This is a genomic window from Acinetobacter sp. YH16051 (assembly GCF_013417135.1).
GTDB classification, from domain to species: domain Bacteria; phylum Pseudomonadota; class Gammaproteobacteria; order Pseudomonadales; family Moraxellaceae; genus Acinetobacter; species Acinetobacter towneri.
The window spans coordinates 1-57,671 of the sequence record NZ_VPEN01000007.1; the positions used below are offsets into that span (position 1 = coordinate 1).

The 57,671-nt window shown below is 41.4% G+C and carries 60 protein-coding genes (1 of these 60 running past the window's edge); 45 read left to right on the forward strand and 15 right to left on the reverse strand.

Going from position 1 to position 57,671, the window contains the following annotated elements; translation table 11 throughout:
- The coding region (locus tag FTV41_RS07500) for a radical SAM protein (RefSeq protein WP_179996357.1) at positions 1-496 on the reverse strand (496 nt) is incomplete at its 3' end.
- Positions 497-784: 288 nt separating this feature from the next.
- A complete protein-coding gene (gene queG, locus FTV41_RS07505) occupies positions 785-1,885 on the reverse strand; it encodes a tRNA epoxyqueuosine(34) reductase QueG (protein ID WP_218945164.1) in 1,101 nt (366 codons plus the stop codon).
- Between the two features lie 21 nt (positions 1,886-1,906).
- On the opposite strand from queG, the gene FTV41_RS07510 reads away from it, so the two are divergent.
- Positions 1,907-3,427 carry an NAD(P)H-hydrate dehydratase gene (locus tag FTV41_RS07510; protein WP_179996358.1) on the forward strand — a complete coding sequence of 507 codons (1,521 nt, stop codon included), beginning with the start codon at positions 1,907-1,909 and terminating at the stop codon, positions 3,425-3,427.
- Between the two features lie 24 nt (positions 3,428-3,451).
- On the opposite strand, the gene ruvC is transcribed toward FTV41_RS07510, so the two are convergent.
- A complete protein-coding gene (ruvC, locus tag FTV41_RS07515) occupies positions 3,452-3,997 on the reverse strand; it encodes a crossover junction endodeoxyribonuclease RuvC (protein WP_004976895.1) in 546 nt (181 codons plus the stop codon).
- 200 nt (positions 3,998-4,197) lie between these two features.
- Here ruvC and FTV41_RS07520 point away from each other — a divergent pair, with 200 nt between their 5' ends.
- The 3 genes from FTV41_RS07520 to FTV41_RS07530 all read left to right on the forward strand — a co-directional run bounded on the left by FTV41_RS07520 (position 4,198) and on the right by FTV41_RS07530 (position 6,131).
- Entirely contained in the window at positions 4,198-4,581 is a 384-nt protein-coding gene (locus tag FTV41_RS07520; protein WP_096901198.1) for a YkvA family protein, read from the forward strand.
- Positions 4,582-4,749: 168 nt separating this feature from the next.
- The gene (locus tag FTV41_RS07525; RefSeq protein WP_179996359.1) at positions 4,750-5,325 is read left to right on the forward strand and encodes an FxsA family protein; all 576 of its coding nucleotides are present in this window, start codon (positions 4,750-4,752) and stop codon (positions 5,323-5,325) included.
- 170 nt (positions 5,326-5,495) lie between these two features.
- Positions 5,496-6,131 carry a LysE family transporter gene (locus FTV41_RS07530; RefSeq protein WP_096901197.1) on the forward strand — a complete coding sequence of 212 codons (636 nt, stop codon included), beginning with the start codon at positions 5,496-5,498 and terminating at the stop codon, positions 6,129-6,131.
- 20 nt (positions 6,132-6,151) lie between these two features.
- Here FTV41_RS07530 and FTV41_RS07535 read toward each other — a convergent pair whose 3' ends face one another.
- On the reverse strand, positions 6,152-6,361 hold the full coding sequence (locus FTV41_RS07535; RefSeq protein ID WP_004976887.1) for a hypothetical protein: 210 nt from the start codon (positions 6,359-6,361) through the stop codon (positions 6,152-6,154).
- 314 nt (positions 6,362-6,675) lie between these two features.
- Here FTV41_RS07535 and FTV41_RS07540 point away from each other — a divergent pair, with 314 nt between their 5' ends.
- Positions 6,676-6,906, forward strand: a complete 231-nt coding sequence (locus tag FTV41_RS07540; RefSeq protein ID WP_372238839.1) for a hypothetical protein — start codon at positions 6,676-6,678, stop codon at positions 6,904-6,906.
- Between the two features lie 152 nt (positions 6,907-7,058).
- Here FTV41_RS07540 and FTV41_RS07545 read toward each other — a convergent pair whose 3' ends face one another.
- Together FTV41_RS07545 and metK are read right to left on the reverse strand one after the other, a co-directional pair.
- On the reverse strand, positions 7,059-7,370 hold the full coding sequence (locus tag FTV41_RS07545; protein WP_096901196.1) for a monooxygenase: 312 nt from the start codon (positions 7,368-7,370) through the stop codon (positions 7,059-7,061).
- Between the two features lie 158 nt (positions 7,371-7,528).
- The gene (metK, locus tag FTV41_RS07550; RefSeq protein ID WP_004976883.1) at positions 7,529-8,695 is read right to left on the reverse strand and encodes a methionine adenosyltransferase; all 1,167 of its coding nucleotides are present in this window, start codon (positions 8,693-8,695) and stop codon (positions 7,529-7,531) included.
- Between the two features lie 749 nt (positions 8,696-9,444).
- On the opposite strand from metK, the gene tkt reads away from it, so the two are divergent.
- The 4 genes from tkt to FTV41_RS07570 all read left to right on the forward strand — a co-directional run bounded on the left by tkt (position 9,445) and on the right by FTV41_RS07570 (position 13,187).
- Positions 9,445-11,433 carry a transketolase gene (gene tkt, locus FTV41_RS07555; protein WP_179996360.1) on the forward strand — a complete coding sequence of 663 codons (1,989 nt, stop codon included), beginning with the start codon at positions 9,445-9,447 and terminating at the stop codon, positions 11,431-11,433.
- Between the two features lie 152 nt (positions 11,434-11,585).
- Entirely contained in the window at positions 11,586-11,801 is a 216-nt protein-coding gene (locus tag FTV41_RS07560) for a hypothetical protein (RefSeq protein ID WP_004976879.1), read from the forward strand.
- A gap of 179 nt (positions 11,802-11,980) precedes the next feature.
- Positions 11,981-12,466: a GNAT family N-acetyltransferase gene (locus FTV41_RS07565; RefSeq protein WP_179996361.1), complete on the forward strand. Its 486-nt coding sequence runs from the start codon at positions 11,981-11,983 to the stop codon at positions 12,464-12,466.
- A 136-nt stretch (positions 12,467-12,602) separates the two neighbouring features.
- Positions 12,603-13,187 carry a YceI family protein gene (locus FTV41_RS07570; RefSeq protein ID WP_004976875.1) on the forward strand — a complete coding sequence of 195 codons (585 nt, stop codon included), beginning with the start codon at positions 12,603-12,605 and terminating at the stop codon, positions 13,185-13,187.
- 230 nt (positions 13,188-13,417) lie between these two features.
- On the opposite strand, the gene FTV41_RS07575 is transcribed toward FTV41_RS07570, so the two are convergent.
- Entirely contained in the window at positions 13,418-14,929 is a 1,512-nt protein-coding gene (locus FTV41_RS07575) for an aldehyde dehydrogenase family protein (protein WP_179996362.1), read from the reverse strand.
- Positions 14,930-15,174: 245 nt separating this feature from the next.
- Between FTV41_RS07575 and FTV41_RS07580 the strand changes: the two genes are divergently transcribed.
- Positions 15,175-16,356 (forward strand): transcriptional regulator, encoded by a 1,182-nt coding sequence (locus tag FTV41_RS07580; RefSeq protein WP_179996363.1) that lies wholly within the window; start codon positions 15,175-15,177, stop codon positions 16,354-16,356.
- A 64-nt stretch (positions 16,357-16,420) separates the two neighbouring features.
- Here the strand turns inward: FTV41_RS07580 and FTV41_RS07585 are convergent, their stop codons facing one another.
- On the reverse strand, positions 16,421-17,416 hold the full coding sequence (locus tag FTV41_RS07585; RefSeq protein ID WP_179996364.1) for an alpha/beta hydrolase: 996 nt from the start codon (positions 17,414-17,416) through the stop codon (positions 16,421-16,423).
- A 247-nt stretch (positions 17,417-17,663) separates the two neighbouring features.
- Positions 17,664-18,836 carry an iron-containing alcohol dehydrogenase gene (locus FTV41_RS07590; protein ID WP_004976867.1) on the reverse strand — a complete coding sequence of 391 codons (1,173 nt, stop codon included), beginning with the start codon at positions 18,834-18,836 and terminating at the stop codon, positions 17,664-17,666.
- A gap of 456 nt (positions 18,837-19,292) precedes the next feature.
- On the opposite strand from FTV41_RS07590, the gene FTV41_RS07595 reads away from it, so the two are divergent.
- From FTV41_RS07595 to FTV41_RS07615, 5 genes are all read left to right on the forward strand, one after another.
- A complete protein-coding gene (locus tag FTV41_RS07595; RefSeq protein WP_179996365.1) occupies positions 19,293-21,296 on the forward strand; it encodes a hypothetical protein in 2,004 nt (667 codons plus the stop codon).
- A gap of 89 nt (positions 21,297-21,385) precedes the next feature.
- Positions 21,386-23,098, forward strand: coding sequence for an AAA family ATPase (locus tag FTV41_RS07600; protein WP_179990130.1), 1,713 nt, complete (start codon positions 21,386-21,388; stop codon positions 23,096-23,098).
- A gap of 140 nt (positions 23,099-23,238) precedes the next feature.
- Positions 23,239-24,222: an ion transporter gene (locus FTV41_RS07605; protein ID WP_096901190.1), complete on the forward strand. Its 984-nt coding sequence runs from the start codon at positions 23,239-23,241 to the stop codon at positions 24,220-24,222.
- A 283-nt stretch (positions 24,223-24,505) separates the two neighbouring features.
- Complete coding sequence (locus FTV41_RS07610) at positions 24,506-25,426, forward strand: LysR family transcriptional regulator (protein WP_131261626.1); 921 nt, start codon at positions 24,506-24,508, stop codon at positions 25,424-25,426.
- A gap of 130 nt (positions 25,427-25,556) precedes the next feature.
- Positions 25,557-26,732: an MFS transporter gene (locus tag FTV41_RS07615; RefSeq protein WP_179996366.1), complete on the forward strand. Its 1,176-nt coding sequence runs from the start codon at positions 25,557-25,559 to the stop codon at positions 26,730-26,732.
- A gap of 85 nt (positions 26,733-26,817) precedes the next feature.
- On the opposite strand, the gene FTV41_RS07620 is transcribed toward FTV41_RS07615, so the two are convergent.
- On the reverse strand, positions 26,818-27,273 hold the full coding sequence (locus FTV41_RS07620; RefSeq protein WP_004976854.1) for a DUF441 domain-containing protein: 456 nt from the start codon (positions 27,271-27,273) through the stop codon (positions 26,818-26,820).
- Between the two features lie 159 nt (positions 27,274-27,432).
- On the opposite strand from FTV41_RS07620, the gene FTV41_RS07625 reads away from it, so the two are divergent.
- A complete protein-coding gene (locus FTV41_RS07625) occupies positions 27,433-28,155 on the forward strand; it encodes a pseudouridine synthase (RefSeq protein ID WP_167845958.1) in 723 nt (240 codons plus the stop codon).
- A 101-nt stretch (positions 28,156-28,256) separates the two neighbouring features.
- On the opposite strand, the gene FTV41_RS07630 is transcribed toward FTV41_RS07625, so the two are convergent.
- The 3 genes from FTV41_RS07630 to FTV41_RS07640 form a co-directional block, all read right to left on the reverse strand.
- On the reverse strand, positions 28,257-28,700 hold the full coding sequence (locus FTV41_RS07630; protein WP_004976850.1) for a GNAT family N-acetyltransferase: 444 nt from the start codon (positions 28,698-28,700) through the stop codon (positions 28,257-28,259).
- A gap of 93 nt (positions 28,701-28,793) precedes the next feature.
- Positions 28,794-29,150, reverse strand: coding sequence for a type II toxin-antitoxin system RelB/DinJ family antitoxin (locus FTV41_RS07635; protein WP_179996367.1), 357 nt, complete (start codon positions 29,148-29,150; stop codon positions 28,794-28,796).
- 110 nt (positions 29,151-29,260) lie between these two features.
- Positions 29,261-30,175, reverse strand: coding sequence for a pseudouridine synthase (locus FTV41_RS07640; RefSeq protein WP_154320807.1), 915 nt, complete (start codon positions 30,173-30,175; stop codon positions 29,261-29,263).
- A 216-nt stretch (positions 30,176-30,391) separates the two neighbouring features.
- On the opposite strand from FTV41_RS07640, the gene tsaE reads away from it, so the two are divergent.
- From tsaE to hfq, 4 genes are all read left to right on the forward strand, one after another.
- Positions 30,392-30,868 carry a tRNA (adenosine(37)-N6)-threonylcarbamoyltransferase complex ATPase subunit type 1 TsaE gene (tsaE, locus tag FTV41_RS07645; RefSeq protein WP_096901184.1) on the forward strand — a complete coding sequence of 159 codons (477 nt, stop codon included), beginning with the start codon at positions 30,392-30,394 and terminating at the stop codon, positions 30,866-30,868.
- Positions 30,861-32,843, forward strand: a complete 1,983-nt coding sequence (gene mutL, locus FTV41_RS07650) for a DNA mismatch repair endonuclease MutL (protein ID WP_154320806.1) — start codon at positions 30,861-30,863, stop codon at positions 32,841-32,843. The genes tsaE and mutL overlap by 8 nt, the downstream gene beginning before the upstream one ends.
- Before the next feature lie 6 nt (positions 32,844-32,849).
- Positions 32,850-33,794 carry a tRNA (adenosine(37)-N6)-dimethylallyltransferase MiaA gene (gene miaA, locus FTV41_RS07655; RefSeq protein ID WP_167845959.1) on the forward strand — a complete coding sequence of 315 codons (945 nt, stop codon included), beginning with the start codon at positions 32,850-32,852 and terminating at the stop codon, positions 33,792-33,794.
- A gap of 92 nt (positions 33,795-33,886) precedes the next feature.
- Positions 33,887-34,408, forward strand: a complete 522-nt coding sequence (gene hfq, locus FTV41_RS07660) for an RNA chaperone Hfq (protein WP_104851882.1) — start codon at positions 33,887-33,889, stop codon at positions 34,406-34,408.
- Between the two features lie 169 nt (positions 34,409-34,577).
- Here hfq and FTV41_RS07665 read toward each other — a convergent pair whose 3' ends face one another.
- Together FTV41_RS07665 and FTV41_RS07670 are read right to left on the reverse strand one after the other, a co-directional pair.
- Positions 34,578-35,876 (reverse strand): peptidylprolyl isomerase, encoded by a 1,299-nt coding sequence (locus FTV41_RS07665; protein WP_104851883.1) that lies wholly within the window; start codon positions 35,874-35,876, stop codon positions 34,578-34,580.
- On the reverse strand, positions 35,876-38,326 hold the full coding sequence (locus FTV41_RS07670; protein ID WP_179996368.1) for an LPS-assembly protein LptD: 2,451 nt from the start codon (positions 38,324-38,326) through the stop codon (positions 35,876-35,878). Before FTV41_RS07670 ends, FTV41_RS07665 begins: the two co-directional genes overlap by 1 nt.
- A gap of 120 nt (positions 38,327-38,446) precedes the next feature.
- Here FTV41_RS07670 and FTV41_RS07675 point away from each other — a divergent pair, with 120 nt between their 5' ends.
- The 25 genes from FTV41_RS07675 to rpsA all read left to right on the forward strand — a co-directional run.
- Positions 38,447-39,460, forward strand: coding sequence for an aminoglycoside phosphotransferase family protein (locus tag FTV41_RS07675; protein ID WP_179996369.1), 1,014 nt, complete (start codon positions 38,447-38,449; stop codon positions 39,458-39,460).
- Positions 39,461-40,150 (forward strand): N-acetylmuramate alpha-1-phosphate uridylyltransferase MurU, encoded by a 690-nt coding sequence (gene murU, locus FTV41_RS07680; RefSeq protein WP_179996370.1) that lies wholly within the window; start codon positions 39,461-39,463, stop codon positions 40,148-40,150.
- Between the two features lie 84 nt (positions 40,151-40,234).
- Positions 40,235-40,867, forward strand: coding sequence for a 16S rRNA (guanine(527)-N(7))-methyltransferase RsmG (gene rsmG / locus FTV41_RS07685; protein ID WP_179996371.1), 633 nt, complete (start codon positions 40,235-40,237; stop codon positions 40,865-40,867).
- 21 nt (positions 40,868-40,888) lie between these two features.
- A complete protein-coding gene (locus FTV41_RS07690; RefSeq protein ID WP_004976821.1) occupies positions 40,889-41,671 on the forward strand; it encodes a ParA family protein in 783 nt (260 codons plus the stop codon).
- Complete coding sequence (locus FTV41_RS07695) at positions 41,668-42,555, forward strand: ParB/RepB/Spo0J family partition protein (RefSeq protein ID WP_131261484.1); 888 nt, start codon at positions 41,668-41,670, stop codon at positions 42,553-42,555. Before FTV41_RS07690 ends, FTV41_RS07695 begins: the two co-directional genes overlap by 4 nt.
- A 31-nt stretch (positions 42,556-42,586) precedes the next feature.
- Complete coding sequence (locus tag FTV41_RS07700) at positions 42,587-43,234, forward strand: MotA/TolQ/ExbB proton channel family protein (RefSeq protein WP_179996372.1); 648 nt, start codon at positions 42,587-42,589, stop codon at positions 43,232-43,234.
- A 9-nt stretch (positions 43,235-43,243) separates the two neighbouring features.
- Entirely contained in the window at positions 43,244-43,666 is a 423-nt protein-coding gene (locus FTV41_RS07705) for a biopolymer transporter ExbD (protein WP_004976812.1), read from the forward strand.
- On the forward strand, positions 43,666-45,393 hold the full coding sequence (msbA, locus tag FTV41_RS07710) for a lipid A export permease/ATP-binding protein MsbA (protein ID WP_178318410.1): 1,728 nt from the start codon (positions 43,666-43,668) through the stop codon (positions 45,391-45,393). The genes FTV41_RS07705 and msbA overlap by 1 nt, the downstream gene beginning before the upstream one ends.
- Positions 45,394-45,396: 3 nt before the next feature.
- The gene (gene lpxK / locus FTV41_RS07715) at positions 45,397-46,410 is read left to right on the forward strand and encodes a tetraacyldisaccharide 4'-kinase (RefSeq protein ID WP_179996373.1); all 1,014 of its coding nucleotides are present in this window, start codon (positions 45,397-45,399) and stop codon (positions 46,408-46,410) included.
- 11 nt (positions 46,411-46,421) lie between these two features.
- Positions 46,422-47,183, forward strand: coding sequence for a 3-deoxy-manno-octulosonate cytidylyltransferase (kdsB, locus tag FTV41_RS07720; protein WP_004976805.1), 762 nt, complete (start codon positions 46,422-46,424; stop codon positions 47,181-47,183).
- A 14-nt stretch (positions 47,184-47,197) separates the two neighbouring features.
- Positions 47,198-48,187 carry a DNA polymerase III subunit delta' C-terminal domain-containing protein gene (locus FTV41_RS07725; protein WP_131261482.1) on the forward strand — a complete coding sequence of 330 codons (990 nt, stop codon included), beginning with the start codon at positions 47,198-47,200 and terminating at the stop codon, positions 48,185-48,187.
- 10 nt (positions 48,188-48,197) lie between these two features.
- Positions 48,198-48,539: a PilZ domain-containing protein gene (locus tag FTV41_RS07730; RefSeq protein ID WP_026438361.1), complete on the forward strand. Its 342-nt coding sequence runs from the start codon at positions 48,198-48,200 to the stop codon at positions 48,537-48,539.
- Between the two features lie 24 nt (positions 48,540-48,563).
- Positions 48,564-49,337, forward strand: a complete 774-nt coding sequence (locus tag FTV41_RS07735; RefSeq protein WP_004976800.1) for a TatD family hydrolase — start codon at positions 48,564-48,566, stop codon at positions 49,335-49,337.
- Positions 49,338-49,430: 93 nt separating this feature from the next.
- Complete coding sequence (locus FTV41_RS07740) at positions 49,431-50,045, forward strand: TetR/AcrR family transcriptional regulator (protein WP_096901168.1); 615 nt, start codon at positions 49,431-49,433, stop codon at positions 50,043-50,045.
- Between the two features lie 6 nt (positions 50,046-50,051).
- Positions 50,052-50,603: a prepilin-type N-terminal cleavage/methylation domain-containing protein gene (locus FTV41_RS07745; RefSeq protein WP_131261481.1), complete on the forward strand. Its 552-nt coding sequence runs from the start codon at positions 50,052-50,054 to the stop codon at positions 50,601-50,603.
- Positions 50,593-50,973 carry a type II secretion system minor pseudopilin GspI gene (gene gspI, locus FTV41_RS07750; protein ID WP_179996374.1) on the forward strand — a complete coding sequence of 127 codons (381 nt, stop codon included), beginning with the start codon at positions 50,593-50,595 and terminating at the stop codon, positions 50,971-50,973. Before FTV41_RS07745 ends, gspI begins: the two co-directional genes overlap by 11 nt.
- Positions 50,970-51,593 carry a type II secretion system minor pseudopilin GspJ gene (gene gspJ / locus FTV41_RS07755; RefSeq protein ID WP_004976791.1) on the forward strand — a complete coding sequence of 208 codons (624 nt, stop codon included), beginning with the start codon at positions 50,970-50,972 and terminating at the stop codon, positions 51,591-51,593. The genes gspI and gspJ overlap by 4 nt, the downstream gene beginning before the upstream one ends.
- A 13-nt stretch (positions 51,594-51,606) precedes the next feature.
- Complete coding sequence (gspK, locus tag FTV41_RS07760; RefSeq protein WP_179996375.1) at positions 51,607-52,590, forward strand: type II secretion system minor pseudopilin GspK; 984 nt, start codon at positions 51,607-51,609, stop codon at positions 52,588-52,590.
- Positions 52,591-52,765: 175 nt separating this feature from the next.
- A complete protein-coding gene (locus FTV41_RS07765) occupies positions 52,766-53,362 on the forward strand; it encodes a 6-carboxytetrahydropterin synthase (protein ID WP_104851897.1) in 597 nt (198 codons plus the stop codon).
- A 37-nt stretch (positions 53,363-53,399) separates the two neighbouring features.
- Positions 53,400-54,113 (forward strand): uracil-DNA glycosylase, encoded by a 714-nt coding sequence (gene ung, locus FTV41_RS07770; RefSeq protein WP_004976786.1) that lies wholly within the window; start codon positions 53,400-53,402, stop codon positions 54,111-54,113.
- Positions 54,110-55,231: an enoyl-CoA hydratase/isomerase family protein gene (locus FTV41_RS07775; RefSeq protein WP_004976784.1), complete on the forward strand. Its 1,122-nt coding sequence runs from the start codon at positions 54,110-54,112 to the stop codon at positions 55,229-55,231. The genes ung and FTV41_RS07775 overlap by 4 nt, the downstream gene beginning before the upstream one ends.
- Before the next feature lie 27 nt (positions 55,232-55,258).
- A complete protein-coding gene (tadA, locus tag FTV41_RS07780) occupies positions 55,259-55,750 on the forward strand; it encodes a tRNA adenosine(34) deaminase TadA (RefSeq protein ID WP_004976782.1) in 492 nt (163 codons plus the stop codon).
- A 101-nt stretch (positions 55,751-55,851) separates the two neighbouring features.
- Positions 55,852-56,283, forward strand: coding sequence for an SRPBCC family protein (locus FTV41_RS07785; RefSeq protein ID WP_179996376.1), 432 nt, complete (start codon positions 55,852-55,854; stop codon positions 56,281-56,283).
- 16 nt (positions 56,284-56,299) lie between these two features.
- Positions 56,300-56,992 (forward strand): (d)CMP kinase, encoded by a 693-nt coding sequence (gene cmk / locus FTV41_RS07790; protein WP_154320795.1) that lies wholly within the window; start codon positions 56,300-56,302, stop codon positions 56,990-56,992.
- 119 nt (positions 56,993-57,111) lie between these two features.
- Positions 57,112-57,671, forward strand: the start of a protein-coding gene (gene rpsA / locus FTV41_RS07795; protein WP_179996377.1) for a 30S ribosomal protein S1. Its footprint extends 1,117 nt past the window's final position; the window shows 560 of its 1,677 coding nt (coding positions 1-560); it begins with the start codon at positions 57,112-57,114; the stop codon falls past the right edge of the window.

Consider the following 57,671-nt stretch of genomic DNA (forward strand, 5'->3'; position numbering starts at 1 on the left):
TAATCACATTAGGATAATACTCACGCGATGTGTCTAGGTTATGGTTGTAATAATCTAAGCCTGCATCTTTTAAGCGTTCTGCCTGCGATTGGTTTAACATCCCTAAAGTCATGCAAGTTTCTAAGCCTAGAGCTTTGACTTCACGTACCATTTCTAGAACATAGGGCATATCGCGTTCATGCGGATTACGCCATGCAGCACCCATACAAAAGCGTGAAGAACCTGAGGCTAAGGCTTCTTTAGCTTCTTGAATGACTTTATCAACTGCAATACGTTTTTCAGCTTCAAGCTGTGAATCATAATGCGCAGACTGCGAGCAATATTTGCAATCTTCAGGGCATTTGCCTGTTTTAATAGACAATAAGGTACTGACTTGTACGGTATTGGCAGCAAAATGTTGGCGATGCACACGTTGTGCTTCAAAGACTAAATCCAGAAAAGGTTGTTCATATAACTGCTGAATTTCTTCCCGAGTCCAATCATTGCGTACTGACATAAGTAAAAGTCCATCATCCCTATTATTCATAGTCTGTATCATACACAAATAGTTTGAATCAGAAAGGCATAATCTCCCAATTTCATGGCTAATATTCGACAGTGTGGAAACAAAAATATGCAGTCGATTTAGTCGCAAACTTAAGCAATTTTACTGTTATTTAGCTGCAAAATTTATTTTTATGGATTTTTATTTTGCAATGAATTGGTCACTAAAATTCAGTTAACTGCATAAATTGGCAAGTAACCTGCAGTCAAAATATCGCACGGTTTTGGATATGATTTTTGTTTAAAATTTAGACTGTTTAAGGAGTTGTTCCTGAATCGCCCAATCCATATGGATTTGCACAATCTCATTATGCTGTGTTCGCGTTTGCTGCAAAATTTGTAAAATCTGTGCTGAAAATGGGGCATTTCCAAGCCCGATTGCAATATTACGCATAAAACTTTTATAGCCTGTACGACGTAATGGACTACCTTCGGTTTTGGCTAAAAATGTGCTTTCATCCCATTGCCATAAATCTAGCAAGCTGACCTGATCTAAGGCATGTCGGGGATGAAAATCCTCCACCGTGGTGACTTGAGCAAAGCTATTCCACGGGCAAATCAGTTGGCAATCATCACAACCAAACACCCGATTACCAATGCCACGACGTAATTCTTCAGGAATGATACCCTGATATTCAATGGTCAAATAAGCAATACATTTACGCGCATCTAACATATAAGGTTCAACAATGGCTTGCGTTGGGCAAATGTCGATGCAGGCTGTGCAAGAGCCGCAATGCGAGGTTGCAGGTGGATCAAAAGGCAAATCTAGTGAAGTAAACAGCTCACCCAATACAAAAAAAGACCCAGATTTTTTATGAATTAGTAATGTGTGTTTGCCTGTCCAACCCATGCCTGCACTTTCTGCAAGCGACTTTTCAAAAATTGGGGCTGAGTCGGCAAAGGGGCGTGATTCAAACTCGCCCACTTTTTCACGAATACGTGTCGCAAGGGTTTTTAGGCGTCCGCGCATGACTTTGTGATAATCGCGTCCACGTGCATAACGGGCTATAATTGCAGAGTTAGGTGCATCGGGAATATGTCGTGGACGTGGTGTTTCCACCAAATAATTCATGCGCACACAAATAATGCTTTTGGTATTCGGGACTAATAGTGTGGGATTGGCGCGCTTGTCTAAATTTTCTTCCAGAAACTTCATATCCCCATGATAGCCACGTTTTAAATATTCCTGAAAACGTGCTAATTCTGCTTGAGCATCTGGTTTGGCAATGACACAATCAGCAAAACCAAGCGCCAAAGCTTGAGCTTTAATCCACGCTTTCAAGGCGGCTGGATCGTCTTGATGCAGAGAAATATGTGCTGAAGTGGTGGATGTTGCCATAACAAAATAGAAGGGAAGAAAATGCCGCAGCAAGTGTACCATAGCCCTGTTTATCATAGTCAAAGTATTCAAGCGTGGGAGCAGCGCTGGTTTGCCCGTCAAAATAGTTCTTACGGTTTAATGCAGCAAGTGGCGTGGACACTGCATTTACAAATTCGCAAAATTTTTGCAAAACAGCCATCTACAATACAAAAAATTGCTGTGTGTTGTGGACAAGGCAATAACGCAGGCGATGGCTATTTAACTGCAAAATATTTAAAACAAGCAGGTTTTCAAGTCGATATTTATGCCGCAACACGCGGTTCATCGGCAGATTTACATCAGGCTTTTTTAGAAGCTCAGACAGAACAAGTCAATATAATTCAAGGTTTTGCATTTCAACAAAGTTATGACTGCTATATTGATGCATTATTTGGTATTGGTTTAGATCGTCCTTTAAATGATGAGTGGCAGTCGCTTATTCACGCAATGAATCAACAAGCGGGTTTAAAAATTGCGGTTGATATTCCAAGCGGTTTAAATGCCAACACGGGGCAGCCATTGCCATGTGCAATTAAAGCCGATTACACCTTTACAGCTTTGGGTTTGAAAGCAGGGTTATTTACAGGGCAGGCACAGGAATATACTGGACTGGTCGATGTGCTGGATTTGATTCCAGCCGATGCAGAACTCAAAGCGTTGGCCCAACTCACACCACATTTGATTCAATTACCCGCACGGCAGGCTTTTGGACACAAAGGCAGTTATGGGCATGTGTTGATTGTGGGCGGACATGCGCAAATGGGTGGTGCGGTGATGATGGCTGCAGAAGCCGCATCAAGCGCAGGTGCAGGGAAAGTGACTGTGGTCTGTCATGCCAAACATCATGTGGCGATATTAAGCCGTGCGCCGAATTTAATGTTGCGGGATATAGACGCACTGACAGGCGCAGAAATTCAGCACTTAATTTCACAGGTCGATGCCGTGAGTTTAGGGATGGGACTAGGACGAGATGCTTGGGCAGAACAGCATTATGCAGACTGGTTTGCCGCACTAAATCAGTCCGAGGTAGAAGTAGTTTACGATGCCGATGCCTTGTGGTTTTTGGCGAAACAAGCGCATTCATGGCATCATCCAGCCCAACTAAAACCGAACAGTTATGCCACACCACATTCAGGTGAGGCTGCGACCTTGCTCAATACTACGGTTGCAGCCATTGAAGCAGACCGTATTGCCGCGATTCAGCAATTGCAGCAACGCTATGCAGGCGATTGGGTGTTAAAAGGTTCAGGTAGTTTGACTTTGCAAGCTGCATCTACAGAACCGCAAGCAAGTTCATTGTGGATTTGTACCGCAGGCAATCCTGGTATGGGTACAGGCGGTATGGGCGATGTGTTGGCAGGCATGATTGCCAGTTTAAAAGCCCAGTTTCACCATCAAATTCAATTGCATGAAATTGTCATGTTACATGCCTTGGCGGGGGATGTATTGGCACAGCAGGGCATGCGCGGTTTACAGGCACAGCACATGAGCCAAGCGATTTATCAGGTTGTGAATCGGTAAAATATAAGCGATGGCGATGCTGATTTAGCGACGTCTGGAGCTTGAGCGACTGCGCCCGCGAGCCATACCGCCCAAGGCATTGAGCACAGCCAATTTGGTCATGCTGCCTGATGCATGAGCATGGCAAATTGCAGCAGCCAAAGCATCGGCAGCATCTTGTTGTGGTTTGATGGATAGATTTAATAATTTCATGACCATCATTTGTACTTGTTCTTTATCGGCAGCGCCATAACCCACGACAGATTGTTTAATTTGACGAGCGGTATATTCCGCCACTTGTAAATCTAAATTTACCAAAGCGGCAATCGCTGCCCCGCGAGCCTGTCCCAATTTTAAGGCAGAGTCTGGGTTTTGCGCCATAAACACTTGTTCAACTGCTGCTTCAGTCGGGCCGTGAAATTTCACAATCCGTTCAATCCCTGCAAAAATCCGTTTTAAGCGTTCGGGCATTTCACTGGTTTCGGTGCGAATGGTTCCTGCATCTACAAAACGTAATTTAGCGCCATCACGTTCAATAATGCCGTAGCCCGTTAGACGAGAACCAGGGTCGATTCCAATAATAAGTGACATGCCAAGCCTTAAAAAATTACATCAAGTTGAATTATAGGAGTTTAAATCTCTTTTGTGTGGAGTAATTTCAAAACATTCGGTCAGTAAGCTGCCGTTTAAACAATTAGCATGTATCCTTTGCCATATTTTCAATTTTGGACTTCATTTTATTTTAAGTTTTGAGGCGTATATTTTATATACGGTAGCAAATGAGAGCGGCAATGAAGTGGATTAATAGGCTAAAACAGTGGGCGAAGCAAATTAAACGAGATGTTTATGCGGTGTGGTTTGCAGCACGTGATCCTGAAACACCGTTTATGGCAAAGCTTTTGGCATTGTTGGTCGCTGCTTATGCTATTTCTCCCATTGATTTAATTCCAGACTTTATACCTGTTTTGGGTTATTTGGATGATTTGATTTTAGTGCCATTGGGCATCATGTTGGTATTGCGTTTAGTACCTGCAGAGGTAATGCAGCGCTGTCGTTTACAAGCCGATGCGATCAGTCAAAAACCGAGCAGTTATATTGCAGCATCAGTTTTTATTGCGTTGTGGTTATTATTGGCTTATGCCGCATATTTTTATCTTTATCGTTTAAATATATAGACGTATTAAGTCTGTTATTGGGTGATGATGAAAATATTAATGACAGACTTAACCTTTAAAAATACAATAATGCCCATATTGAAACAACAGCGAATCAAAAAAGCTTGATCCCGATGAAGCACTTGGTTACTGCATTTTATTTATTTTGTTGAGATTAGATTAATTTTCATGAAATTATTTCTTATTGTTCTAATTGGCTTAGTTCTTGAAGTCTTCGTCTGGATTGGTGTGGGCGACCTAGTGGGGAGCATGTGGTACGTGTTCTTTTGGTTTGTCGCTGCTTTCTTCATTGGTTTGAACCTGATTCGTAAATATTCTGCAGGCGTGATGCCACAAATGCAGCAAATGCAAATGGGGCAGATGAGTGCCGATCCTGCGCTGAGTAATAATTTACCTAAAATTTTTGCGGGTTTTTTATTGATGATTCCAGGATTAATTAGCGATATTTTGGCATTGCTGGTGATGATTCCTGCCGTACAAAATGCCTTTAAAGCGGCAATGATGAAAGCCATGATGAAACGTCAGCAAGCCATGATGGATCAAATGATGGGTGGCATGATGGGCGATATGAATGGCATGGGCGGAGCAGGTCAAAACCCGTTTGCAGATTTAATGCGCCAAATGCAAGACATGCAAAATCAGCAGGGTGGTGGTCGTGATTCCAGTATTATTGATGGTGAAGCACGTGAAATTACCCCCGATGCGAAAAAAATTGAAATGAAAGATGTCAATCCACCTAAATAATATAGGTGATGCTTGATATCAAACCGAATCGTGCTGATTCGGTTTTTTTTATGGGTATTTTTTGGTGAATATGCACGTGAGTGTTTAAACATTGAGGTGTGCATTTAAAGCCTTATTTATTCTCCTACCGCACAAGGTATAATCGGATTTTCAATTCTCCTGATGTATTTATGTCTTTGTTATTCACCATTTGTGCGCTGCATTTTGTGGCACAGCTTAGTCCAGGACCAGATGTTTTATTAATTGCCAAAAGTGCAGCCAGCAATACCCGCCGTAATACCTTGCAGATTATTGCGGGTATTTCATCAGGGATTGTGGTGTGGGTGGTGCTGACCTTATTAGGTTTTACGGTTTTGGTGCAGCAATTTCCTTGGATTCAGCAAGTCTTAATGCTGATTGGCGGTTTATTTCTTGCCAAAATGGGATGGGGCATGTTGTCGGGCGGTTGGCATAGTTGGCAGCAGCGCAAACAGTTTGATGATACTCAAGTGCAAATTCCAGCCGCAAAAAACTACTTTTTATTGGGGCTATTCACCAATTTATCTAATCCGAAAACCTTAATTTATTTTAGTAGTGTATTTGCTTTGGCGTTGAGTTCATCGGCAAGTGCATCTTTAAAAGCCCAATTGGCAGTGATTATTCCAATCCAAACTTTTGTGACATTTACATTATTTATGTTGCTACTTTCGACACCAAAAATGAAAAAGTTATATCAGCGTTCAGGCAGTTATATTGATATGGTCTCGGGCGGATTATTTTTATTATTTGCTGTGTGGTTGTGGTTAGATGCACTACGTATGTTTTAAAACATAAGTTTTAATGTCAATTAATCAGACGCTTTGATGTCGTCAAAAGCCAAGTTTGACGATTTTTTATTCGGAATTTCGGTTTTAGTCGTGTTTTCAGTTTTATCTAAATGATTGGGTTGATAAGTACGGTTTGATCGCAAAGTTGCTTCGGTATTTTCCGAACCTTGATATTTACGGCTACGGTTGGCACGTTCACGCAAGCCGCCTTTTTTAATGAGTTGTACCACTTTAACTTACTCCGTGTAATAAAAAAATATGTACTGAAAGCTAAGTTTGAACCTAAGTTTTAGATGATCGAACATGTAGAATTTTAGCACGACATACCTATTTTAGATGGATAAAGTGACTGTTTATTCAAAAATACGATTTGCGCGAATAGCCGAACTTTGACATTCTAATTTACAAGCGATTGTGTCTGCTCAATCATCCAAAGGGTGTAAGCTACAAAGTGTCACAGTTGCTTAAACAAAATTACACTGCATCAGGGTAGATGGTGTAACAATAAAAACAAGAATTACAGTGAAGTAGGAGAATACCTATGCTGTATCATCAGTATCGTTGCGCATGTTGCAATCGGGTGGTGGAATCATCAGAAAAAGAATGTGGTACTTGTGGTTCACACAATATTCGTAGTCCTTATGGTTTCTGGTTATTCTGTATTTTGGCATGCTTGGCAGCAGCCGTTGTGTTTAAAGTCGTGCATGTTTATTTGCAAGATCATCAAGAAGTGCCCGTGCAACAATCGGTGCTTGAGGTGATTCGTACGCAATAAGTGCTGCATCCAAGCTTAACGCTTATTTCGTCTATACAAGATTTCAAAAAATCCTGAATCATTAAATGGCTCAGGATTTTATTCAACTGTTTTTTCAATATTGAAGAGACTCACCATTTTATTCTTCAATATGGATGAGCAATTTAAAAAGATTAGCGACTTAAGAAGTCAGCTTGGTTGATTGCAGACAGTGCAGCATTCACCTCAAAAATCTTGCCACGAATATCCTTCACGCCAAAACTTTCTAAACGTGCAGTGTGCATTTTTAAATAGCGTTCAGCATTGGCCGCATGATCAAACAGATAGATTCCACCTGCTTCCTGTGTTTGACCGTTCTCAGTCCAAATTTTCCAAAGCATGCCAGTTTCTAGGTTAATGCTTTCTGCAAGTTCACGGTACGCTTGGCTCATGCTTTCGCCAAATGGGCCTTCAGAAGGGAAATCGACTTGAAGAATAACCGCCATAATAAACTCCTACATCATTATCTTAGATGAGTATTTAAAAAATCTCAGGAATGATTCACTATAACATATTCGTATTTTGTATATTGTGGTTTGACAGCTAAATTTTAGGCATAAAAAAGCCCACCGAAGTGAGCTTGATAAAACTGAAAAGTTTTACATTACAGACCTGCAGAGGCTTTTAATGCTTCAACTTTGTCGGTTTTTTCCCATGTAAATGCAGTGTCAGAACCTTGACGACCAAAGTGGCCATAAGCTGCAGTCTGTTTATACATTGGTTGTAACAGGTTCAACATGTTGGTAATGCCGTATGGACGTAAATCGAAGTGTTCACGTACTAAAGCAATAATCAACTCATCTGCCACTTTTGCAGTGTTGAAGGTGTTGATTGAAATTGACGTTGGCTCTGCAACACCAATAGCATAAGACACCTGAATTTCACATTTGTCTGCCAAGCCAGCTGCCACAATATTCTTTGCAACATAACGACCTGCGTAAGCAGCAGAACGGTCAACTTTAGATGGGTCTTTACCAGAGAATGCACCGCCACCATGACGTGCCATGCCGCCGTAAGTATCGACAATGATTTTACGACCAGTTAAACCGCAGTCACCGACAGGGCCGCCAATCACAAACATACCTGTTGGGTTGATGTGGAATTTGGTGTCTGCATGGAACATTTCTGCAGGAATCACTTTTTTCACAATTTCTTCAATTACCGCTTCTTTAAGCTGAATTTGCGAAATTTCAGGATCGTGCTGAGTAGATAACACCACCGCGTCCAAACGTACAGGCACACCATTTTCATAAGCAAAAGTCACCTGACTTTTTGCATCTGGGCGTAACCACGGCAAAGCACCACTGCGACGTAATTCAGCTTGCTTTTCCATTAAGCGGTGTGCGTAAGAAATTGGGGCAGGCATTAATACATCAGTTTCACGGCTGGCGTAACCAAACATCAAACCTTGGTCACCTGCGCCTTGATCTTCAGGCTTTTGACGGTCTACACCTTGTGCAATTTCAGGTGATTGTTTACCAATCATGTTAATGACCGCACAGGTTGAACCATCAAAACCTAAGTCAGAATGATGGTAACCAATGCCATTTACGGTTTGACGAACAACGGCTTCAAAATCGACATTTGCAGTTGTTGTGATTTCACCTGCCAGTACAACCGCACCCGTTTTTACAAGCGTTTCACAAGCAACCCGCGCATAAGGGTCTTCTTTTAAGATTGCATCCAAAATGGCATCACTGATTTGGTCAGCCATTTTATCTGGATGGCCTTCGCTTACAGATTCCGAGGTAAATACAGCGTACTCGCGCATAAGTCCTATCACAGTTAAATTCAAAAGACGCAATATGTTACATCGAGTTAGACTTTAGGACTAGCACATTACGACTAAATTGGCTGAATTTATTTCAATTCAATGACTTTTTATCGCATATCTTTAGCTAAAAAATAGATAAAGTATCGGTATGACTATATTGTGACTCAAAAATATTCATGTTGGCTAAAGTATGCTGTCATAATTTTAAACTAAGGAGCACCTTGTTTTTAAGTGGTGAATCATTTTTAAAAACAATATTGTAGATGGGTAATTTAAAGACTTTGAATTGACTTTATCTGCATCAAGCTGCATTTTCAAAAGCTGTTTTAAAATTTTGGACGATGGCTGTGATTCAATTTATTGTGTGAAAAGTGAATAAAATTCAAGATGTGTTAAAATCTGTCTATTATTTCTACAGAATACTGTTGTGTTTTAACTTGTTGCTAGGCATTTGATTGGAGTTGCTGCAAGAGCGACATCACAATTCCATCCTGCGTCTATAAATTGAAATATCTATACTTTAGAATTTTGCCAAGAATAGAGCTTAACACGGCAATTAGCTATTTTCTTGTTGTTATAAACGTGAAAACGTCTTTGAATTTGCACGAAAAATACCCTGAATGGGAATTAATGCGGAAATATTGTTGCATAGGCTTTACCCCTCAGGCGTTTTTTTGAGAGAATAGCGGCTGTTTTGAATTCTATTCATCTTCTTCTATTTAACGATTTTTTGTGGACTCTGACCTATGACGACCCCGCTTAACGAACGTCGTATTGCAAACGCAATTCGTGTATTGGCAATGGATGCTGTGCAAAAAGCAAATTCAGGACATCCAGGTGCACCGATGGGGATGGCAGATATTGCCGATGTGGTGTGGCGTGAATTTTTGAATCACAACCCAACCAATCCACAATGGGCAAACCGCGACCGTTTTGTATTGTCTAATGGTCATGGTTCAATGTTGCAATATGCGTTGTTGCATTTAACAGGTTATGATCTTTCAATCGAAGATTTAAAAGCGTTCCGTCAGTTACACTCTAAAACACCTGGCCACCCAGAATTGGGTTATGCACCAGGGATTGAAACCACCACTGGTCCACTCGGTCAGGGGATTGCAAATGCTGTTGGTTTTGCTTTAGCAGAAAAAACACTGGCTGCACAATTTAATAAAGAAGATATTCAGGTTGTAGACCATTTCACTTACTGTTTCTTGGGTGATGGTTGCTTAATGGAAGGTGTTTCACACGAAGCATGTTCATTGGCAGGTACTTTAGGTTTAGGCAAGCTGGTTGTTTATTATGATGACAACGGCATTTCTATTGATGGTGAAGTAGAAGGCTGGTTCTCTGACGATACCGAACAACGTTTCTTATCTTACGGCTGGCAAGTCTTAAAAGTTGATGGTCACGATGCCGATGCAATTCGTGCTGCAACGGTTGAAGCAAAAGCTGAAACGCAAAAACCGACTATTATTATTTGTAAAACTGTTATTGGTTTAGGTTCGCCAAACAAACAAGGTAAAGAAGACTGTCACGGTGCGCCATTAGGCCATGATGAAATCGCTTTGACGCGTCAAGCATTAGGCTGGACAGATGAAGCATTTGTTATTCCTGAAGATGTATATGCCGCTTGGGATGCTAAAGCGAAAGGTGCAGAAGCAGAAGCAGCATGGAATACAACTTTTGATGCCTATGCAGCAAAATTTCCAACGGAAGCTGCAGAACTTAAACGCCGTTTAAGCGGTGAACTACCTGCAGAATTCATCGCGCAGGCAGATGCGTTTATTGCTGAAACTAATGCTAAAGCTGAAACTATTGCAACGCGTAAAGCCAGCCAAAATACTTTGCAAGCATTTGGCCCATTATTGCCTGAATTATTGGGTGGTTCTGCAGACTTGGCAGGTTCAAACTTAACCCTTTGGAAGGGTTGCCAAGGCGTTCAGGACAATGCAGCAGGGAACTACGTGCATTATGGCGTACGTGAGTTTGGTATGACTGCTATTGCAAATGGTGTAGCACTTCACGGTGGTTTCATTCCTTACGTTGCAACATTCTTAATGTTTATGGAATATGCGCGTAATGCCGTGCGTATGTCTGCATTAATGAAGCAACGTGTGATTCATGTGTATACCCACGACTCGATTGGTTTGGGTGAAGATGGTCCAACACACCAACCGATTGAACAAATTGCATCTTTACGTGGTACGCCAAACTTAAATACATGGCGTCCTGCAGATACCGTTGAAGCGGCTATTTCTTGGAAATCTGCATTAGTACGCAGCGAAGGTCCAACTGCTTTAATTTTCTCACGTCAAAACTTGCCATTCCAAACTCGTACTCAAGCGCAAATTGAGAACGTGGCAAAAGGTGGTTATGTCTTGGCTGAAGAAAAAGGCGAATTGAAAGCCATTATTATTGCAACAGGTTCAGAAGTGGGCTTGGCAATGGAAGCATACGCGCAGCTTGAAGGTGTACGTGTTGTGTCTATGCCGTGTGCAGAAGAATTTGTGAAGCAAGATGCAGCATATCGTGAAGCGGTATTGCCATCACATATTCGTGCACGTGTTGCGGTTGAAGCAGCGCATGTAGACTACTGGTGGAAGTTTGTCGGCTTAGACGGTAAAGTTATTGGTATGACAACTTATGGTGAATCTGCACCTGCAAAAGACTTGTATCAGTACTTTGGCATTACCACTGAAGCGGTTGTTGCTGCAGTAAAAGAATTAACAGCTTAATTTTTTAATCCAGTGTTTTTAAAGGCGTTCCTGTAAAGGGACGTCTTTTATTTTTGCATATTTGTTTGGTATTCGATGTGATGATCCAACAAATTTTGTCAGTGTAAGTCAGGTTTGTGAATAAACCTCTGTGTAATTGAGTGAGATGAGAAATGAGTTTGTACGAGCAAATTAATGATGAAGTCACTTTAATGGATGCGGGTGAGCAAAAGTGGATTGGACAAGATTTACCACTTGAAGCTATGGTGGCGGTAGAGTTGTTGTTACAGGATTTGGCTGAAGATCAGCAAATCAAAATTCGCCGTAAGAACCATGAAAAGCAATCAGGCTTAAAGCAGGTTGATCGTATTTTGATTGAGAAGCTTTAATCTATTGCGATGAATGCGGTGCATTAAATGGTGTATCGTCAAAAATAGCTTTATTCTATGCGTAGGGTAAAGCTTTTTTTATTGCTGAAAAATAGTTTATAAAATAGCCTAAGCATAATATGAATGATGCATAATCAATAAAATGATTCGATGCAAAAATAATCAGGCAATATCAAAGCATGCAGACAACTATATTAGATCATCAATTTAAGCACATCGACATTGTCGCGTTAAGTGAAATCCAATTTGAGCAATGGCAACCACTTTGGCAGGGTTATCAGCAATTTTATCAGGTGCAATTAAGTGATGAGGTTACGCAAAATACGTGGTCAAAACTAATTAATCCACACAGGACGCATATTTATGGTTTTGCTGCCGTATATCAAACTCAAGTTGTGGCAATTGTGCATGTAATTGAACATGACAGTTGTTGGACGCTTAAACCTTATGCCTATTTGCAAGATTTATATACCTTGCCTGAGTACAGAGGGATGGGAATTGCTCAGCAGCTTATTCAGCAGGTGAATCAAACAGCGCAACAGCGTGAATGTGATCGGGTATATTGGCTGACTCATGAAGATAATTTACAGGCACGGCAGTTGTATGATCGTGTCGCAAAAAGAACAGGTTTTATTCAATATCGCAGCCCTGCAACAGCGATGTAAAACGCGCATGCATATTTTTACAAATTTATCGTTTCAGTCATGCAACATACTGTTTTATCTTTAATCCTGTATTTGCAGCAAAAATCTATAAACTAAACCTCATTGAAACGTATCAACACTTTTAGAGATGAACAATATGAACATGAAATCAATTGCTTTAGGTTTGGCTATCGCGTCTGCAGCAACAATGACAATGGCTAAACCAGTGGCTTATCAAATTGACCCAACGCATACGGCTACTGTATTTACTTGGGATCACTTCGGTTTTTCTACGCCATCAGGTAACTTCTCAGACATTCAAGGTACTATCAACATTGATGAGAAAAAACCTGCTAACTCATCTGTGAATGTCACGATTCCATTAAGTAGCATCAACACCAACGTAAAAGCTTTAGATGAGCACTTAATGGCAGCAGATTGGTTTGATGCAGCAAAATATCCAACCATTACTTTTAAAAGTACCAAAGTTGAAACTCAAGACAAGAAAAACTTTAAAATCACAGGTGATTTAACAGTTAAAGGTGTAACTAAGCCAGTGGTACTTGACGCAGTATTGAACAAACAAGGTCCACACCCAATGACGCAGGCAGCGACTGTTGGTTTTAATGCAACAACATCATTCAACCGTTCTGCATTTGGTATCGCAAGCTATGTACCAAACGTGGGTGATAAAATTACTGTTAACATCACTACTGAAGCATCTGTAGCTGCAAAAAAATAAGCAGTTGTGATTTGATCAAAAAGCATCATTTTTTAAATGGTGCTTTTTTTATGTCCGTGATTTCATCTACATGACTTTGATGTTAGTAATTTTAGGTCTATGACTTGTAAATCTATGTAGATAAATGGCTTTTTCTGTTTTTCTTTTTGTCCATCTGTACATCCCAAATATAAAAAAATGCGAACCGAAGTTCGCATTTTCATTCATCATGTTGAGGTTAAAAGCTTAACTTAGAAGAAGCCTGCAGGTTTAGTTGAATAACTTACCAACAAGTTCTTGGTTTGTTGATAATGTTCTAACATCATCTTGTGGTTTTCACGGCCAATACCTGATTTTTTATAACCACCGAAAGCTGCATGCGCAGGGTAAATGTGATAACAGTTCGTCCAAACGCGACCCGACTGAATAGCACGACCTGCACGGTAAGAAGTGTGCGCAGAACGTGACCAAACACCTGCACCTAAACCGTAAATGGTGTCATTGGCAATTTTAATGGCTTCATCGAAGTCTTTAAATGTGGTCACAGAAAGCACTGGGCCAAAAATCTCTTCTTGGAAAATTTTCATGTCGTTGGTGCCTTTGAAAATTGTCGGCTCAATATAGAAACCGCTGCCAACTTCATGACGCTCACCACCACCTGTTAACACTTGTGCACCTTCGGCACGACCTGTCGCAATACAACCCAAGATTTTGTCCTGTTGTTCTTGCGATGCTTGTGCACCAATCATCGTTTCAGTATCAAGCGGGTGACCTGTTTTAATACGTTTAACACGTTCAATGGCTTTTTCAAGGAAACGGTCAGCAATACTTTCCTGCACAAGCGCACGCGATGGACAAGTACAAATTTCACCCTGATTCAGCGCGAACATAGCAAAGCCTTCGAGTGCTTTGTCTAGGTAGTCGTCTTCTTGCGCCATAACATCTTCAAAGAAAAGATTTGGAGATTTACCACCAAGCTCCAAAGTCACTGGAATGATGTTTTCAGTGGCGTATTGCATGATCAATTGACCGACCTGAGTCGAACCTGTGAATGCAATTTTGGCAATACGTGGATTGGTTGCCAATGGGCGACCAACTTCTACGCCGTAACCATTGACTACGTTTAGTACGCCAGCAGGCAATAAATCTTGAATCAGTTCGACTAAAACTAAAATGCTGGCAGGGGTTTGCTCTGCAGGTTTAAGTACAATACAGTTACCGGCAGCCAAAGCAGGTGCAAGTTTCCATGTTGCCATTAAAATAGGGAAGTTCCATGGAATAATTTGCCCTACAACGCCCAATGGCTCATGGAAATGATAGGCAATGGTATCTTCATCAATTTCAGAAATTCCGCCTTCTTGGGCACGAATACAGCCCGCAAAATAACGGAAATGGTCAATCGCCAATGGAATGTCGGCAGCCAATGTTTCACGAACAGGCTTACCATTATCCCAAGTTTCGGCAACTGCCAATAACTCTAGATTTTGTTCTAAACGATCTGCAATTTTTAACAAAATGTTAGAACGCGTTGTTGGAGATGAGCTGTTCCATTGCGCTTTGGCTTTATGGGCTGCATCTAAAGCCAGTTCAATGTCTTCTGCCGATGAACGTGGGACTTTGGTAAATACTTTGCCATCCACAGGAGAGATATTTTCAAAATATTCACCTTTTACAGGGGCGACCCACTTGCCACCAATAAAGTTTTCGTATTGTGCTTTGAATTGAACTTTCGAACCGGGTTGATTGGGATCTACGTAACGCATAATTCACTTCCTTTGATGGTTTTTTATAATCTGCCGTCATCTTTACCTTTTAGCACAATCCTGTGTCTAAAATCAGGTTAAATTTACGGCTAAGGTATAAGGTACTTTGGTACGCTATTTGTTTAGCATACCAATATAAGGTTGGAAAAAGGTTGGAAAGTTGCAGGTTTACAAGCAATGAACAAATCCTTACAAAAGTAAGCGGTACAATGGATGTAATGCCCACAGGATTGTGAGAATCAATAATGATGAAAAAACAAGACCTATTGGAAAAAAGACAGCATATTGAACAGTTTAGACAAAGAAGTAGTTTATCGCCGCTGCATGCGCAGCAAATTCAGCAGAGTATTTTAAATTCTTGGCAACGCTCTCAAATTGCGGAAATTCCTGTTGATCGGCTGGCAGCCCCGTTAAATTCTCGTTTATTGCATCCGCAAGGCGGTTCGGCTTTACAACGTGCTGTGCAAAACTGTGCAGAAGATTTAAGACATATAGCACAGCAGTCCAACATGGTGGCAGCCGTGGGCGATGTGGGCAGTACAATTATTTGGACGGCAGCGAGCGCGCAAATGCGTAATGTGGCGGAACAGGTGCATTTTGTAGAGGGCGGGCAGTGGCGTGAGGAGTTGGTAGGTACCAATGCTTTGGCTTTGTCACTTAAAACGCAGCAAGCAAGTTGTGTATTTTCCAGTGAACACTTTATGTCATCGTTACATGACTGGGTTTGTTATGCAGCGCCTATTTTAGACCCTTATTCCAAACAAGTATTGGGTGTAATTGATTTATCGACTACTTGGAAAAACCATAACAGTTTGGGGATGTTGGCAGCAGAACGCTGTGCTTCTTTGATTCAAAATGCACTGCTTGATCAGCAAAAACAGCAGCTTTATATTCGCGCGTTTCGCGTGCCACAGGTGTTATTTAATGGCAAAGTGGTGGTGATGACACCGCGTCAAATTGAAATATTGGTGATTTTAGCACTTTGTCCACAAGGCATGAGTTTAGATACTTTACACCAAGCTCTATATGGTGAGCGTAAAGTCAGTATGGGCACGCTTAAAGCTGAGATGTCTCAATTACGTGATATTCTAGGCGGGATGCTTGGTTCGCGTCCTTACCGAATTTTGGCGCATATAGAAGCCGATTTTTTACAAGCCGAGCAGGCTTTAGATGCTGGTTATGTGCAGTCTGCCTTACAAACGTGTGCAGGAGTATTTTTGGCGAAAACTGAAAGTCCATTTTTATGTGCATGGCGAGATTGCTTAGAATCTCGCCTGAGTGATGCCATTTTTAATGCACAAGATACCGATGTATTGCTGAAACATTTGGCGCATAGCCCTGAAGCGATTGATGCGGTAGAGCGTTTAATTGAACTGATGCCAAAGCATCATCCTGCACATCAAATTTTATTAAAATACAAAGCCTAAATGACGAATCAAGTCTTTAGGCTTTCATTTCACTGTCCTTTAGTCTTACTGTTTTTTTTAGTTTTTACAGCCCTTTGCGGTTTAACCAGTCAAACAAGGACTGATACACTTCCGCGCGGACTTCTGGCGCAGAAAGCACCAAATCATGCACGCCATCTTCAATTTGGCAAAGCTGAATATCACCATGCATGTGATGCCCATATTTTTGCATATCCGCAACATCCAAAATTACGTCAGTGCGTTGCGCAATCTCATTCCATTGGCGTGGATAACTACTTTGACTCGCATGCATAATTAAGGTGGGTACTCCCAAATGCACACTGGCATGAATTTCTTTTTGCGCTTCATGAATTGCACGTACAAAACTTAATCGCACTTTTGGATAACGCGGTTTCTTCCATTCCAAATTAAATAACCATTCACCATGATATTGTTTGTGTAGACTTGGTACATAAAATGGATTAAGGCGGCTTGGAAATTTCATTTCTGGCAGCAATTTGCCCAATTGGCTCAAACGAGGAATGCCGAATTTTTTCTCAATCTCGCTCATATTGAAATCATAAAAAGGGCTGTTACACCATAAACCACGAATCAGTGGATGATTGGGATGATGTGCTACATATAACGTGGTGATTAATCCACCTGTTGAATGTCCTGCCAAAATTACCGAATCATGTTCTTCTGTGGCAATTTGCTCAAGTGCAGCGGAAATTTCTGCATCATATTCAGACAAGCTGCGCACATTGTACCAATGTTGATGTGACAAATGCGAACGCCCATATTTACGTAAATCTAGGGCATAAAAGTCATAACCGTGATGATTAAACTGGTCTGCCATTTCTGTTTGAAAAAAATAGTCAATAAAACCATGAATATAAAGTACTGCTTTACGGGTTTCTTGTTCGGCTTTTTTGCGTACCAAGGTAGCAATCACTTTGCCTTCATAATCCGAAGGAAAATCCAGCGTCATTTGTTGGTAATCGGCACCCAAAATATCGGGTTGATAGCTTGGTGTTGTTTTTTGTTTTTTACTTAACAGCATAAGGTGTTCGTCATCCATTTTATTTTGACTATATCCTTGATGAGCTGTGCGCATTTGTCAAATTGAATTATGCAAACCCTCTGCATCTAAATCGCTTTAGTTTTATGCTGCGAGTTCATTTTGTTCTGAACAGCAAAAAAAGCAGAACGCATCTGAGATGGTTCTGCCAAAGGGAAGGATAAAAATAAAACAGCAAAAGAGGAAAATTGAAAAAAAGGATGGGAGATGCTGAGCAAATCTTGATTCACTCAGCAGGAGATTCAAATTACATCGCGGCTTTAAAAATTTCGACCACTTGTGCATGATTGGCTTTACGTGGGTTGGTGAGCATGCAGGCATCTTTTTGTGCATTTTCAGCCATAATCGCCAAGTCATCTTCTTTCACGCCTAACTCTGCTAAACCTGTTGGAATACCAATTGAGCTAGATAATTCACGAATTGCATCAATTGCGGCATAGGCGGCTTCTGTGGTGGTTAATCCGTCAGTATTGACTCCCATCAATTCTGCAATATCTGCATAACGCTCAGGGCAGGCAATCAGGTTAAATTCGCAAACATGCGGCAGTAAAATTGCATTACAGACGCCGTGCGGCAAGTTGTAGAAACCACCGAGTTGATGCGCCATGGCATGCACATAACCCAATGAGGCATTATTAAATGCCATACCAGCCAAATATTGCGCATAGCTCATGGCATCACGTGCTTCAATATTTTCACCATTTGCCACGGCAGGGCTAAGCCACTGGCTAATCATACGAATAGCTTTTTCAGCGCAGGCATCGGTAATAGGATTGGCTGCAGTTGAAACGTAGGCTTCTACAGCATGGGTTAAGGCATCCATGCCTGTTGCTGCGGTTAAACCTGCAGGTTTGGCAATCATGAGTTTTGGATCATCAATGGCGATGAGTGGTGTGCAGCGCCAATCGACAATTGCCATTTTAACGTGCGTGTCGGTATTGGTAATGATACAGAAACGGGTCATTTCCGATGCTGTACCTGCTGTGGTGTTAATGGCAATTAGTGGAGTCATTGGCACGGTACTTTTATCAATGCCTTCATAATCACGAATATGCCCACCACCTGCGGTAACTAAGCCAATGCCTTTGGCACAGTCGTGTGAAGAACCGCCACCTAAAGACACAATAAAGTCGCATTGATTGGCATTGTAGGCATCGACACCTTTATGTACGTTAATGTCGGTTGGGTTTGGCTCAGCACCTGCAAAGATATGGCTAGCAACGCCTGCTTCGGTGAGATAGCCTGCAATGGTATCGGCTACGCCAAATTTAAACAGTCCTTCATCTGTCACAATCAGGGCTTTTTTAGCACCTAAATTTTGCGCTCTTACGCCAATTTCTTTGGCACAACCAGGGCCGAAGAGAGACACACAAGGAATATAAAAACCGTTGGTTTGATCTGCAATATTTTTAAAAGCCATGCTCAGATTCCTTCTTGCATTGGGTATTGGAATAATGTGTTGTTATCGCGGTGTTGAACCGTGATTTGAGTATTCAATGCTTTGTGGTGAAATCCTACCTACCAAACACCAACCCTATTTTCTGAGTAAATAATGCAAACTAATCAATTGAAATTTATTTGTTTTTTAATGGGTTTTTATTTTTTCTGAAGTTGTGCGCAGGCTATAGGCAAGGGCTTAAATCTTGTTTATAGTGTTTTTGTATCTCTAATTTTAAGGTGTAGATACCGTTCACATAAATTTCAGGTGTAATTCAATTAATAAGTGGCTTAAGCTCGATTGAAGAATTGTCCACTTTTTGCAGATGGAAATAAAAAACAAAAAATAGGGATGTATCACGTGATGGGTCTAGTCGGTGCAATCAAATAAAAATAAGATGACACTTAGATAGACCGCACTTAAGCATGAGGAGCGTATATGCAGCCAATTTGCCAGCATAGCCAGTTGCATGCCGTTGCACAGCAATTGGTTCGTATTTCCAGTGTGGCCGCAGAAATCTATCAAGATCAAATGGATTTGGTTGGACATTTTACAGCACAAAATTTGTTTCGGATCGATCCTTTGCAGCATCGGGTTGAATTGCTAAACGGTCTATTTAGCCTTGAATTTTATCCGCCTAAATCTAACCCTAGTTTAATTCAGACGCAGTTTGAGTTTGCGGGGCTGCATCAAGAAGCGTTTGAAGATTTTTTTCTGCATGATTTACAGTTTCACACGGGCGATTTAAAGCCACAACACTCCTTATTTTTGCGTAATCAGGCGCAGCAATTACGACATCTGATTATGCAGCAAGCCTATATGTGGGTGGATGGTGCTGCACGTGTTCAACAGTTGCTGCTGCATTTAGATGGTGTACAGGCTCAGATTTTAGATCAAGCCTTGATTCAGTCTGATTATGCCCAACACGCTGTTTTTACAGGTGCTGTACAGCATGGTGCGGTCATTCCAGAGGAAACTTTGACTGCTTTATCTGCATTGTGTGCTTTAGAATTTATTGAGGGTGATACCTTTTTGCCTGTGCAAGCCTTAATGCACAGTTATGATGATTTTTGTTTTAGTGCAACACAGTTTTTGCCTAAAGCCATGTATCGTATTTTGGCGGTGTCCTTTCCTGAGCGTTTTAATTTACAAGATTTAATTGACCATCAGGATGATATTCAGTTGTTGTATCGGCATGCCGAAGAACATGGTCATTTACTGGGTTTTGCCCGTTTAATGCACCGAGAAGTGTGGCAGCGTTCCGATGCATTGGCAAAACCGCATTTCTTAAAATCCTGTCCTTTAATTTGGCAAAAGAAGGTTGCCAAACTGCCGTTATTTGATTATCCACGAGCGGTGAACTGGCTGTTTAAACAGTCTGCACAAATGTTGGATTGGCTCAGTTTAAATATGCAGCACACCAGTGTGCGGGTCGCAGTGACAGCGCTCAGTTTTGTCGATTGTAGTCAGGCACATCCACGGATTATTTTGGCAACTTTGCAATATTTTCAATATTCTGCGGCGCGTATGTTTATTCAAAGCTGTAATGTGTATGCGACACAGCAGGCGTGGTTTGCGCATGCACATAATGTCAGCCTAATGCCACATGGTGAAAAACAATCTGTAGATGATCCACGCGTTGCGATTAGTCCTTCCATTTTGTATTTGGATGAATGGATGAGTTTGCTAAAAACAGTGGCGCAGCAAGATGAGTATTTGGTGAAACATGTATTTAGACGTTTGAGTCGTGTCATGCAAAGTTATATGTTGTATTTACAGCAAATCACACAGGATTTACCACCCGCTTTGTTGGATTATATTCAGCCCGAGAGTCAGCAGCAGCGTGACTTTTATACGGTATTGCAGCGTTATCAGCTTCAACCCGATGATTTTAGGCAGCGTTTTTATTTACGGGCGCAGCATACGCGAGTTTCAGTGTTTGACAGTTATGTGCGTGACTATTTACTGGAATATTTTGCAGCGCATACGCATATTCCTAAAAGTCTGAGTTGGTTGGGGCTGTTTCATCAGGCGGTGCGTTGGCATCAACAAGTGTATAAAGCAGAGCTATTTGCCAAACTGAAAAAAGAAATTCCGTGTAGCACATGGCAGGCGAAAAGCCCGCAGCAAATATTGTACTTTTCAGGTTGGTGTTTTGAAGAACTGACCGATTTAGACCGTATTATTGAAGAATCGAAAAACTTTAAACACTGTTTGGCACTTAGCTATGCCAAGCTAATGAGTGAAGGGCAATATGTGGCTTTTCACATGGCATCGCCACATTATGCGCAGCAATTGACTCTGGGCTGTCATTTTCGGCAGGGGCAACTTGAATTTGATCAGTTGGAATATCCGAATAATCAAAAAGCGGAACAGTTACTGGTGACCATTGCAGAGCAGTTTATTGCATGGCTGAATCCACAATTGCCAGCTAAAGCATAAGACAACAGTTGTCGTATTCGCAGACTTGAGCCTTAACTTTTAGGCAAAAACTCGTTAGGCTATAGCCGTTCAGCAATGGTATAGGTCTTATGAAACAGGAAACTGCACTTAAACTTTTAAAAGCAGGCGAAAATGTCTTTTTAACAGGCTCTGCTGGTGCGGGTAAAACCTATACCCTGAATCAATACATCAATTATTTAAAAGCACGAAAAGTACCTGTAGCCATTACAGCATCTACAGGTATTGCTGCAACGCATATGAATGGCATGACCATTCACACGTGGGCAGGTATTGGTATTAAAGACTTTTTGTCCGATGCCGACCTAAAAAATATGAAAGAGCGCAAATATCTCAAAGAACATTTAGAAAATGCGCAAGTGTTGATTATTGATGAAATTTCGATGTTGCATGCCAAGCAACTGAATTTAGTCAATCAGGTTTTAAAATATTTTAAAGACAGTGATGAAGCCTTTGGCGGCATTCAGGTGATTGTTGCAGGAGATTTTTTCCAGTTACCGCCTGTAGGAAAAAACGATGAGCGCAATCGTGACAAGTTCTGTTTTATGTCAGAGGCGTGGGTCGAAGCTAAATTTCGAGTCTGTTATTTAACTGAGCAGCACCGTCAGGGCGACGATTATTTAAATGACATTCTCAATGCAATTCGTGCACAAAGTATTGATCATCAACATATTCAGGCTTTGGAGCACACCCGCCATCAAGATATTGGCGACACTTTCACACGTTTATATACGCACAATATGGACGTGGACAATATCAACTTTAAGCATCTGAATGAAATTGAAACTGAGAGCAAGCAGTTTGATGCCGTGTGTGATGGCAATGAAAAGTTGATTGAAACGCTGAAATCATCCGTACGTGCGCCTGAAATTTTAAATCTAAAAAAACATGCCAAAGTGATGTTTGTTAAAAACAACTTCGATATGGGCTATATCAACGGCAGTTTGGGCGAAGTGATTGGCTTTGAAGAAGATGACGATCACGGTATTTTGCCTAAAGTAAAATTGACCGATGGCACAGTATTACTGGTCGAGCCTGAAACTTGGTCGGTGGATAATGATGCAGGCAAAACCATTGCCAGTTTCCAGCAAATTCCGCTGCGTTTGGCATGGGCAATTACCATCCACAAATCACAAGGTATGACCTTAGAAGCGGCAGAAATCAATCTTAGCCATACTTTTGAAAAAGGGCAGGGTTATGTGGCGTTGTCACGATTAAAATCGTTAAGCGGTTTGCGTTTATTGGGATTTAATAGCCAAGCTTTGGAACTCGACAGTTTAGCGATTAAGGCTGACCGCCGTTTTCAGGAATTGTCTGAAGAAGCTGAAACGCACTATGAGCTGTTGGATTTAACACCACAACATAATGCATTTATTCGTCACTGTGGTGGCACGTTGAACGAAACCGAAATTTTGCGCAATGAAAAGAAAATTGCCAAAGGTGGAAAAACCAATTATGCGACTGCCACGTTAGATGAAACCCGCGCTTTATTTGAAGAAGGTTATGATATTCAGGATATTGCAGTAGAGCGAGGTTTAACTCCTGCAACTATTATCAACCATTTGGCACGTTTGCAAAAAGAACAAAATCTGGATATTTCAGTGGCACATCCAGGTGAAGAAGTGGTGGAAGAGGTCCGTAAAATTTATAAGCGATTAATGAAGCGTCAAAATGCAGAGCACTTCAGCGATGATGGCGCAATTAAACTGCGCCCGATTGTTGAAGCGACTAGTCCACGCATGGGCTATGATCAGGTGCGTTTAGCATTGCTGTTTATTCAGTAGTTTAGTCATTTGGATAATGATGACTTATACTGCAATTCTGCATTAAAAATGCCCGCTTAACGTCACATAAAATACTATCGTTTTGAGAAAAACTTCGGTTAAACTGCCATCACTGTAAGCCTTAAAATATAATATTCGGTATGGCATTTACACCGTGGTACACATTTCGAAAATTTGTCTATAACAACTTACACGACGATGACTATGAAACATGGTTTAGTCGTTGCATTAACTATTTTTTAATTTTACTGATTTTAGGCAATGCCAGTGCGGTTATTTTAGAGTCGGTGAATGATGTCTATCTTGCCTATCAGGTATTTTTTGACCATTTTGAAAACTTTTCCATCGCAGTGTTTACGCTTGAATATTTGCTGCGGATTTGGAGTATTGCCGAAAAAGACCCGTTTATTTCGCCGTGGAAACAGCGTGTAAAATGGCTTACCAGCGGTGGGGCAATTATAGATTTGTTGGCGATTCTACCTGCTTATATTAACTTCTTTGTGCATCTAGATTTACGGTTCCTAAGAATTTTACGTTTGCTGCGTTTGTTAAAACTGACACGTTACTTTGTATCATTGCAAATTTTATTAAGAGTGATCGAACGGGAAAAAGGATCATTTCAGGCAGTCATTTTTATTCTCTCTATTATGATTGTGATGTCTGCCGCAGGTGTGTATGTGGTGGAAAGCAAGGCACAGCCTGAAGCCTTTAGCTCAATTCCCGCTTCGATGTGGTGGGCAGTGGTGACTTTAACCACAGTCGGTTATGGCGATGTCACACCAATTACCCCTTGGGGCAGAATTTTAGGTGCGTTAATTACGGTATTGGGTGTCGGCTTGGCAGCATTGCCTGCAGGTATTTTAGCCACAGGTTTAGCCAACGAACTTGAACAACGTAAGCAGCATTTAGGGTTGAAATTTAGAGAGCTATTGCAAAATAGTGAGATTGATCTGTTAAATGATCAAGAAAAAATTGAAGATTTACGCAAACAAGTCGGTTTAACCACTGAGCAAACCCAAGATATTTTATTGCAGTTAATTCGTGAGCGTCGTGAAGAAGAGCTGCGTTTAGAACAGGAGCCTTATAAATACTGCCCACATTGTGGAGAGAAGTTGTCGGAGTAAGCGAGGCTTGGGTTGAGAATTTCAATTCTAGTTTGGCTCTGCACGTTGGAAGCCTAAAACATGCTTGCTGAAAGCCATATTATTTTTATGGAATTGTATTGATTTCGTAGTAAATATCATCGAATAAAAACTAAGATGAAGAAAACTCATTATTTACATGCTAAGATTAAATTAATTCATTATTAAATTGAATCATGTTTGGCTTTGTTTCTTATTTTGCAAAATAAAAATGCGACCTAGGTCTAAACATGCAGTCAATAACTTGAAAAACTAGGAACAAGCAATGCTTGAAATTCGCCACTTAAAAACGCTATCAGCCCTGCGTGAACATGGTTCTTTGGTTGCTGCCGCCAATGATTTATGTCTGACGCCATCTGCCATTTCTCATCAACTCAAAGAACTAGATCATTGGTATGGCGTAGAAGTGGTGAACCGTCGTAGTCGCCCTGTGACATTTTCCAATGTCGGACAGCGTTTATTGAAACTGGCGGATGATGTCCTGCCACAAATTCAAATCACCCAAACTGATATTACCCGCATTGTGCATGGTCAAACGGGGCGAATTATTTTTTCTTCGGAATGTCATAGTTGCTTTGACTGGTTGATGCCGCTGCTGAATCAATATCGTCAGCAATACCCTGATGTAGATTTAGATTTTGCTTCAGGTTTTGAAGCCAATCCGCATGAATTATTGCAAAACGCAGAATTTGATTTATTGATTACCGCAGACCCGATTGCCTTAAAAGGTATCGAATATTTTCCAATTTTTGAATATGAATCGCGTTTGGTGTTGTCAAATACTCATCCTTTAGTACGTGCCGAGCGCATTACCGTACAGGAGTTGGCAGAAGAAACCCTGATTACCTATCCTGTCGATAAACACCGTTTAGATATTATGTCTAAGCTATTCATTCCAGCCAATATTCAGCCAAAAGCTATTCGTACTACAGATTTAACCCAAATGTTGATTCAACTGGTGGCGAGTGGGCGAGGGATTGGCGCATTGCCAGATTGGGTGGTGAATGAATATGAGCAAAAAGGCTGGGTAACTTCACGTCGTTTAGACTGCGTTGCTGCGGGAGGATTACGCCGTACCTTGTATGCGGGTTATCGTAGCGAAGAAAAAGAAAAGTGCTATTTTGAAGGCTTTTTGAAGCAATTAGAGAAATTTTCCCAAAAACGCACGCAGTATTATTCAAGTTAAAAATCGTACGATCAGCATCGTAAAGAGAATGCTAATTTATCGCTAAAAACACTAAGCTCATCTAAATCTCCACTAAAAACAGTGAGATGTTCTTGCTAAGCTTGCCTTGCGAAAATTAAGGGAGAGCGCAGTGAGTTCGGTACGTTGGCTGACAAAGGATTTGTGGATTGTTGCTGCGGGTTTTATGGCAGCAATGCATATTGGCAAGTTGCCACCGACTGTACCCATCCTACAAGCTGAACTCGGAATTAGTTTGGTTCAGGCAGGTTTTTTGCTGTCTTTGGTACAAGCTGCGGGCATGTCTTTGGCGTTGTTGCTAGGCAGTTATACCGCAAAAATTGGCTTAAAACGCTGTGTACTTTTGGGTTTGTCTTTATTGGCAGGTGCAAGTTTTGTTGGTGGTTTTGTACATAGCTTTTCCGCACTATTAAGTCTGCGTGTAATTGAAGGTTTTGGCTTTTTACTGATTACACTCAGCGGCCCTGCATTTATTCGTCAACTGGTTGCAGTGGAGCAGTTGCCTGCCAAAATGGGGCTGTGGAGTGCCTATATGGGCGGTGGGATGGGTATTGGTTTACTAAGTACGCCGTTTTTACTGCCCATCTTGGATTGGCAAGGCGTGTGGATGTGTTTGGGATTGTTATCCTTTGCGCTCGCAATCATCATTTATAAAGCCGTACCAAGTGTGCAGATCAGCACGCAAGCCATAGCCATCTTTGAACTGATTAAAAGCACTTTGAGCCATCCACCCGCATGGATATTGGCTTTGGTTTTTGGTGTTTATGCAGGGCAGTGGTTCAGTTTGGTGGGTTTTTTGCCGACCATTTATCAGCAATATCAAATATCTTTACAAACCGCAGGTGTGCTCACAGCTATGGTTGCAATGGCAAATGCGGTGGGTACATTTGTATGTGGGTTGTTATTACAGCGTGGGCTGAGAACGCAAGTGTTGATGCAAATGGGTTTTGCGATATTGATGCTATGCGCACTGAGTTTTTATATTTTGCGTGATGTTTTACCATTCATTGTGCAGTTTTTATTGGTCATCCATTTCTCTTTATTTGGTGGTTTAGTCGCAGCTGTGGTATTTGCGCAAGTACTTAATTTTGCACCACAACCGATTGCGATTAGTACCACCGTAGGTTTGGTGTTGCAGTGCTCGGCAATTTCACAATTTTTATTGCCGCCTGTGGTCGCAGCGATCGTATCTGCCACAGGAACATGGCTTTGGGTTGGTACTTTAATGGCCGTTTTATCTGCAATGGGAATGATATTAACATCTATCTTGTTTCGCAAAGTGGCTTAGATTTGGATGGTTTTTATTGAAATTGGTTGATACAAGACGATGAATTCAAGCAAAACCATCTAAACCAAGCGTCCCTAAATCTATGTTAAGAATAGCCAATAAACAAGGTGAGAATTCCTGCTGCAATCAGTGGTCCCACAGGCACGCCACGTAGCACAGCAACACCTGCGACTGTACCAATCAATAAGCCTGCGACCACATCAGGCTGATTGGTCATGAGCTTGACACCACGCCCGCCTAACCATGCCACAAAAACACCAATTGCAATCGCAAGTAAAGATTTCCAACTCAGGAAAGATTTTAGAATTGCTTCGCCTGGAAGTTTGCCACTGGCAATCGGTGTCAGTACGCCAATGGTGAGAATGATAATGCCCAGATTTAAGCCATGCTGCTGCAATAGTGGGAAAAATTCACTTAGCGGCGTAATTCTAAAAACAATCAGTACTGCTGCGGCAATGGTCACAGCCGTATTTTGGCTAAAAATACCGCATGCGAGTAGAACGATCAGCACCATCAGGTTAAGGTCTAATTGAGAGAGCATGGTGATCCATAAAAGGGGAAATAAATTGGAAAAGTGCAGTTATTGTAACTGTTTTGAACTACAAGCGGGCAAGGTACGCAATGTGTTCAGAATTTACGGTGTATTTGGTTTAGAATAGCAGCAAATATATTTATACTTTTTATCATTAGGTCGCTCATCATGTTGTTGGAAAAAATGTTGCAATCACAAGGCTTTGGATCACGTAAACATTGCCAACAACTCATTAAAAATGGTGCAGTCACCATTATGGGCGAAACCCAGACCAATCCTAAATTCGCGATAAAAATTGCGCCTGAAACGGTTTTGCAATTTTCGGTGTATGGGCAAAATTATCAATATCGTGAAAAGGTCTATATCGCCTTACATAAACCACAAGGCTATGAGTGTTCGCATCAGGCGACCCATCATTTTAGTGTGTTTGACTTGTTTGATGATGTATTGCTGAATCGTGGTTTGCAGTGTGTTGGACGCTTAGATCAGGACACCACAGGGCTGTTATTGCTGACGGATGATGGACAGTTTTTACAAGCATTGACCCATCCTAAAAAGCATGTGGCAAAAGTGTATGCTATGCACACCGCAGACCCGATTAATGCAACACAAATTCAGCAACTTGAGCAGGGTGTCGCATTGCGCAATGAATCAGGGACATTTGCTGCAACAGAGGTACAACAGCTTGCTGAACATGAATTGCAGATGACCATTCATCAAGGTGTTTATCACCAAGTTAAACGTATGCTGGCAGCAGTGGGCAATAAAGTAGAACAATTACATCGTCAGCAAGTTGGTGCATTAAACTTGACTGATTTGGCTTTAGATGTGGGTGAATGGATGTATTTAAGCCCTGAACAAGTCGAATTGGCAAAAAACCGTATGGAATAAATGAGGTTCTGCTGAACTTTCATCAATAGCTTATGATCAATGGCTTACGTCAGATTAAATTTAAACCCTTTGCCTAAAGCCGTAATCGTCAGATCAGGTGACTATTTTAAAAAGCAGTGATAAGTCTGGAATTCATCATCTTTGACAAAGCCCATCTTTTCATACAATTGGTGGGATTGGTAATTACTTTTTTGTGTTTCAAGGCTAATCCGTAGCGCATTTTCATGTCGTGCAAATAAAATTGCAGTATCAATGAGCTGTTTGGCCGAACCTTGTCGTCTAAAAACAGGGGTGACATAAACGTCATCTAAAATATAGTAGGTCGAGCAGGCAACCGAAGAAAAGCCTAAATAAAGTAATACAAATCCAGTGATTTTTTGATCTTTAATATGAATGAAAATCACACTTTCCTGATTTTCAAAACGCTGTTTTAAGAATGCTGCTGAAAGGCTTAAATTCGAGGATGCACCATAAAACTGACGATACTCATCGAACAATACAGCAAGCTGGTCTAAGTCTTCTAAAGTGGCACGTCTTACAATCATTACGATACTCCATGCTTTTTTATTGTCCTTGCATGAAGCATAGCTAAGTTTTTAAAGTAAATTTTTAAAGAATTGTTTAAAAATGCAACACTGTTAATTTTTGTCAGTTTCACCCAAAATTGCATTGAGTTCATCAAACAAGTCTAGATGTTCATCATCCAGTTCAAAATCTTCAACACTATTATTGCCAGTTACAGATGCTTCATTGCTTAGGGTTGCATCCACTAGCGTTGCTTTTTGCTCTTGTTTTAATTTGCGTAACTTAATCAATTGTTCCAGATTAATATTCTGATTTTCAATTGAAAAGGGAATTGATTTAGTCAGCACGACTTGCTTAAAAAACAAACGTACCGCTTGCGCAGGCGTAATCCCCAACTGTTTAAACACAGCAAAGGCTTGTTTTTTCTCTTGAGAGTCCAAGCGTACTTGATAGACTTCAGTTTTTCTCATAATTTTTAATAGAAGGAAATAGATTTAAATTTTAGCAATATTGTAAACAATTCATTTGTAATTTCAATATGACTACAACGAAAATCTACTATTTTGTAATGACAAACATATTACAATGTCAATTCTTGCTGTGCGCTAAAGTGGAATTGTTGCTGGCTAATCGGGTCAAAAAAACTTAAATGCTTGGCAAGCAATTGTAGCGGTGCAGAAAAATCATCTGCTTGTTTGTGCTGTAAAATGGGATAAAACGGGTCGTTCTTAATCGCAATACCTAAGCTATTTAAATGCACACGCAGTTGGTGCTGCTTGCCTGTTGTAGGCTTTAATTCATATTTTGCCCATGTTTGATTATGTTCAAGCAAACGAATTTCTGTTTCGCTGTTAGGTGTGCCTGCCACGACGTGCATCAAATAAAAAGGTTCACCTTTTTCCATGCGTAATTGCACAGTACATGGTAGTGACAAATTAGCTTGATAAGGCGCAATGGCATGGTAGGTTTTTTGCACCTGACGTTCTGCAAATAATTGCTGATACACCGCCCGAGTTTCTGGTTGTTTGGAAAACAGCACCACACCCGCAGTTTCGCGGTCTAAACGATGAATAGGTGTGAGCTGCTCATTCTGTGTTTGTTTTTTTAAGCGTACTAATAGGGTTTCTTGTACATATTGCCCTGTAGGGCTCATGGTCAAAAAATGTGGTTTATCTACAACCAATAAGTGTTCATTTTCAAATAAAACTTGATGCTGAAAAGGCACGGCAACTTCATGCGCTAAAAAACGATAATAAAAAATATCCTGATGTGCGCTATAAGGTGTATCTAAATCTAAACGCTTGCCTTCGGCATCATAAACCAGACCATCCTCAAAGCGTTGCAGCCATTCCTGTGCAGAAATATGGGCAAACTGGGCACATAAATAACGAAAAATTGATTCAGGCTGTGTGCTTAATTTGGGTAAATGCAATTTGCTGGCGCTCACACCATCTAGCATGGGTGGAACAAAGGTGTTGGGATGAGTCGACTTCATCTGCAAATTGCTCATATTCAGGTGGGAGAGTTTCTTTTTCATCATATTGAAAATAGCCTAAGCAGTTTGGGTGCTAAGCTTAATAATCTTGATTCATTGCCTTGTCTAAACTTGTTATAAATTGTCCACATTTACACAGTTTTATCCATCAGTACATAGGCTTTAAAGCAGTGCGATGCTATCATAATTGGTCTTTTGAATCATGTCGTGAGCGTTATGCAGTATTCATTTAATTTGGCTTTAAATAATGAGCAAGATACCCAAAATCTGGCGCAGGTTTTGGCAACGCATTTTCGGTCGGGTGTGATTTATTTAATTGGTGATTTAGGCGCAGGAAAAACCACTTTATCGCGTTATTTTCTACAGCATTTGGGGCATCAGGGCGCGGTTAAAAGCCCGACTTACACCTTGGTGGAACCTTATCAAATACAAGGACAAGATATTTTTCATTTTGATTTATATCGTTTAAATGATCCTTATGAATTAGAGCTGATGGGCATTCGTGATTATTTAGAAACCCCAAATGCCTTGTTTTTATTTGAATGGCCATCAAAAGGTGGCGATGAAATTCCGCCCGCAGACCTGATCATTGAAATTAAAAAATCGGAAGATGAATTAAGCCGTACTGCAACGCTAAGTTCGTCTTCGGTTGCATTACAACAAGCTTTGGAGCAACAATTTAATCATGCCTAATGATGTGTTAAATCTACGTCGGATCCACACGCTTGAACCTGCCTTAGCCAACCAAATTGCTGCAGGTGAGGTGATTGAACGTCCTGCCTCTGTGGTCAAAGAACTACTAGAAAACTCCATTGATGCAGGTGCAACCGAGCTAATTATTCGGGTGGCACAAGGCGGCAGTACACTCATTGAAATTATTGATAATGGTCGTGGCATTCATGCTGAAGATTTGCCTTTGGCGGTGACTCGTCACGCGACCAGTAAAATTCAAACGGCTGATGATTTACATGCTATTGTCAGTTTAGGCTTTCGTGGTGAAGCACTGGCATCAATTGCAGCAGTATCGCGTTTGACTTTGGTCAGCAGCCAAACTGAAGATGGTGTTGGTTATCAGGTTGAAGTCAATGGCACTGCCTTTGACCATCAAGATATTCAGGCCGTTGCTGCACAAAAAGGCACACATATTCGGGTGCAGGATTTATTTTTTAATGTGCCTGCACGACGTAAGTTCCTGAAAAAAGCAGGTACAGAATTTGGACATATTGAAGAAATTGTCCGTCGTTTGGCGCTGACACATTTTGATATTCGTTTTGTTTTGGAACACAACGACAGCATTAAACTGAATTTACCCATTGCAGACAGTGGCGAATTGCGTTTTCAGCGCGTGCAGCAACTTTTAGGACGAAACTTTGTCGAAAATGCCTATTGGATTGATGCTGATAGTGTCACCATGCGCTTATCGGGTTGGTTGGGGCATCCTTCCGATGCACGTTCACAAGCCGATTTACAGTATGTGTATGTGAATGGACGTATTGTAAAAGACAAGACCATCTCCCATGCTTTGCGTATGGCATACGAAGGTATTTTGCATGGACATCAACATGCTGCATATTTGCTATTTTTAGAAGTAGAACCTGAAAATATTGATGTCAATGTGCATCCGACCAAGCATGAAATTCGCTTTTTAAATCAGCGAGAAGTTCATGAGTTTGTAAGACATTACGCCAAAGAAACCTTAGCGCAATTTCAAACTGCAACTGCAGATTTAGCTACAGCCATGAAAGCCGATCCTATCGAACAAGCTGCGCCTTATGTGGTGCAACCGCGTTATCAGGAACAATTTTTACTGCACAAACATGCCGAGGCAAATCCTTACAATTCCGCTGACGATGCAGTAGATGCGTACACGATGCAGCCCGCTTCACAAGCGGGAAGTGAGTTACTTACCGATTTTAATCAGAGTCAGCCGCAGACAGTTCAATATAACCGACCTGTGCAGAGTAATTATCAAGGTTCGCAACAGCTCAACAATGCTTTAAAAAGCTATCTCGCGCCTTTACGTGATCTAGATCAAGACTCAGCCAATCTTACGCAAACAAACACAACACCTGCGGTGGATGAGCATCCGCTCGGCATTGCAATTGCGCAATTGCATGGTATTTACATTCTGGCGCAAAACAGTGAAGGCTTGATTATTGTAGATATGCATGCCGCCCATGAACGAATTGTGTTGCAACAGATGAAAGCCGCTTGGGATAAACCTGAGTTTTGGACTTCGCAGCAATTGCTGATCCCCAAAGTTATCAGCATTAGCCGCATGCAAGCCATGCGGGTGGATGATTTAAAAGAACAATTGGCACGACTGGGCTTGGAAATAGACCAATATGGCGATGAACAGGTCATTGTGCGCGGTGTGCCCGCGATTTTGCATAAGGCAGATTTTGCCGAATTAATTCCTGAATTACTTGATGATTTAGACCCAAATGATGAAGCGCAGGCGTTACTGCAAAAGCGTGATCATATTTTGGCGGGAATGGCATGTCATAGTGCAGTACGTGCACATCGGATGTTAAGTCTTTCTGAAATGAATGCCTTATTGCGTCAAATGGAACAAACCGAATTTGCTAGCCAATGTAATCATGGTCGCCCGACTTGGCGTGCCTTTCCATTGGCACAACTAGATAAACTTTTTGCTCGAGGAGAGTAGCGTTACATGTCAAATCAATTGCCGGTCATCAATTTAATGGGACCAACTGCAAGCGGTAAAACTGCTTTGGCATGTGAGCTGTATGAAATGGGGCATTTTGAGCTGATTTCAGTCGATTCTGCGCTAGTTTATCGAGATATGGATATTGGTACAGCCAAACCAACTAAAGCGGAACAGGCGCGTTATCCGCATCATTTGATTGATATTATCAGCCCGCTTGAAGTTTATTCTGCTGCACAGTTTGTGGAAGATGCTTGTGCCTTAATTGATGATATGCACGCGCGTGGCAAAACCCCAATTTTAGTGGGTGGAACCATGCTGTATTTTAAAGCTTTGCTTGAAGGACTATCTTCCAATTTACCCAGTGCCAATTACGACGTCCGTGCAGAAATTGAAGATAAAGCTGCACGCGAAGGTTGGGAAGCGGTCTATGCAGAGTTGTGTGCAGTAGATGCACTGGCGGGTGAAAAATTTAAGGTATCAGATAAACAACGTATTATTCGTGCACTAGAAGTTTATAAATTAACAGGAACGCCAATTACCCAACTGCAAGCAGAACAACCTAAAAATGTACCATATCGTTACACTTTTCATAACCACGCCTTGATGCCTGATCGGGTAGAATTACATCAGCGTATTCAAAAACGCTTAGAGATTATGTGGGAAATGGGTTTTTTGAATGAGGTGCGACATCTTATTGAAAATTACGATTTAGATGCTAATTTACCCTCTATGCGTTCAGTTGGCTATCGTCAAGCTTTAGAGTTTTTGCAAAACGGTGATGAAAGTCGCGAAAAAATGCAGGAAATGGAGGATAAGGCGCTATTCGCGACACGACAACTCGCGAAACGTCAATATACTTGGCTCAGATCGTTGCAAGAATCGCATAAATTTCACACATATTTTACGATAAAGCAGGCTCAAGAAGACTTGCGAAACTGTTACGGATAAAGCAAAATTTACCTACTGTCTTTTTTATAATTTTTAATTGAAAAATAGAGATAGTTTTTGCGCTGATTTTTAATTATTTTTGGAGTTATAACATGTCTAAAGGTCAAACTTTACAAGATCCGTTCTTGAATTCTCTCCGTAAAGAACGTATTCCTGTTTCTATCTTCCTTGTGAACGGTATTAAGCTACAAGGCCATATTGAATCTTTTGACCAGTATGTTGTTTTATTAAAAAATACGGTAAGCCAAATGGTTTACAAACATGCAATTTCTACAGTTGTTCCTGCACGTAATCCACGTCCTGCTGGTGCACCTGCTGGTGGTCAAGGCGCTGGCTTTGGCGGTCAAGGCGGTGGCTTCGGTGGTCAAGGTGGTGGCTTTGGTGGTCAAGGCGGCTTCGGTGGTCAAGGTGGTGGCTTTGGTGGTCAAGGTGGCGGTTTCGGTAGTCAAGGTGGCTTTGGTGGTCAAGGCGGTGGTTTCGGTGGTCAAGGCGGCGGCTTCGGTGGTCAAGGTGGCTTCGGTGGTCAAGGTGGCTTCGGTGGCGGTCAAGCAACTGGCGGTTTTGACAACGATTCTAAATTTGAAGAATCTTCAGAAGACGATAACAACCGTTAATTGATCTTCTTAAAAAACCTCTCGAAATGAGAGGTTTTTTTATGTCTATGGTTTTTTTATCAAAGTCGTATTTTGGTAGTGGCTAAGATGAAGTGCATATGGTAAAAAAGCATAAAAAACCAGTGTTGCTACACTGGTTTTAATTTTGGAAATAGCAGAAAACTTAAGCTTAGTTTTTCTTGCGGTCTAAGCTTGGGTCTTTAATTTCTACAAAAGCATTGTTACGTGTTTCACGTAACCAGCTATCCAATTCAGTATCAAACTGGCGTTCACCTAGTATTTGACGTGCCATACGTTCTTGGTATTCACGAGTCATATCTTGCTGGCGTGTATCGGTCACTTGCAGTACATGCCAACCAAACTGGGTTTGGAATGGTGCGCTAATTTCACCTTTTGCAGTATTTTTCATTTGATTTTCAAATTCTGGCACCATCACGCCAGGATTCACCCAGCCTAGACTGCCGCCATCACGTGCAGAGCCAGCGTCATTAGAGAACGTCGCTGCTAAGGTTGCAAAGTCTTCACCCGCTTTTAAACGGTTGTGAATACTGTCAATCATGTGTTTCGCATTTTCAGGGCTTACGACTTCACTTGGCTGAATCAAGATATGTCGAGTTTGATATTGTGGAACTAGTGCACGTTGCTCAGTACTTTTGCGCTCCAGTAATTTTACGACATGAATACCATCACGGACTTCAATCAGTTCACTGGTTTGCCCCACATCTAATGGCGTAATACGTGCAGCAAGTTCCGCGGGAATATCGGTCAAGTTACGTAAACCCATGTCTGCAGACTGAACGGTTACACCATTGCCTGTATATTTTTTACTAATGGCTTGAATGTCATTGTTCTGCGCCAATTCAGCTTTGACTTGTTGCGCAACTTGTGCGGCATTTTCTGCTCCAGAAACACGCACATGCAAAATATGTACTTGATTGCCTAAGGCAGCCTGACCTTGTGGTGTTTTCAGGAAATTATCAACATCTTGGTCGCTAATTTGAATACGTGACATTACGACTTGCTGACGTAAGCGATTCATTGCCAAATCTTCAGCAATACGGTTACGTAAAAACGCATAACTGCCTGGTGCAGATTTATCTAATTTTTGCTGAAAAGTTTCTAGGCTGTTTGCGCCATTTTGCTGTGCAACTTTTAAAACTGCTTCATTTAAAGATTTTTCATCAGCTTTAATGTTGTAGCGTTTGACTTGCTCTAATTGCGCTTGGCGTACAATCAGTTGTTCTAAAGCTTGTTGTTCTAAAATGTGTTGTGGTGGAACAGGGCGCTTTTGCATCTCAAGTTGTTGTTTGAGTTCAACCACGCTTTGCGCTAAATCACTTTTTAAAATGACACTATTGTCAACTACAGCCACAATTTGATCATTCGCAGCAAATGCAGGCAGCGCTGCTGTCATGCAAAGTGCTAAGGTTGATGCTTTTAAAAATCGTTTTAACTGTTCTGTTTTCATTAACGTTGTGTCCAAGATTGATTAATTTTATTAAAACCTAAAATACGGTTTTCAAGTAAAGATGCAAGTTTATTATTGAAACTGCCTAAACCTTTTAAATTTAACTCTGCCATAATGGCACGTTTGGGTTTAACGCCCGCATCCGTCACATCATCCAAGTCGTTATAGTAAGAGCGTCCATAGACTGAAATGCCCCAACAGCAAGATTCATAATTCACCCCTAGCAAATATTCACGGGCGACGCTATGGTCTAGGTCGTATTGCGCATGACCTAAAATACGCCAGTTGTTGTGAATGGGTTGAATGAATGATGCAACCACTTGATCATAATGGTCTTGGCGGTTTGGAATATAACGACGGTTAATATAGCCAAAGTTATATAAGTTACCCTGATCGCCAGCGTAAAGCAGATTTACATTACGCTGAGCATTGTCGCCATTAGACATCCAAGCAGTATTGGCACCGATGCTGAGATTTTGGCTTAATTGGCTGGTGAGGCTGACAATTGGCCCTGTACGGCTTTGCGTGTCAAAATCATCGCTGGTATTTTCTAGTGTGACACGGCGGTCTTCAAAATAGAAACTTTGACCAATGCCTGCCTTAATACGTTCCAAACCAATTTCATCAAACAGGCTGTAGCTTAAGCCTAAAGATAGGAAATTATTATCTTCTAAACGGTCATGTCCATAGAAACGGTTTGGACTGAATAATTGATCATAATTGATTGATGCTGTTGCAGAATCAAAGTTAGGGTGATCATTTTGATTTTTATACGGTGCATAGGCATAGAATGCACGTGGCGTAATCGTTTGTAGGAAGCGACCATTTTTTTCAAAGGTAATCCCTGTGTCCAATGTAAATTGTGGCACAGTGACAGATTCACTTTCACTAGATGAGTTATATTGATACAACGCATTTCGAGTGTCTTTGTCATAGAAGGTGTTAATGTTGCGTAACGATACTTCTGGAATCACAAATGACCACGGGTTACGGTAGTTGTAACGCACTGCAAAGTCATTATAAATACGCGTACCACTTGGTTCCCCATCTTGCGCAGCTAGATCTTTTTGGAAGTAAGCCGTGTCGTTATTAAATTCGACTTGGAAACCTTGAGGATTACCTGTTTTATAGTTCAATAAAAATTGTGGTAGGCGTGCATAAGGGCGATCTACAGATGGAATCGTCTTATCCAGGGTTTGGAAATCCTCAACTTTGAGCTGTGCTTTTAAACCCGGTATACCGTTACGATAATTCAACTCCCAAGCACGACGTAAATTCAGGTCGGTTTTAGAGTTCGGGTTGTTATTTAAATCGGCAAAGTAGTCTTTGTCCGATGCATAGTTATATTCTAGGTTGGTTGAAAATTGCTCGTTAATTTGCCAGCCGTGTAAAAAATGTAGATCTTTACGGTCTTGATCAACATATTTGGCATCCGATGCTAAATAACCGCCCCAAATTTTACCTGAACCAAAATTTTCAGTTAAATAACGGAATTCACCTTCTAGCATCGCGCCACGATCGGCAATATAACGCGGGCTAACGGTTGCATCAAAATTCGGTGCAAGGTTTAAATACACAGGCACAGACAGCTCGACACCACCATCATTGGTAAAGCCAAAACTAGGCGTCAAAATACCTGTGGTACGGCGGTCATCAATTGGGAAATTGAAGTAGGGTACAGCTAAAACTGGTACATTTTTCACATACAATTTGGTGCCGCGTGTTTCACCGCGTCCCGTTTCCTGATTCAGCTTAATTTCATTGGCTTGAATTTTCCAGGTTGGCGCTTGCTCGGGTGGGCAGGTGCTGTAGGTGGCGTTATTGAGTACCATGGTATTGGTTGAGGTACGTGCAATTTTTTCTGCCATGCCATGCGCATGCTGTTTTTCAGCAATATAAAAACTGTTATTTAAATCGCCTTGCTGAGTTTTAAGGTTGTAGTTAATTTCATCACTTTGCGCAAGTAAACCAGCTTGTGCCATTTGTACACGACCTTCGGCTTTGGCAAAGGTTTGGGTTTGATCAATGGTAATTTTATCGGCGCGAATTTGACGGCCTTGCTGGTCAATCAGGACATTGCCTTCCAAGACGGAATCGCCATTTGGGTCATAGTGACCATAATCGGCAGTAACGGTAGAGGTCGCTTCTGCAGCATCTACGGCAACGGTGCTTGAGCTGATTGGCGTTAGCCATGCACCTTCACAATAGGCAGAACTTTGAGTGTGCCCAAATTGTTGTTGTGCTTCAGGTGCAGCTTTATCAACATAATATTGCTCAAAGAACTGCTGCCCAGGATAAGCTTCCTGAATGGTGTGTTTAAGCTGCTGGTTATTGAGATTTGTGACAGATGAAGTCTGATCTGTGGTCTGCGCATAGCTGGAAACAGAGTGACCACATAACAGAGTTAAGACCGCAGTCGCTAAAGGATTAAATTTAAACTGATGCTTCATTTATCTCATCAACCAAGAATGCTTAATCGCAATTAATTATTGTCGCATCATAGAGAAAAAGCGCAGAAGTAGCTACACTTAGCACTTTAAAAACTCAGCCTGTATTAGAATTTATTGCAAATGAATACACAACGCGAACAATTGATACAAACATGGATAACATCTGTACTTGGTTCAGATCAATTTGAAACTCATTTTTTAGCAGGCGATGCAAGTTTTCGTCGTTACGCACGAATCAAATTGAATAATAAAACATTTATGCTCATGGATGCACCACCAGAAAAAGAAGATTGTGGTCCTTTTGTGACGATTGATGAATTTTTTGCTGCCCATGGCGTGCGCGTGCCAAAAATTGTAGCCAAAGACCTGACACAAGGCTTTTTGTTGCTTGAAGATTTTGGTGATGTCTTATTATCTACCTTGCTGAATGATCAGACTGTAGATGACTACTATGCGCAGTGTTTTAAGCAGTTAATTCAATTACAAGATATTGATGGTACGGCACATTTCCCTGAATATTCCTATGACAAACTCATCAGTGAAATGGAGTTACTCACCGATTGGTTATTGCCTGCCTTACAGATTCAGCCAACGGCTGAAGAAAGTGCATTAATTAAACGTACATTTGCAATTTTGGCCAATGCCGCTTTGGCTCAGCCACAAGTGATTGTGCATCGCGATTTTCATAGTCGTAACTTAATGAAAATTAATGATGATACCGAGCTAGGTGTAATCGATTTTCAGGATGCAGTGATTGGTGCAGACACCTATGACCTGATTTCAATTACGCGTGATGCTTATGTACAGTGGAATGCTGAGCGTGTGTATCGCTGGTTTAAAATGTTTTATGACTTGTTGCCGACAGCATCTAAGCAAGACCGTGATTTTGAACAATTTAAAAAAGATGCCGATATGATGGCGATTCAGCGTCATATCAAAATTTTAGGTATTTTTGTGCGTTTATTTGAGCGTGATGGTAAATCGGGTTATCTCAAGGATTTACCGCGCGTAATGTGGTATTTACTTGAAGAAAGTAAACCTTATCCAGAATTACAACCATTTATGCACTTTATTCACACGACAGTAATGCCAAAATTTACAGCCAAATATGGTCAGTATGAGGTGGTTGCCTAAATGAAAGCCATGATTCTTGCTGCAGGCATGGGTAATCGTATGCGTCCTTTAACGTTGCATACACCTAAGCCATTATTGGAAGTCGGTGGTAAGCCTTTAATTGTGTGGCACATCGAAAAATTACAAAAGATGGGTGTGCAGGAAATTGTCATCAATACGGCATGGTTGGGTGAAAAACTTGCAGATGCTTTGGGTGATGGTTCGCAATTTGGTGTGAAAATTTTGTGGTCGCATGAAGGCGAAGGCTTAGAAACTGCAGGTGGCATCATCAATGCGTTGCCATTATTGGGCAATGAACCTTTTATATTGGTGAATGGCGATGTTTGGACCACCATGGATTTTGCGCCACTATTAAATGTGCAGCTTCAAGACGACTTGGCACATTTGGTTTTGGTGGAAAACCCTGTGCAGCATCCGCAAGGTGATTTCACTTTGGCTGCAAACAAAGCCTATACTTTTGAGCAAGCACGCTCAGGTGAAAATCTGACTTACAGTGGGGTCGCGGTGATGCATCCACAAATGTTTGTTGGTTTAGAATCGGGCAAGCGTCCACTAGCGCCATTGTTGAAACAAGCCATGCAGCAAGAAAAAATTTCTGCACAGAAATTGCAGGGCGTTTGGGTGGATGTTGGCACTCCTGAGCGATTAAATGCACTAGATCAACAAATTCAGCAGGGTGTGTACGCTTAAGTGCATATTCACTAAGCATTCGCCCCTATGACTGCAACTATAAATCGGTATACTTCCATTAACTTTTTCGAGATGTGAATTGTGATGCATTCGTTTTTTCAGGAACTCAAGCAAGGTAGTCAGGCTTTAGGTTTAGAGCTCAGTGATGAGGCTTTAAATTTATTACTCAAATACCAAGATGCTTTGGTGCTATGGAACAAAGCGTACAATCTCACAGCAATTCGTGATCCGAAAGAAATGCTAGTGAAGCATTTGCTAGATAGTCTGAGCATCCTCAAAGATTTGCCTGCAGGTCGTTTACTGGATATTGGTACTGGCGGTGGTATGCCGGGCATGATTATTGCCTTGTGTCAGCCTGAGCGCGATTGCGTGTTATTGGACTCGAATGGTAAAAAAATTCGTTTCTTAAAACAGTTTATTGCTGATTTAAAACTGAAAAATGTAGTTGCTGTACAAACTCGTGTCGAAAATGAAGATAGCATTCGTGAGCTAGGTCAGTTTGATGTGATTACCAGCCGTGCTTTTGCGTCTTTAACGGATTTTGTAACCGCGTCAAAACCATTTATGCATGAGCAAAGTATTATTGCATCTATGAAAGGTTTGATTCCTGCCGATGAAGTAGAAGCATTGAAAGATGAATTTAGCTGTGAAATTATCGAGCTTAAAGTTCCGCGCTTAGACGAACAACGTCATTTACTTTTATTAAAACGTATTTAATTTTCAAGGACTGGGGTGATCATGGCACAAATTATTGCGATTGCGAACCAAAAAGGTGGTGTCGGAAAAACCACAACCGCAGTAAATTTGGCAGCATCTTTGGCTGTTTTGAAAAAGCGCGTTTTATTGGTCGATATGGACTCACAAGGCAATGCCACCATGGGTTCAGGCATTCAAAAAAATGATTTGCTGTATTCAGTGACCGATGTATTGTTGGGCGAAGTGCCGATTGAAACTGCAATTAGCAAGGCAGAAGTTGGTTATAAAGTTTTGGGTGCCAATCGTGATTTGGCTGGGGTTGAATTGGTGATTGCTGAGCAAGAGGGGCGTGAGTTTATTTTGCGCAATGCCTTGCAAGAAGTTGCCAAAGACTTTGATTATATTATTGTCGATTGTGCACCAAGTTTAAGCTTAATTACAGTAAACGCTTTAGCAGCAGTGCAAAGTGTAATCATTCCAATGCAGTGCGAATATTATGCACTTGAAGGTTTGGCTGACCTGACGCAAACCATTGACCGTATTCAACAAGCACTCAATCCTGATTTAGAAATTATTGGTGTATTACGCACCATGTATGATGCGCGCAATGCCTTAACCCGTGACGTGTCTGAAGAATTATCGCACTATTTTGGTAAAAAATTATACGATACCGTGATTCCGCGTAATGTACGCTTGGCAGAAGCACCTGCACACGGTTTACCCGTCATTTATTTTGAAAAAAGCTCGAAGGGTGCAGTTGCCTACCTGAATTTAGCAGCTGAAATGTTGAAAAAAAGCAAAGTGAAAAAAGGAAGTAAAGCATGACCACAAAAAAACGCGGATTAGCCAAAGGTCGTGGTTTGGATGCCTTATTGGGGTCAATCCAGAAAGAAAAATTACAACTTGAAGTGCAATCTTTAGATCATGGTCAGCTCAAACAAATTGATGTCAATTTATTAAAACGTGGTGAATATCAACCGCGTCGTTTTATTCAAGAACAAGATTTGCAGGAACTGGCGGCATCTATTGAAAAACATGGTGTAATGCAGCCAATTGTGATTCGTCCTATTGATGACGAACTACATCCTTATGAAATTATTGCAGGTGAACGTCGCTGGCGTGCTGCACAGTTGGCTGGTTTAACTGAAATTCCAGCAATTGTGCGTGATTTGACCGATCAGGTCGCGATTGCTTTGGCATTAATTGAAAACATTCAGCGCCAAGATCTTAATCCGATTGATCAGGCAATGGCGCTGCAACGCTTTCACGATGAGTTTGGCTTGAGTCATCAAGAAATTGCCGAAACAGTAGGTAAAGCACGTACCACGGTCAGTAATTTATTGCGTTTACTCACTTTGGCTGAGCCTGTTAAAGAGTTGATGCAGCAAGGCTTGCTAGATATGGGTCATGCACGTGCTATTTTAACTTTGAAAGCTAAAGATCAGCTCAAAGTCGCGCAGCATGTAATTGAAAAGAATTTATCGGTACGTCAAACCGAACAGTTGGTACGTGACTTTAATGCGCCAAAACAAGAAAAGCCGAAAACGGCTATTGCGCCTGATATTCAACAACTCACGCAACGTCTTTCTGAGCGTTTTAGTGCAGATGTTAAAATTGATTATAACAAGCAAGGTAAGGGCAAATTGACCATCAGTTATCACTCTCTGGAAGAGCTGGATGGTATTTTAAATATTTGCCTGTCCGATTAATTTTAATTCGTATTTTATTGGGGAAAAGCGAATGTGGGAATTGGTAAAAGCAGGTGGCTGGCTGATGCTGCCGTTGGTATTGTGCTCGGTATTTACCGTTGCAATTACCATTGAGCGTTTTATGTGTTTAAAGAGAGCAGGTATTTTGCCCAATGCGTTGTTGCTCAACCGCGGGCAAAGTTTAGCGACTGTGTTGCAACAACTGAATCAAAGTGCCAACTTAAAAAACAGTACATTAGGCCGTATTTTTGAGGCGGGTGCGCGTAACAAACAACAATCAGAACACTATGCGCGTGCACAAATGGAAGCGACAGCTTCACAAGAAATTGGTTATTTAGAAAAAAATATCAACTTCTTGGGTACGCTCAGTGCAGTTGCGCCATTATTGGGTTTATTGGGTACAGTGCTTGGGATTATTGAATCATTTTTAGTGATTGATGTGGGTGCAAGTAATCCAACCTTAATGATTCCAGGGATTTCTAAAGCCTTAATTACCACTGCTGCAGGTATGTTAATTGCAATTCCAGCCTTATTTGCCTATCGTTATTTTCAGCGTTTGGTGCAAGAATATACTGCTGAGTTAGAGCAGCAAGCGACTTTGTTTCACGCAGGATTATTTCATCAGAGTCAACCTCATCAGCTTGATGCGGATGTGCAAGATGTGAAAAAAGTAAGCTAAGGTGAGTTTATGAAATTCAAACGCTCGCAAGTTGAAGATATTCATATTAACCTGACTCCAATGATTGACTGTTTACTGTTCATCTTGGTGTTTTTGTTGCTTTCGACCACATTTAACCAATTTAGCCGTATGAATTTAACTTTGCCAGATGCGCAAGGCGTACCACCAAAATCTTATGAACATAAAATTGAAGTCGTGGTAGATTCTTCAGGGCATTATTCTGTCAATGGTCAGGCACTTTCGACTAAGGAAGTGGCAGATTTAAGCACAGCAATTAAACAAATTTCTCAAGATCGACGTGATTTAATGTTTATCATTGCTGCAGATGCCAAAGCCACTCATCAAGATGTGATTCGAGTGATGGATGTCGCAGGACAACTTGGTTTCGTCAACATCAATATCAGTACGAAAGTCCCAACTCGAGGTTATTAGTGAAGAAGGATTTACAGGTCTATCGCCGTCTTCTGAGATATTTGCTCCCATTTTGGGGCTTGGCAATCTTGGTGATTATCGGTTTCGCCATTAATGCAGCCACAGAAGTATCTGTGGCAAAACTCTTGGAAAAAATTATTAATGCCATTCAGGAGCGTGACCAATCTTTCACCACACTATTTCCGCTATTAGTCATTGCACTGATGTTTTTCCGTGGTTTGGGAACTTTTATTGGCGGTTACTATACCGCAGTGATTTCACGTAATTTGGTATTCAATATCCGTCAGGAAGTCTTTGCTAAATTGCTGCGTTTACCTGCACAGTATTACTTAGATAATACCAGTGGGCACATTACTGCCAAAATTATGTATAACGTAGAGCAGTTGACCGCTGCATCTACAGAATCGCTGCGTACATTGGTACAACAGGGTTTGATTACACTCGGCTTGCTCGGCTATTTGCTGTATACCAACTGGCGTTTGACCCTCTGTATTTTGGTATTTGGCCCATTAATTGGCTTGCTGATTCGTAAAGCTGCAAAACGCATGCGTCGTTTATCTATTCAAGTACAAGACACCATGGGGGATGTAAACCACGTGGTGCAAGAAACGGTGAATGGTAATTTGGTCGTCAAAGGTTTTGGTGGTCAGACCTATGAACAAAGCCGATTTAAAGAAAACTCTTTAGAAAACCTGCGTCGTGGTTTAAAGATGGTGGCAGTGCAGCAATTGAACAGCCCTGTGGTGCAGTTCATTATGTCCATTGCTTTGGCAATTATTATCTGGATTGCCTTACGCCCAGAAATTCTACGTGATATTTCAGCAGGCGAGTTTGTAGCCTACATTACTGCCGCAGGTATGTTGAGCAAACCAATTAAAGCCCTTACCGATATTAATGAAAAATTACAACGCGGTTTGGCAGCAGCGCATTCGGTTTTTGAATTGCTCGATATGCCTGAAGAAGATAATCACGGGACGCTTACACCAGACTTAAAAGGTAATTTGCAATTTAAGAATGTGAATTTGGTGTATTCCGATGGGCATCATGCCATTCATGATTTTAATCTGGATGTCAAAGCAGGTGAAACTGTGGCTTTAGTTGGGCGTTCAGGTGCGGGTAAAACCTCATTGGTCAATCTGTTGGTACGTTTTCAGGAAGTATCTTCAGGGCAAATTTTGTTTGATCAGCAGGATATTCGTGACATTGAGCTGAATAGCCTGCGTTCACAAATTGCTATGGTCAATCAGCAAGTGGTATTGTTTAACCGTACGGTGCGTGAAAATATTGCCTATGGTCAGCTTGAAGGTGCGAGTGATGAAGCAGTGATTGCTGCAGCCAAAGCGGCTTATGCACATGACTTTATTATGGCTTTACCGCAAGGCTACGACACAGCATTAGGTGCGCAAGGCTTGAATTTGTCTGGTGGTCAGCGACAACGTATTGCCATTGCACGTGCAATCTTAAAAAATGCACCAATTTTAATTTTAGATGAAGCCACCAGTGCTTTAGACAATGAATCTGAATACTTTATTCAGCGTGCATTTGATGCGGCTATGCAAGACCGTACCACCATTGTCATTGCACACCGTTTATCTACCATCGAAAATGCTGACCGTATTGTAGTGATGGATCAGGGACGTATTTTAGAACAAGGTACTCATCAGGAACTCATGGCGCAAAAAGGCGCGTACTTTCAGTTGCATCAGCGTAACTTCGAGGAACATTAATTCATGTCTTTGGCACAATTTATTCAGGACGCTTGGCAGCAACAGGCCAAATGGCTAGTTGTGCTTAGGCCCTTGTCTTTATTGTACCGTGGTGTGAGTTTGCTCAATCAAAATTTATATCGCTCAGGTATTAAAACCGCTTATACTGCGCCCGTACCTGTGATGGTGATTGGCAATATTACTGTGGGTGGCAGCGGCAAAACCCCTTTGCTGATTCACTTGGTCAAATATCTACAAAGTTTAGATGTTCGTGTTGGCGTGATTAGCCGTGGTTATGGCGGAAAAGGCCCATTTCCAGCCTATGTCAGCATTGACGCTAATGTTGACGTAGTGGGCGATGAACCGACTTTGATTGTGCAATCTACAGGCGTACCGATGGCTGTGGGGCCAAATCGTCAAAAAAGTATTGCATTGTTACTTGCACAGCATGAATTGGATTTAATTATTAGTGATGATGGTTTGCAGCATTTGGCTTTAAACCGTCAATTGGAATGGATTGTTTTAGATAATAATCGTGGTTTGGGTAACGAGAAAATATTGCCCGAAGGTTATTTGCGTGAACCAAAATCTCGATTAGAGCATGCCACGGTGATTGAACATGCAGCGCAACCGAGTTCTGAATTAAATATGCATTTGGCCGTTGCAGCGCCATACTTATTGCATCCCGCACAAGAATTAATTTTTGATCCGACCCAAAATTTTTATGCTGTCGTGGGCATTGGCTTTCCTGAGCGGTTTTATAAAACTTTAGAGTCGATGGGTGTGACCCAATTTCAATGCCATGAGTTTCCAGACCACCATGACTATGAAATTACCGATTTGCAGTTTGAAGATTCGCAACCGATTATTACCACAGAAAAAGATGCAGTAAAGTTATTGCCTCTGTTAAAACAATATCCAGATTTTCAGCGTGAAATTTGGGTTGTACCTGTAGATGCAGTATTGTCATCGGCCTGCTATGTCACCTTACATCAACAATTGAAACAATTGGGTTTAAACCTGCCTGAAAGACCATGATAAGGAAAATTATGAAGCACATTGTTATCCCTGCACGTTATGCTAGTTCACGCCTGCCAGGCAAACCTTTACTGGAAATTCATGGTCGTGCCATGATTTTACGTGTGGTTGATCAGGCAAAAAAAGTGGCAGGTTTTGATGACTTGTGTGTGGCGACCGATGATGCTCGTATTGCAGAATTATGCCGTGCCGAAGGTGTAGATGTAGTGCTGACTTCGGCAGACCATCCATCAGGTACAGATCGTTTAAGTGAAGTGGCGCGCATTAAAGGTTGGGATAAAAACGATATTATCGTCAATGTGCAGGGCGATGAGCCACTTTTGCCTGCGCAATTGGTGCAACAAGTGGCGCAGTTGTTAGAAGCTCAACCTGAATGCTCGATGTCTACGCTATGTGAGCCGATTCAGCAACTAGATGAATTTACTCGCGACAGCATTGTTAAAGTGGTCATGTCTAAACACAATCAGGCTTTGTATTTTAGCCGTGCCACGATTCCTTATGACCGCGATGGTGCAAAAGCAGCGACACCACAATTGCATGCACATGCTTATCGTCATTTAGGCTTGTATGCGTACCGTGTGGAATTGCTACAAGAATATGTGACTTGGGAAATGGGAACATTGGAAAAGCTGGAAAGCCTAGAGCAATTGCGTGTATTGGAAAATGGACATCGTATTGCCATTGCAGTTGCAGAAGCCAATTTACCACCGGGTGTAGATACCCAAGCAGACTTAGACCGTTTGAATGCAATGGATATTGCGCATTTTGAGTAAGTGAAATACCTACCATGCAACGTGATGTAATTGGACAAGTATATCCATGGCAGCAACAAGTTTGGGAAAACCTGACAGGGCGATTTCCCAAAATGGGGCATGGTTTGTTATTTTTTGGCAAACAGGGTTGTGGTAAAGAAGCCTTCGCACAGCAATTTGTGGCTTGGATTTTGTGCCAGCAGCGTGATGTGCAATCACAGCCTTGTGGTGAATGTAGTAGTTGTCAGTGGTTAAAATCAGATACACATCCAAATTATGTCTATATCAGCACCGATGAAGAGAATAAAAAGCAAAACGCGAAAATTAAGATCGAGAAGATCCGTGATTTATTACCTTTTGTCCAGCAAACGGTAGATGGCTGGCGGGTGATTGTGATTGAACCTGCTGAAGCCTTAAATATTGCATCTTCCAATGCGTTGCTGAAAACCCTCGAAGAACCGGGTGATCGCATCGTGATTATTTTGCTGGCAGATCATTATCTTAAATTGCCTGCAACCATTCGCAGTCGTTTACAGCACTTTGCTTTAGACCGGATTGATGCTGCACAGGCTACGGCATATTTGCAGCAACATTTACCTGATGTAGATGCGGAAAAGCAGCAATTATTGATGAATTTATCTAATCAAATGCCGTTGCAGGCTTTACAGTTGGCTCAGGTGGAATGGCTAGAACAGCGTACAGATTTTCTCAAAGACTGGTATAAACTGGTGACGCAAAAAAATATGCCGCTGGCAATCGCAACCAAGTGGAACAAGGCGCTGAGCTTTACTGATTTTAGTCAGATGTTTGAATACTTGTTGTGTGATTTAATTTGTGTCAAGCTAAATCAAAGCATTAAAAATTTGGATTTAAGCACCGCTTTGCAGCATTTGGCTGAACAATATGACTTGGAAAGTCTGTTTGGTTTATATGCAGAATTACAGCAAGCCAAGCCAATGCTTGAGCAAAACGTGCAAAGTAATCTGGTGCTTGATCAGCTATGTATTAAGTTAATGAATATTTAAGGGGAACATGATGCAACCACGTATGGGCGGTATTATTCAGGCCAATATTCCTGATGTCGAAACGCTATATTTAAGTTATATGCCATACGTTGTGGGTGGTGGCTTATTTGTACCCTCAAAACAACCTGTAAAAATGGGTGAAGAAATCTTCGTACTTGCAACTTTGCCTGAACAATCACAAAAAATTCCACTTACAGGAAAAGTCATCTGGATTTCGCAAAAGCAAAATGGCATTAAATTGCAGGGCTTTGGCATTCAACTGAGCGGTGAAAAAGGCGTTTATTACAAATCTGAAGCCGAAAGAATCCTTGCGGGGCTTAAGTCTGACAACCGTAACAGTTACACTATGTAGGTTGTTTGCTTTTAGGAAAAAATCGTGTTTGTAGATACACATTGTCATTTAACGATGTTGGATTTAAGCCCTTATGATGGTGACTTAGATGCAGCAATTGCACAGGCACGCCTAGCGGGTGTGTCTAAAATTATGGGTATCTCTGTCGATTTAGACGATCATATTGCATTGTCAAAAATTGCAGCACGCCATGCCGATGTTGGTTATAGCGTGGGTGTGCATCCTTGTGAAAATGCTGAAAATATGGCGCGTGCCACCACCGAGCAACTGATTGCTTTAGCACAAGCAGACAAAGTCTGGGCTTTGGGCGAAACAGGTTTGGACTATTTTCACAGTACCGATTTTGTCGCAGAGCAAAAAGCCTGTTTTGCACGGCATATTCATGCGTCACAAGCTGTAAAAAAACCTGTGGTGGTACATACCCGTGCTGCCAAGCAAGATACAGTAGATATTATCCGTGCGGAAAAATCGACACATGGTGTATTACATTGCTTTACTGAAGACTGGGCAACCGCCAAAGCGGTGTTAGATTGCGGTTATTATGTGTCGTTTTCAGGCATTGTTTCCTTTAAAAATGCACAAGATTTACGTGATGTGGCTAAGCAAGTACCTTTAGACCGTGTCTTAATTGAAACTGATAGTCCATATTTGGCACCTGTGCCATATCGCGGTAAGACAAATGAGCCAAAATACGTTCCGTATGTAGCCAAAGCCCTAAGTGATGTATATGATAAGTCCTTAGAGGAAATGGCTTTCATAACAACACAAAACTTTGAAAACCTGCTCAAAGGACATTAATTTGCATAGTGGAATGATGCAAAAATTTAATGTTCTGGTGATATTAAAAATTTCCATTGATTGAATAGTGAAAAGAGAGTTTATCGGGTGAAGATGGATCGTCAGGCTCAGTTTCGAGCAAGAGAAACGTTAATTTTCCAAGTGGCAGAGCAGTTGCTTTTGGAAAATGGTGAAGCAGGAATGACCCTTGATGCTTTGGCAGCAGAACTGGATTTGGCCAAAGGTACTCTATATAAACACTTTCAAAGTAAAGATGAACTATATATGTTGCTCATTATTCGTAATGAGCGCATGTTGCTAGAAATGATTAAAGATGCGGAAAAACAGTTTCCTGAACATCTAGCATTTTTTATGCTGCATCACTTACATCATCCTGAACGTACTGTGCTTTTTCATCAAATTGAAGAACGCCTTTCTACAACGGGTGTTGGCATTGGCTTGTTGTTTAGTGAACTATATCAGGTTCGTAAAAGCCGATTACGCATCATTATCCGTATGACTGAACAATATTTGGAATCTATTAATAGTCAGATGGAAGTGCGTGATTATCTGGCTTCAATTTGGGCACTTACGCATGGTGCGGCAGCCATTTTAAACTCAAGTTTCTATCAGCGTTATTTAGGTTCGCGGGATACTTTACGTGTGGCCTATATCGATCAAGCGTTGGCGATGCCCAAACAAGCACAATCTTTCGAGCAATTGAATTAATACGCTATGAACACACCACTGTCTTCGGTTCGCGGTTTTACGCTCATTGAATTGATGGTGGTGATAGTCATTATGGCGATTATGGCATCGCTGGTTTTAATGAATATTGGCGGTGTCGATCAGCGTAAAGCTATGCAGGCGCGGGAAGTGTTTTTATTGGATTTGCGTAAACTGAATCGTGAAGCCAATGATCAAGCGCGTATTTTTGCACTCAATTTGCATCAAGCAACCGATGTTTCACCTGCGCGATATGATGTACTGGAATATCAGCCTTATGCTTCAGAACAACAATTAACCCTGCAAAATAATCAAAAATGGCAAAACTATGGCGAATTTAAAAGCAGAACGTTGCCTGAACAAGTTTCTATCCAAATTTTATCTTTAGAACAAAGCTATCCGAATGCTAACAATAGTGAGTTGCTGCAAGGTAATGCACCCGCACTGATTTGGCTGGGCAATGGTGAAGCCAAACCTGTGCGTATTCAGTTCTATTTAGAACAGCGTCCTGTAGGTGCGGAAATAGAGGTCGATCATTTAGGAAAAATCCATGAAAGCTAAAGGATTTACACTACTTGAAGTTATGGTGGCTTTGGCAATTTTTGCAACAGCAGCTATGGCAATGACCAAAGTGGCGATGCAATATACCCAATACACCGCCAATGCAATTTTAAGAACCAAAGCACAATTTGTGGCTTTGAATGAAGTGGCATTGATGGAAATGAATCGGCAATGGTTAAGTGGAACAGAGTCAAAGCAAGTGACACAACAGGGCGAAACATGGCAAATTGACAAGTCCACACAGCCAACCATTAGTCCGAATGTGCAACGTGTCGATCTTCAAATCAGTTTATATAATCAAGACACAGGACAAGTTGAAGCAGGAGTGACTTCTTTGGTGTTTTTTAATGCCCGTGAGCAGCAATCATGAGTACAAAGAAAGGCTTCACTTTAGTTGAGTTGCTAGTCGCGATTGCAATTTTTGCAGTGCTGTCTGCTTTGGGTTGGAAAGTATTTGATTATCTCGCCAAAGTCAAAGATCGCAATGCGATGCATGAAGCCAATCTAGAACAGTTGCAAGAAAGCTATCAACAAATATTACGTGACACGATGCAGGCTGTTCCATTAACGGCCAATGTCAAAGGGCAGCAACAACCTGCTTTGGTTTTACAAAATGGACGTTTTAATTTCAGTAAAACTGGTGTGACCGATCCCTTGCAGCAGGGTATTTCACCCCATGAGCGCGTAGAATATCAATATCGTGCCGATGAAAAAAAATTGTATCGTTTAAAATATCGTAATTTGCATCAAACGGGCAATGATCAGCCTGAGTCGAGCGTGATGTTGGATGAAGTCGAAGCCTTTGAGATTATGGTATTGAATCCAAATGAATTAAGTAGTTGGCCTGAAAGTAGTGTCGATTCGCAACAAACTGAACAATTAAGACTGCTTCCGAAAGGAATAAAAATAAATTTAACCGTGCGTGACGTGCAATATGAATGGATATTTAGCTTATTGCAGACTGATTTTTTAAAGAAGAAAGACAATTAAAGGCACAATGGCAATGTATTCGAAATCGACTCAGCGCTTAGGTAGCATCATCAAATCACAACAAGGCATCGCCTTGATTACGATTTTGATGTTGGTTGCTTTAGCCACGATTTTGGCAGCGACCATTGCCAAGCGGCAAATGTACACCAGTGAAAATACCGCGTATTTGATGCGTCAAAATCAGGCATTGTTATATGCCAAAAGTGCCGAAGTATTTTTTGCAGAATTACTGCAAGATGATGCTGAAAATGCTGGTCAAGTTGATCATTTACAAGAGAACTGGGCAAAACCGATGCCGCCATTTCCAGTCGAAGATGGTTATGTATCGGGCGTATTGCAAGATGAGTCGGGGAAATTTAATTTAAATAGTTTGCTGACAACCGAAGATCAAGTGAACGAAAAAGCAAAAAAATATTTTGAAAAGCTGTTGCAGCGTGTTGGGCTACCTGCTCAATTAAGTGAAGCCGTGATTGACTGGCAAGATGCAGATGATGAGCCGAGTGGTGCAATGGGTGCAGAGTCGAGTTATTACCAAGGTTTAGCAATTCCTTATTTACCGCCCAATAGCTTATTTCACAGCGCAGAAGAATTAAAACAAGTCCGTGGTTTTGAAGGTACGAAGTATCAGCAAATTGCGCCTTATGTGAGTGCCTTGCCAAAACGGGATACCACTATCAATATTAATACCGCACCTGCTTTGGTTTTGGCGAGCTTAGATGAAAAACTGGATGTGGTTGCTGTGCAAAATCTACTTGATCGTCGTAATGCCAATTTGGAACACTTTAGCAATGTAAACGCTTTGTGGGAGTTAGATGGCTTTCAAGCTGTCGATAGCGCGATACGCAATGAATTTACAGGTTTATTGGGTGTGCAATCCCATTATTTTAAAGCCAAAATTGAAGTGGTATTGGGCGAGCGCAAACGTCAATTTAGCAGTGATTTGGTGCGTAGTGAAAAATCTGTCAATGTTAGTGGGCGAAGTCTGACGCCATTTTAAGTATCATCATTAACCTTGTGCTGCTATTTAGATGTAAATGCATTGCATGTCTGTGCTGAAACTGATCATTACGATTTTTGTCTGGCAATCTGTGGGCTAAAATTGGCTTATTGTTCACGTTTTGCATTATACTTAAAAAGAATATCCCCCAAATATTTTGATGACGTTAAGACCCATGTTAATTCGAAAGTTATTTAAGTTTGAAAATGCGCATATTGTGCGTAATTGCACTTCAGACCGCTGTAAGCGCTCGATTCATGGTCATAGCTATAAAGTAGAATTGTTACTGAAAGCTTCAAAACTCGATCATGGACAAATGGTGTATGACTTTGGTTTGCTTAAAGGTGTAATCAAAGAATTATTTGATGCTTTTGATCATGCCATTTGTTTTTGGGAGCAGGACGATCCTGCATATATTCAAGCCTGCAAAACGTTCAGCGCACGTTGGGTTTCTTTACCAGTATCGCCATCGGCAGAGCAGTTTTCACGTATTTTCTTTTATTTGGCACAGCAAGTTTTGGCATCGACCATCACACAAAATGGGGAGGGTGATGTAGAGGTCTATTCTGTAATTGTGCATGAAACTGATACAGGCTATGCACAAAGCTTTTTGGAAGATATTGAAAATGCGCAGATGGGATTGCTAAGTCTGGATCAAATTCATTTCTCTGAGCAAGTACAGACAGAATGGTCAGACCCACAAATGTATGAAAAATTAAAACAGGGGATGACATTCCAAAACCCGAATGTCGAGTTACAAGTTAAACTTTAAATCACATCATTAGACATCAACAAGGATTGATAGCGGTATGTCTTTTACTGAGCAGCAATATGCGAGCTTAAATAAAGTTCAGTTAGATGAGAGTTGGAAATACAATCTAGCTGAATTTTTATTGAGTCCACAAATGGATGCGCTACGCGATTTTTTGTTGCAGGAAAAACAACAGAATAAGGTGATTTATCCACCAAGTTCACTGATATTTAATGCTCTAAATACCACGCCTTTAAATCAGGTGAAAGTCGTGATTATTGGGCAAGACCCTTATCATGGACCTAATCAGGCACATGGACTTAGTTTTTCTGTACAAAGAGGGGTTGCATTGCCACCATCTTTGCGTAATATTTTCCATGAGTTACATACAGATTTAGGTGTGCCTATTCCAAGACACGGTGATTTAACCCATTGGGCAGAGCAAGGGGTATTGCTGCTCAACAGCGTGTTAACGGTAGAAGCAGGACAACCAACCTCGCACCAAAAGCAGGGTTGGGAAGATTTTACAGATCATGTGATTGATGTGTTAAATCAACAACGTGAGCATATTGTGTTTATTTTGTGGGGCGCGTATGCACAACGTAAAGGACAACGTATAGATCCAAATAAACATCTGATTTTGAAGGCAGCGCATCCATCCCCATTGGCAGCAAACCGCGGTGGTTTTTTTGGATGTAAAGTATTTTCAAAATCAAATAATTATCTTAAACAAAATGGCATTGAGCCTATAGACTGGCAGCTGGACGCATGACACATTCTCCCATTTCTAAAGAATATCATCCGGATTTAATTGTCGAAGAAGCAAATAACGGTTGGCGCATTGTACGTTTGAATCGCCCAAAATCTTTGCATGCTTTAGATGAATCTATTGTTTCTGCATTATTGGCAGTATTTGAAGACTTTCATACCGATGATAGCGTAAAAGCAATTTGGCTAGATTCGACCACACCAAAAGCATTTTGTGCAGGCGGTGATGTGCGTAAATTACGTCAGCTTGTCATTAATGATGAGGTTGCAACTGCCAATAAATTCTTTGAGCAAGAATATGCGTTGGACTTGTTGCTACATAACTATGCCAAGCCTGTTTTAGTGTGGGGTGAAGGTTATGTCATGGGTGGTGGCTTAGGTCTATTTATGGCTGCACCATTCCGTTTGGTGACACCGTATTCACGTTTAGCTATGCCAGAAATTAACATTGGTTTATACCCAGATGTAGGGGCAACTCGTTTCTTGGCTGACCGTGGTGCGATTGGCTTGTTCACAGGTTTAACGGGTTCAATTATGACTGCTGCAGGTGCGTATGGTATTGGTTGGGCAACCCATATTTGTGATGCACAACGCGCTTCTGTATTAGAAAAAGTCATTAATATTGACTGGAATCATTACCCTGCAGGTGACTTCCGTGCCATTGATGATACCTTGAACAGCATGCACCGTCCTGTAGGGCCTGGGCCGCTACAGAATTCTTTGGATGTGATTCAAAGCGTGTGCCGTGGTGTGAGTTTTGAAAGTGATTATGAATCCATCATTGGTCTAAGCGATGCACGTAGCGATTGGTTACGTCAAGCCAGTGAAAACTTGCAAAAAGGTTCACCAACCACAGCAGCTTTAACGTGGTTACTATGGCAATGGGGTAAGAAGGTTCACGCTTGGAATGAAGTGTTTGAACTGGAAACGCAAATTTCAGACTGGAAAATTCGCCACGCAGATTTTGTCGAAGGTGTGCGCGCACGTTTGGTCGATAAAGACCTTGCACCAGCTTGGCAGCAAAATGGGCCAGTGCAGCTCAAAACCATTTTTGCAGACAATCCACCTGTGACGAGCATTGAAAGCTGGAATGAGTTATTGAAACAATACGAGATTATTTAATTCGTATTGATTTTTACTCATATTTAAATGTCAGAACAGAACTATAGTGATGAAGACTGGATGCAGCTTGCCTATGCGCAGGCTGCTTTGGCTGCAGCACAGGGGGAAATTCCTGTGGGGGCTGTCATCGTTAGTCAAAATCAAGTGATTGGCGCGGGTTATAACGCGCCTATTTCCTTACACGACGCAACCGCACATGCCGAAATTGTGGCAATCCGTGCAGCATGTGATCATATTCAAAATTATCGTTTGCCTGAAGATGCCACGCTTTATGTCACACTGGAGCCTTGTACCATGTGTGTGGGTGCGCTCATTCATGCGCGAATCAAACGTGTGGTATTTGGAGCAACTGAACCCAAAGCCGGCTCATTGATCAGTGCTAGAAAGCTTTTAGAGTCAGGCTATTACAATCATATTTTTGAGTATCAATCAGGTTGTTTAGAGCAGCAATGTTCAGCCCAGTTGAGTGATTTTTTTAAGATGCGCCGTGCGCAAAAGAAACAACAAAAGCAGCAATAGTTGATAAATGACCTCCATGATCAAAACCAGTTCTGAGTTTTAGGCTTGATTTGCGTTAAACTAAATCAAACACAACATAGCATTCATCATCAGGGCAAACCATGCACGCTATTCAAATTAAAAAAGAATTTAATGCGCCAGTTGCGCAAGTATTTGAATTACTTTCTAAACATGCAACTTATAATATTGCGTTTGCACCAATGCAAGTGGTGCGCATTAAAGACTCTGCTGACCCTGAACGTCCAGATGGTGTAGGTTCGGTGCGTCGTATGGGGATTGGGCCAATTAAACCTTTGCAAGAGCAAATTACCGTGCTTGAACCGAATCAGCGGATTGAATATAAAATCATTAAAAATCCATTGATCAAACATCATTTGGGTACCATTGAATTTCAGCAAGTGGCAGATCACAAAACCTTGGTCACGTATAGCATTGAGCTACAAGCGCGAGTTCCGTTTGTGAGCAAAGCTATTCTTGCGAAGTTGAAAACTGTAATTAAAATTGGTTTATCCAAACTCGCAAAATCTCTCTAATCATTTCGGAAACAGCATGACGGTTCAAATTATTACCATTGATGGCCCTAGCGGTTCAGGTAAAGGCACACTCGCGGCAAAATTGGCAGCATATTATCAGTTTCATTTACTCGACTCTGGTGCGTTGTATCGTTTGTTGGGTTTGGCGTTACATAAGCAGAATTTGCTAGATCAACTTGATACTGAACTGAGTCAATGCGTTGCCATTGCAACACAGCTCAATATTCAATTTGTGACCCAGCCAGATGGCACACAAGTGTTGCTTGATGGTGAAGATGTCACGCAAACCATACGTACCGAACGTGTGGGGGAATATGCCTCAAAAGTTGCGGCAGTACCTGAATTGCGCACAGCATTACTTGCACGTCAGCATGCCTTTGCCCAAGCACCAGGCTTGGTTGCAGATGGACGCGATATGGCGACCAGTATTTTCCCAAATGCGCAGGCTAAAATTTATTTAACTGCTTCGGCAGAGTCACGTGCACAAAGACGAGTAAAACAGTTGCAGGGTATGGGGCTGGATGCTAAAATAAGCGACATTTTAGCGAATATACAGGCTCGCGACAAACGAGACATGGAGCGCACAGTTGCTCCGCTCAAGCCCGCAGAAGATGCTTACATCATTGATAGTTCTGAGTTGAACATTGATGAAGTGTTTGCATTAATGACGGCTTATGTCGATCAGAAGCTTGCTATTTGCCGCGCTTAACCGCGTGAAATAAACCTATTCAGCGAACGCATAGCTTGATCAGTTCTATACGGACTATGTAGACGCTTAACTAAACCGGCCTTGTCTGATCCAAGACCGCTGACTTTATCAGGTATATCATGACCGAATCTTTTGCAGCCCTCTTTGAAGAAAGCGAATTAAACCTCAACGTTGAAAAGGGTGCTGTCATCCAAGGCGTTGTAGTAAGCATCGACTCTGACTGGGTAACAGTTGATACTGGCCTTAAATCAGAAGGCGTTGTTGACCGCGCTGAATTCTTAAACGAACAACGCGAACTTGAAGTTCAAGTTGGTGACACCGTTGATGTTGTTGTTGAAGCACTTGACAACGGTATGGGCCAAACTGTTTTATCACGTGAAAAAGCGAAACGTGCTGAAACTTGGACTAAACTTGAAAAAATCTTTGAAGACAGCGAAATCGTTACTGGTGTTATCTCTGGTAAAGTTAAAGGCGGTTTCACTGTAGACATCGGTCCAGTTCGTGCGTTCTTACCAGGTTCTTTGGTAGACACTCGTCCTATCCGTGACACAACTCACCTTGAAGGTAAAGAGTTAGAGTTCAAAGTTATCAAACTTGATGCTAAACGTAACAACGTTGTTGTATCTCGTCGTGCAGTTATGGAAGCTGAATCTTCAGCTGACCGTGAAGCGCTTCTTGC

Bases quoted from the DNA above. Each gene is read 5' to 3' on its own strand.
- queG (WP_218945164.1), bottom strand. From the start codon at position 1,885: ATGGCAACATCCACCACTTCAGCACATATTTCTCTGCATCAAGACGAT.
- FTV41_RS07510 (WP_179996358.1), top strand. From the start codon at position 1,907: ATGCCGCAGCAAGTGTACCATAGCCCTGTTTATCATAGTCAAAGTATT.
- ruvC (WP_004976895.1), bottom strand. From the start codon at position 3,997: ATGTCACTTATTATTGGAATCGACCCTGGTTCTCGTCTAACGGGCTAC.
- FTV41_RS07520 (WP_096901198.1), top strand. From the start codon at position 4,198: ATGAAGTGGATTAATAGGCTAAAACAGTGGGCGAAGCAAATTAAACGA.
- FTV41_RS07525 (WP_179996359.1), top strand. From the start codon at position 4,750: ATGAAATTATTTCTTATTGTTCTAATTGGCTTAGTTCTTGAAGTCTTC.
- FTV41_RS07530 (WP_096901197.1), top strand. From the start codon at position 5,496: ATGTCTTTGTTATTCACCATTTGTGCGCTGCATTTTGTGGCACAGCTT.
- FTV41_RS07545 (WP_096901196.1), bottom strand. From the start codon at position 7,370: ATGGCGGTTATTCTTCAAGTCGATTTCCCTTCTGAAGGCCCATTTGGC.
- metK (WP_004976883.1), bottom strand. From the start codon at position 8,695: ATGCGCGAGTACGCTGTATTTACCTCGGAATCTGTAAGCGAAGGCCAT.
- tkt (WP_179996360.1), top strand. From the start codon at position 9,445: ATGACGACCCCGCTTAACGAACGTCGTATTGCAAACGCAATTCGTGTA.
- FTV41_RS07560 (WP_004976879.1), top strand. From the start codon at position 11,586: ATGAGTTTGTACGAGCAAATTAATGATGAAGTCACTTTAATGGATGCG.
- FTV41_RS07565 (WP_179996361.1), top strand. From the start codon at position 11,981: ATGCAGACAACTATATTAGATCATCAATTTAAGCACATCGACATTGTC.
- FTV41_RS07570 (WP_004976875.1), top strand. From the start codon at position 12,603: ATGAACATGAAATCAATTGCTTTAGGTTTGGCTATCGCGTCTGCAGCA.
- FTV41_RS07575 (WP_179996362.1), bottom strand. From the start codon at position 14,929: ATGCGTTACGTAGATCCCAATCAACCCGGTTCGAAAGTTCAATTCAAA.
- FTV41_RS07580 (WP_179996363.1), top strand. From the start codon at position 15,175: ATGATGAAAAAACAAGACCTATTGGAAAAAAGACAGCATATTGAACAG.
- FTV41_RS07585 (WP_179996364.1), bottom strand. From the start codon at position 17,416: ATGGATGACGAACACCTTATGCTGTTAAGTAAAAAACAAAAAACAACA.
- FTV41_RS07590 (WP_004976867.1), bottom strand. From the start codon at position 18,836: ATGGCTTTTAAAAATATTGCAGATCAAACCAACGGTTTTTATATTCCT.
- FTV41_RS07595 (WP_179996365.1), top strand. From the start codon at position 19,293: ATGCAGCCAATTTGCCAGCATAGCCAGTTGCATGCCGTTGCACAGCAA.
- FTV41_RS07600 (WP_179990130.1), top strand. From the start codon at position 21,386: ATGAAACAGGAAACTGCACTTAAACTTTTAAAAGCAGGCGAAAATGTC.
- FTV41_RS07605 (WP_096901190.1), top strand. From the start codon at position 23,239: ATGGCATTTACACCGTGGTACACATTTCGAAAATTTGTCTATAACAAC.
- FTV41_RS07610 (WP_131261626.1), top strand. From the start codon at position 24,506: ATGCTTGAAATTCGCCACTTAAAAACGCTATCAGCCCTGCGTGAACAT.
- FTV41_RS07620 (WP_004976854.1), bottom strand. From the start codon at position 27,273: ATGCTCTCTCAATTAGACCTTAACCTGATGGTGCTGATCGTTCTACTC.
- FTV41_RS07625 (WP_167845958.1), top strand. From the start codon at position 27,433: ATGTTGTTGGAAAAAATGTTGCAATCACAAGGCTTTGGATCACGTAAA.
- FTV41_RS07630 (WP_004976850.1), bottom strand. From the start codon at position 28,700: ATGATTGTAAGACGTGCCACTTTAGAAGACTTAGACCAGCTTGCTGTA.
- FTV41_RS07635 (WP_179996367.1), bottom strand. From the start codon at position 29,150: ATGAGAAAAACTGAAGTCTATCAAGTACGCTTGGACTCTCAAGAGAAA.
- FTV41_RS07640 (WP_154320807.1), bottom strand. From the start codon at position 30,175: ATGAAGTCGACTCATCCCAACACCTTTGTTCCACCCATGCTAGATGGT.
- tsaE (WP_096901184.1), top strand. From the start codon at position 30,392: ATGCAGTATTCATTTAATTTGGCTTTAAATAATGAGCAAGATACCCAA.
- mutL (WP_154320806.1), top strand. From the start codon at position 30,861: ATGCCTAATGATGTGTTAAATCTACGTCGGATCCACACGCTTGAACCT.
- miaA (WP_167845959.1), top strand. From the start codon at position 32,850: ATGTCAAATCAATTGCCGGTCATCAATTTAATGGGACCAACTGCAAGC.
- hfq (WP_104851882.1), top strand. From the start codon at position 33,887: ATGTCTAAAGGTCAAACTTTACAAGATCCGTTCTTGAATTCTCTCCGT.
- FTV41_RS07665 (WP_104851883.1), bottom strand. From the start codon at position 35,876: ATGAAAACAGAACAGTTAAAACGATTTTTAAAAGCATCAACCTTAGCA.
- FTV41_RS07670 (WP_179996368.1), bottom strand. From the start codon at position 38,326: ATGAAGCATCAGTTTAAATTTAATCCTTTAGCGACTGCGGTCTTAACT.
- FTV41_RS07675 (WP_179996369.1), top strand. From the start codon at position 38,447: ATGAATACACAACGCGAACAATTGATACAAACATGGATAACATCTGTA.
- murU (WP_179996370.1), top strand. From the start codon at position 39,461: ATGAAAGCCATGATTCTTGCTGCAGGCATGGGTAATCGTATGCGTCCT.
- rsmG (WP_179996371.1), top strand. From the start codon at position 40,235: ATGCATTCGTTTTTTCAGGAACTCAAGCAAGGTAGTCAGGCTTTAGGT.
- FTV41_RS07690 (WP_004976821.1), top strand. From the start codon at position 40,889: ATGGCACAAATTATTGCGATTGCGAACCAAAAAGGTGGTGTCGGAAAA.
- FTV41_RS07695 (WP_131261484.1), top strand. From the start codon at position 41,668: ATGACCACAAAAAAACGCGGATTAGCCAAAGGTCGTGGTTTGGATGCC.
- FTV41_RS07700 (WP_179996372.1), top strand. From the start codon at position 42,587: ATGTGGGAATTGGTAAAAGCAGGTGGCTGGCTGATGCTGCCGTTGGTA.
- FTV41_RS07705 (WP_004976812.1), top strand. From the start codon at position 43,244: ATGAAATTCAAACGCTCGCAAGTTGAAGATATTCATATTAACCTGACT.
- lpxK (WP_179996373.1), top strand. From the start codon at position 45,397: ATGTCTTTGGCACAATTTATTCAGGACGCTTGGCAGCAACAGGCCAAA.
- kdsB (WP_004976805.1), top strand. From the start codon at position 46,422: ATGAAGCACATTGTTATCCCTGCACGTTATGCTAGTTCACGCCTGCCA.
- FTV41_RS07725 (WP_131261482.1), top strand. From the start codon at position 47,198: ATGCAACGTGATGTAATTGGACAAGTATATCCATGGCAGCAACAAGTT.
- FTV41_RS07730 (WP_026438361.1), top strand. From the start codon at position 48,198: ATGCAACCACGTATGGGCGGTATTATTCAGGCCAATATTCCTGATGTC.
- FTV41_RS07740 (WP_096901168.1), top strand. From the start codon at position 49,431: ATGGATCGTCAGGCTCAGTTTCGAGCAAGAGAAACGTTAATTTTCCAA.
- FTV41_RS07745 (WP_131261481.1), top strand. From the start codon at position 50,052: ATGAACACACCACTGTCTTCGGTTCGCGGTTTTACGCTCATTGAATTG.
- gspI (WP_179996374.1), top strand. From the start codon at position 50,593: ATGAAAGCTAAAGGATTTACACTACTTGAAGTTATGGTGGCTTTGGCA.
- gspJ (WP_004976791.1), top strand. From the start codon at position 50,970: ATGAGTACAAAGAAAGGCTTCACTTTAGTTGAGTTGCTAGTCGCGATT.
- gspK (WP_179996375.1), top strand. From the start codon at position 51,607: ATGTATTCGAAATCGACTCAGCGCTTAGGTAGCATCATCAAATCACAA.
- FTV41_RS07765 (WP_104851897.1), top strand. From the start codon at position 52,766: ATGTTAATTCGAAAGTTATTTAAGTTTGAAAATGCGCATATTGTGCGT.
- ung (WP_004976786.1), top strand. From the start codon at position 53,400: ATGTCTTTTACTGAGCAGCAATATGCGAGCTTAAATAAAGTTCAGTTA.
- FTV41_RS07775 (WP_004976784.1), top strand. From the start codon at position 54,110: ATGACACATTCTCCCATTTCTAAAGAATATCATCCGGATTTAATTGTC.
- tadA (WP_004976782.1), top strand. From the start codon at position 55,259: ATGTCAGAACAGAACTATAGTGATGAAGACTGGATGCAGCTTGCCTAT.
- FTV41_RS07785 (WP_179996376.1), top strand. From the start codon at position 55,852: ATGCACGCTATTCAAATTAAAAAAGAATTTAATGCGCCAGTTGCGCAA.
- cmk (WP_154320795.1), top strand. From the start codon at position 56,300: ATGACGGTTCAAATTATTACCATTGATGGCCCTAGCGGTTCAGGTAAA.